Origin of the sequence: Paractinoplanes rishiriensis, assembly GCF_016862375.1 — a bacterium.
In the GTDB taxonomy this organism is placed as follows: Bacteria; Actinomycetota; Actinomycetes; order Mycobacteriales; family Micromonosporaceae; genus Actinoplanes; species Actinoplanes rishiriensis.
Window position 1 is genome coordinate 1 of the sequence record NZ_BOMV01000038.1, and the last position, 53670, is coordinate 53670.

General features: G+C 70.4%; 48 protein-coding genes and 1 pseudogene. 28 read left to right on the plus strand and 21 right to left on the minus strand.

Annotation, left to right across the window (positions count from 1 at the left end):
- Positions 1-2019 (minus strand): ICP22 family protein (locus Ari01nite_RS16650; RefSeq protein ID WP_438872175.1); only part of this gene is annotated, 2019 nt, incomplete at its 3' end.
- 285 nt (positions 2020-2304) lie between these two features.
- Between Ari01nite_RS16650 and Ari01nite_RS16655 the strand changes: the two genes are divergently transcribed.
- Entirely contained in the window at positions 2305-4260 is a 1956-nt protein-coding gene (locus Ari01nite_RS16655; RefSeq protein WP_203782169.1) for an acetoacetate--CoA ligase, read from the plus strand.
- 231 nt (positions 4261-4491) lie between these two features.
- Positions 4492-4710, plus strand: a complete 219-nt coding sequence (locus Ari01nite_RS16660; RefSeq protein WP_203782170.1) for a DUF397 domain-containing protein — start codon at positions 4492-4494, stop codon at positions 4708-4710.
- On the opposite strand, the gene Ari01nite_RS16665 is transcribed toward Ari01nite_RS16660, so the two are convergent.
- Together Ari01nite_RS16665 and Ari01nite_RS16670 are read right to left on the minus strand one after the other, a co-directional pair.
- Positions 4711-5451, minus strand: coding sequence for a DUF6082 family protein (locus Ari01nite_RS16665; protein WP_203782171.1), 741 nt, complete (start codon positions 5449-5451; stop codon positions 4711-4713). It abuts the gene before it with no gap.
- Positions 5452-5599: 148 nt separating this feature from the next.
- A complete protein-coding gene (locus tag Ari01nite_RS16670; protein ID WP_203782172.1) occupies positions 5600-6325 on the minus strand; it encodes a TIGR03089 family protein in 726 nt (241 codons plus the stop codon).
- Positions 6326-6484: 159 nt separating this feature from the next.
- On the opposite strand from Ari01nite_RS16670, the gene Ari01nite_RS16675 reads away from it, so the two are divergent.
- The 9 genes from Ari01nite_RS16675 (at position 6485) to Ari01nite_RS16715 (ending at position 14615) form a co-directional block, all read left to right on the plus strand.
- Positions 6485-7633, plus strand: a complete 1149-nt coding sequence (locus Ari01nite_RS16675; protein WP_203782173.1) for a glycosyltransferase family 4 protein — start codon at positions 6485-6487, stop codon at positions 7631-7633.
- A 19-nt stretch (positions 7634-7652) separates the two neighbouring features.
- A complete protein-coding gene (locus tag Ari01nite_RS16680; protein ID WP_203782174.1) occupies positions 7653-8768 on the plus strand; it encodes a mannose-1-phosphate guanylyltransferase in 1116 nt (371 codons plus the stop codon).
- Positions 8769-8810: 42 nt separating this feature from the next.
- The gene (gene lexA / locus Ari01nite_RS16685; RefSeq protein ID WP_203782175.1) at positions 8811-9677 is read left to right on the plus strand and encodes a transcriptional repressor LexA; all 867 of its coding nucleotides are present in this window, start codon (positions 8811-8813) and stop codon (positions 9675-9677) included.
- Between the two features lie 105 nt (positions 9678-9782).
- Positions 9783-10607, plus strand: a complete 825-nt coding sequence (locus Ari01nite_RS16690) for an SAM-dependent methyltransferase (RefSeq protein WP_203782176.1) — start codon at positions 9783-9785, stop codon at positions 10605-10607.
- 68 nt (positions 10608-10675) lie between these two features.
- Entirely contained in the window at positions 10676-12358 is a 1683-nt protein-coding gene (locus Ari01nite_RS16695; RefSeq protein ID WP_203782177.1) for a putative bifunctional diguanylate cyclase/phosphodiesterase, read from the plus strand.
- 47 nt (positions 12359-12405) lie between these two features.
- Positions 12406-12816: a YbaB/EbfC family nucleoid-associated protein gene (locus Ari01nite_RS16700; RefSeq protein ID WP_203782178.1), complete on the plus strand. Its 411-nt coding sequence runs from the start codon at positions 12406-12408 to the stop codon at positions 12814-12816.
- Positions 12809-13123, plus strand: a complete 315-nt coding sequence (locus tag Ari01nite_RS16705; protein ID WP_438872178.1) for a hypothetical protein — start codon at positions 12809-12811, stop codon at positions 13121-13123. The genes Ari01nite_RS16700 and Ari01nite_RS16705 overlap by 8 nt, the downstream gene beginning before the upstream one ends.
- Positions 13120-13818, plus strand: a complete 699-nt coding sequence (locus Ari01nite_RS16710; protein ID WP_203782180.1) for a WXG100 family type VII secretion target — start codon at positions 13120-13122, stop codon at positions 13816-13818. Before Ari01nite_RS16705 ends, Ari01nite_RS16710 begins: the two co-directional genes overlap by 4 nt.
- Positions 13819-14276: 458 nt before the next feature.
- On the plus strand, positions 14277-14615 hold the full coding sequence (locus tag Ari01nite_RS16715) for a SitI3 family protein (protein WP_203782181.1): 339 nt from the start codon (positions 14277-14279) through the stop codon (positions 14613-14615).
- Between the two features lie 22 nt (positions 14616-14637).
- On the opposite strand, the gene Ari01nite_RS16720 is transcribed toward Ari01nite_RS16715, so the two are convergent.
- Genes Ari01nite_RS16720 through Ari01nite_RS16730 form a run of 3 tightly spaced genes read right to left on the minus strand, consistent with a single transcriptional unit; the run spans position 14638 to position 17827 of the window.
- Positions 14638-15258, minus strand: a complete 621-nt coding sequence (locus tag Ari01nite_RS16720) for an RES family NAD+ phosphorylase (protein ID WP_203782182.1) — start codon at positions 15256-15258, stop codon at positions 14638-14640.
- 50 nt (positions 15259-15308) lie between these two features.
- A complete protein-coding gene (locus Ari01nite_RS16725) occupies positions 15309-16652 on the minus strand; it encodes a toll/interleukin-1 receptor domain-containing protein (RefSeq protein ID WP_203782183.1) in 1344 nt (447 codons plus the stop codon).
- Between the two features lie 20 nt (positions 16653-16672).
- Positions 16673-17827, minus strand: a complete 1155-nt coding sequence (locus tag Ari01nite_RS16730; protein ID WP_203782184.1) for an acyl-CoA dehydrogenase family protein — start codon at positions 17825-17827, stop codon at positions 16673-16675.
- Positions 17828-17922: 95 nt separating this feature from the next.
- Between Ari01nite_RS16730 and Ari01nite_RS16735 the strand changes: the two genes are divergently transcribed.
- Both Ari01nite_RS16735 and Ari01nite_RS16740 read left to right on the plus strand, forming a co-directional pair.
- Positions 17923-19290, plus strand: coding sequence for a UDP-glucose dehydrogenase family protein (locus tag Ari01nite_RS16735; RefSeq protein ID WP_239162798.1), 1368 nt, complete (start codon positions 17923-17925; stop codon positions 19288-19290).
- 119 nt (positions 19291-19409) lie between these two features.
- Complete coding sequence (locus Ari01nite_RS16740; RefSeq protein ID WP_203782185.1) at positions 19410-24506, plus strand: SCO7613 C-terminal domain-containing membrane protein; 5097 nt, start codon at positions 19410-19412, stop codon at positions 24504-24506.
- Between the two features lie 840 nt (positions 24507-25346).
- Here Ari01nite_RS16740 and Ari01nite_RS16745 read toward each other — a convergent pair.
- From Ari01nite_RS16745 to mca, 7 genes are all read right to left on the minus strand, one after another.
- Positions 25347-25781: a glutaredoxin domain-containing protein gene (locus tag Ari01nite_RS16745; protein WP_203782186.1), complete on the minus strand. Its 435-nt coding sequence runs from the start codon at positions 25779-25781 to the stop codon at positions 25347-25349.
- A 10-nt stretch (positions 25782-25791) separates the two neighbouring features.
- A complete protein-coding gene (purE, locus tag Ari01nite_RS16750) occupies positions 25792-26289 on the minus strand; it encodes a 5-(carboxyamino)imidazole ribonucleotide mutase (protein ID WP_203782187.1) in 498 nt (165 codons plus the stop codon).
- Positions 26289-27431 carry a 5-(carboxyamino)imidazole ribonucleotide synthase gene (locus Ari01nite_RS16755; protein ID WP_203782188.1) on the minus strand — a complete coding sequence of 381 codons (1143 nt, stop codon included), beginning with the start codon at positions 27429-27431 and terminating at the stop codon, positions 26289-26291. Before Ari01nite_RS16755 ends, purE begins: the two co-directional genes overlap by 1 nt.
- A 28-nt stretch (positions 27432-27459) precedes the next feature.
- Positions 27460-29451, minus strand: coding sequence for a thioredoxin domain-containing protein (locus tag Ari01nite_RS16760; RefSeq protein ID WP_203782189.1), 1992 nt, complete (start codon positions 29449-29451; stop codon positions 27460-27462).
- 259 nt (positions 29452-29710) lie between these two features.
- Positions 29711-32254 (minus strand): putative bifunctional diguanylate cyclase/phosphodiesterase, encoded by a 2544-nt coding sequence (locus Ari01nite_RS16765; RefSeq protein ID WP_203782190.1) that lies wholly within the window; start codon positions 32252-32254, stop codon positions 29711-29713.
- A gap of 249 nt (positions 32255-32503) precedes the next feature.
- Positions 32504-32797: a hypothetical protein gene (locus Ari01nite_RS16770; RefSeq protein WP_239162800.1), complete on the minus strand. Its 294-nt coding sequence runs from the start codon at positions 32795-32797 to the stop codon at positions 32504-32506.
- A 76-nt stretch (positions 32798-32873) separates the two neighbouring features.
- Positions 32874-33734: a mycothiol conjugate amidase Mca gene (gene mca / locus Ari01nite_RS16775; RefSeq protein WP_203782215.1), complete on the minus strand. Its 861-nt coding sequence runs from the start codon at positions 33732-33734 to the stop codon at positions 32874-32876.
- Between the two features lie 142 nt (positions 33735-33876).
- Between mca and Ari01nite_RS16780 the strand changes: the two genes are divergently transcribed.
- Positions 33877-34296, plus strand: coding sequence for a DUF4307 domain-containing protein (locus Ari01nite_RS16780; RefSeq protein ID WP_239162799.1), 420 nt, complete (start codon positions 33877-33879; stop codon positions 34294-34296).
- Between the two features lie 139 nt (positions 34297-34435).
- On the plus strand, positions 34436-34930 hold the full coding sequence (greA, locus tag Ari01nite_RS16785) for a transcription elongation factor GreA (protein ID WP_203782193.1): 495 nt from the start codon (positions 34436-34438) through the stop codon (positions 34928-34930).
- Positions 34931-34982: 52 nt separating this feature from the next.
- On the opposite strand, the gene ilvA is transcribed toward greA, so the two are convergent.
- Genes ilvA through Ari01nite_RS16800 form a run of 3 tightly spaced genes read right to left on the minus strand, consistent with a single transcriptional unit; the run spans position 34983 to position 38764 of the window.
- Entirely contained in the window at positions 34983-36212 is a 1230-nt protein-coding gene (gene ilvA / locus Ari01nite_RS16790; RefSeq protein ID WP_203782194.1) for a threonine ammonia-lyase, read from the minus strand.
- 21 nt (positions 36213-36233) lie between these two features.
- The gene (locus tag Ari01nite_RS16795; protein ID WP_203782195.1) at positions 36234-37592 is read right to left on the minus strand and encodes an amidase; all 1359 of its coding nucleotides are present in this window, start codon (positions 37590-37592) and stop codon (positions 36234-36236) included.
- A gap of 14 nt (positions 37593-37606) precedes the next feature.
- Positions 37607-38764 (minus strand): cystathionine gamma-synthase, encoded by a 1158-nt coding sequence (locus Ari01nite_RS16800; protein ID WP_203782196.1) that lies wholly within the window; start codon positions 38762-38764, stop codon positions 37607-37609.
- 24 nt (positions 38765-38788) lie between these two features.
- Between Ari01nite_RS16800 and Ari01nite_RS16805 the strand changes: the two genes are divergently transcribed.
- The 5 genes and pseudogenes from Ari01nite_RS16805 to Ari01nite_RS16830 all read left to right on the plus strand — a co-directional run bounded on the left by Ari01nite_RS16805 (position 38789) and on the right by Ari01nite_RS16830 (position 41732).
- Entirely contained in the window at positions 38789-39202 is a 414-nt protein-coding gene (locus Ari01nite_RS16805; protein ID WP_203782197.1) for an HIT family protein, read from the plus strand.
- 48 nt (positions 39203-39250) lie between these two features.
- On the plus strand, positions 39251-39910 hold the full coding sequence (gene msrA, locus Ari01nite_RS16810; protein WP_203782198.1) for a peptide-methionine (S)-S-oxide reductase MsrA: 660 nt from the start codon (positions 39251-39253) through the stop codon (positions 39908-39910).
- A 29-nt stretch (positions 39911-39939) separates the two neighbouring features.
- Positions 39940-40284, plus strand: a pseudogene (locus tag Ari01nite_RS51400) (AlbA family DNA-binding domain-containing protein); the annotation flags it as partial.
- 133 nt (positions 40285-40417) lie between these two features.
- On the plus strand, positions 40418-41188 hold the full coding sequence (locus Ari01nite_RS16820; protein ID WP_203782199.1) for an ATP-binding protein: 771 nt from the start codon (positions 40418-40420) through the stop codon (positions 41186-41188).
- Positions 41189-41417: 229 nt separating this feature from the next.
- Positions 41418-41732, plus strand: a complete 315-nt coding sequence (locus tag Ari01nite_RS16830) for a hypothetical protein (protein WP_203782201.1) — start codon at positions 41418-41420, stop codon at positions 41730-41732.
- On the opposite strand, the gene Ari01nite_RS16835 is transcribed toward Ari01nite_RS16830, so the two are convergent.
- A complete protein-coding gene (locus tag Ari01nite_RS16835; protein WP_203782202.1) occupies positions 41729-41890 on the minus strand; it encodes a hypothetical protein in 162 nt (53 codons plus the stop codon). The genes Ari01nite_RS16830 and Ari01nite_RS16835 overlap by 4 nt on opposite strands.
- Before the next feature lie 98 nt (positions 41891-41988).
- On the opposite strand from Ari01nite_RS16835, the gene Ari01nite_RS16840 reads away from it, so the two are divergent.
- From Ari01nite_RS16840 to Ari01nite_RS16855, 4 genes are all read left to right on the plus strand, one after another.
- Positions 41989-43413, plus strand: coding sequence for a CYTH and CHAD domain-containing protein (locus Ari01nite_RS16840; RefSeq protein WP_203782203.1), 1425 nt, complete (start codon positions 41989-41991; stop codon positions 43411-43413).
- Positions 43414-43466: 53 nt separating this feature from the next.
- On the plus strand, positions 43467-44423 hold the full coding sequence (gene ppk2, locus Ari01nite_RS16845) for a polyphosphate kinase 2 (RefSeq protein ID WP_203782204.1): 957 nt from the start codon (positions 43467-43469) through the stop codon (positions 44421-44423).
- Positions 44424-44716: 293 nt separating this feature from the next.
- On the plus strand, positions 44717-45673 hold the full coding sequence (locus tag Ari01nite_RS16850) for a ribonuclease Z (protein ID WP_203782205.1): 957 nt from the start codon (positions 44717-44719) through the stop codon (positions 45671-45673).
- Entirely contained in the window at positions 45645-46148 is a 504-nt protein-coding gene (locus Ari01nite_RS16855; protein WP_203782206.1) for a GNAT family N-acetyltransferase, read from the plus strand. The genes Ari01nite_RS16850 and Ari01nite_RS16855 overlap by 29 nt, the downstream gene beginning before the upstream one ends.
- A 300-nt stretch (positions 46149-46448) precedes the next feature.
- Here Ari01nite_RS16855 and Ari01nite_RS16860 read toward each other — a convergent pair whose 3' ends face one another.
- On the minus strand, positions 46449-46766 hold the full coding sequence (locus Ari01nite_RS16860) for a hypothetical protein (protein WP_203782207.1): 318 nt from the start codon (positions 46764-46766) through the stop codon (positions 46449-46451).
- Between the two features lie 176 nt (positions 46767-46942).
- Here Ari01nite_RS16860 and Ari01nite_RS16865 point away from each other — a divergent pair, with 176 nt between their 5' ends.
- A complete protein-coding gene (locus tag Ari01nite_RS16865) occupies positions 46943-47872 on the plus strand; it encodes a S1C family serine protease (protein WP_203782208.1) in 930 nt (309 codons plus the stop codon).
- Between the two features lie 16 nt (positions 47873-47888).
- Here Ari01nite_RS16865 and Ari01nite_RS16870 read toward each other — a convergent pair whose 3' ends face one another.
- Together Ari01nite_RS16870 and Ari01nite_RS16875 are read right to left on the minus strand one after the other, a co-directional pair.
- Positions 47889-49250: a cystathionine beta-synthase gene (locus tag Ari01nite_RS16870; RefSeq protein ID WP_203782209.1), complete on the minus strand. Its 1362-nt coding sequence runs from the start codon at positions 49248-49250 to the stop codon at positions 47889-47891.
- Positions 49251-49253: 3 nt separating this feature from the next.
- Entirely contained in the window at positions 49254-49598 is a 345-nt protein-coding gene (locus Ari01nite_RS16875) for a YkvA family protein (RefSeq protein ID WP_203782210.1), read from the minus strand.
- A gap of 116 nt (positions 49599-49714) precedes the next feature.
- On the opposite strand from Ari01nite_RS16875, the gene Ari01nite_RS16880 reads away from it, so the two are divergent.
- The 3 genes from Ari01nite_RS16880 to Ari01nite_RS16890 are packed head-to-tail and all read left to right on the plus strand — an operon-like array spanning position 49715 to position 52851.
- On the plus strand, positions 49715-50746 hold the full coding sequence (locus Ari01nite_RS16880; protein WP_438872177.1) for an SGNH/GDSL hydrolase family protein: 1032 nt from the start codon (positions 49715-49717) through the stop codon (positions 50744-50746).
- Between the two features lie 24 nt (positions 50747-50770).
- Positions 50771-51559 carry an SGNH/GDSL hydrolase family protein gene (locus Ari01nite_RS16885; protein WP_203782211.1) on the plus strand — a complete coding sequence of 263 codons (789 nt, stop codon included), beginning with the start codon at positions 50771-50773 and terminating at the stop codon, positions 51557-51559.
- Positions 51560-51606: 47 nt separating this feature from the next.
- Positions 51607-52851, plus strand: a complete 1245-nt coding sequence (locus Ari01nite_RS16890) for an acetyl-CoA C-acetyltransferase (RefSeq protein WP_203782212.1) — start codon at positions 51607-51609, stop codon at positions 52849-52851.
- 589 nt (positions 52852-53440) lie between these two features.
- Here Ari01nite_RS16890 and Ari01nite_RS16895 read toward each other — a convergent pair.
- Positions 53441-53670, minus strand: a 230-nt coding sequence (locus Ari01nite_RS16895) for a hypothetical protein (RefSeq protein WP_203782213.1), incomplete at its 5' end; no start/stop codon positions are given.

A 53670-nucleotide genomic window follows, 5' to 3' on the forward strand; every position in this document is an offset into this window, starting at 1 on the left:
GGTCGACACCGCGCCTGCGGTCGAGACGGCGCCTTCGGTCGGCTCGGCGGCGGTGGCGGCCGGGCGGGCGTCCGTCGTCCGCTCACCCGGAACGCCGGGCCTGCGGAACTGCAGCACCTCGGTCCGCTCCCCCGGCGGCAAGACCAGCCCTGGCCGGATCACCTGGGTTCGCTCGTCGTCCACCGACTTGCCGGGCAGCCGGATCACCTGCGTCTCATCCCCACCGACATCACCGGTGAGCCGGCTCAGGTCCCGGGTGCGCTCGCCGGGCAGATGCCGGTTCGGGAAGTGCAGCACCTGCGTGCTCTCCCCCGCCCCGGTGCCGGGCGCCCGGAGATCACGGGTCTGCTCACTCTCGTCCCTCACTGGAAGCCGAACCACCTGAGTCCGCTCCCCGGAATCCCCCACCGGAAGCCGGACCACCTGGGTGCTCTCCCCCGCATCCCCGATGGGCAACCGGACTACCTGGGTGCTCTCCCCCGCATCCCCCAACGGCAGCCGAATGACCTGAGTCCGCTCCCCGCCTTCCGCCTCGTCAGTCCCTTGGTCACCGTCCGCCGGCGGGACCACTTCCTCGGTGGCGGCAATGTCACTTTCCCGGGCGGCCGCAGTCTCCCCGCCACCAGCCGCGGCAACGCTCTCGGCGGTCCGGTCATCCCCGGCGGCGGTGTGCTCCGCCGCAATCGGCTCGGTGGTTTCGTCACTCTCGGCCGCGATCGGCTCGGTCGACTCGTCACCCTCCGCCGCAATCGGCTCGGTGGTTTCGTCACCCTCGGCCGCGATCAGCTCGGTCGACTCGTCACCCTCCGCCGCAATCGGCTCGGTAGTTTCGTCACCCTCGGCCGCGATCGGCTCCGTCGACTCGTCACCCTCCGCCGCAATCGGCTCCGTCGACTCGTCACCGTCGCCCGCAATAGGCTCGGTGCGCTCTTCGTCCTCAATGCCGGCGCCCCCGTCGGCCGCGATCAGCTCGGTGCGTTCGTCACCCGCGGCCTCAGTCCCGGCGTCAGTCCCGGCGCCGGCCGCACCGCGATCCCCGGCCAACGGCTCCGTCAGCTCCTCGCCGCCGGCAGCGCTCCCTGCCTCCGCAGACCCGTTGCCCGAGGCCACCCCACGACCATCGGAATCAGGCGATTTGTCGGCCTGTGCATCCGCCGGCACCAAGACCGTCGGCTCCTCCGCGCCCGCCGCGTCCCCACCGAACCCGGCAACGACCGGTGCGTCCTCGCGGACCACCCAGGCCGGCACCCCGCCCACGGACAGCACCGACACCACCGCCGACTCGTCCGCCGACAGCACCACCGTCGTGGTCCGGCCCGGGCTGAACCGCGGCCCGACCAGCGTCGCCTCCCGCTCCAGCGCCTCCACCAGCGCGTCGTCCGAAGACTTCGCCGTCACCGTCGTCTCGTCCGAGCCCGTGTCGGGAACCAAGCCGAGCCCGGTGCGGACCGTTGTCTCCTCGGAGTTCGCCAAGCCGGTCGGCAGGCGCATCACGGTCGTCGGGTCGGGGTCGGTCGGCAGGCCCATCATGGTGGTCTGCACGCCGGCGATCGGCACCCCGGGCGCCACCGCACGACCGCGGAAACGGCCCACCGTACCGATGATCGGGAGGACCGGGGGCTGGTACGTGGCCCACCGGCGCGCGCTCAACGCCGTACAGATCAACGGAACCGCAAGCACCGCCGCCAAGCCATAGCCCGGCCGTGAGATGTCGAAACCGTCCTTGGCCACCTCGGGTGGCCAGACGCTCGCATAGGCGGCGGGCGCGGTCATCGCCCACAGGGCGACGCCGAGGTAGGCGAAACCCGCAGTCAGTGGTCCGGCCGGGGAGATCGGGCCCAGCACCAGGATGCCGTACGCCGTGCCGGCCAGCACCAACAGCAGCACGCCCGTGAACGCCTCGACCGCGAAGCCGTCGCGGCCCCGGCCGGTCAGGTCGCTGGTCAGGCCGACTCCGGTCAGCACCCACGCGGCGGGAGCCAGCACGACGGCGTACAGAATCGATCTGAAATGCCGCAACTCAACTCCCGGGTGGCTCGCTGACCTTCGGCACGCTAGCGGCACCGGGCAAGATTGCCGGGCCTCGACGTGTCCTCATGACCGACAACACCAGTGCGGGCGCCGCTTCGGTTCGGCCGGAGGGCCAGTGTTCATGACCGATCAGCCAGCTCAGCGGCCGACCGCGTAGTCCCGGATGACCCTTTAGGCCGATCATGCGGGATGTCGGCGGCCGACCGAAGTTCGTCCCGCGGCTGTTGTCCGGCGACATGGGGAGCGCTCCTGAACCGACGTTAGGGTGTCTGCATGACGGACACAGTGCTGTGGCAGCCGCCCGCCGACGTGCGGGAGACGTCGCGGATCGGGCACTTCCTGAGCTGGCTGGAGCGCGAGCGCGGCCAGCGGTTCGCCGGCTACCCGGAGCTCTGGCAGTGGTCCGTCACCGATCTTCCCGGGTTCTGGCAGTCGATCTGGGATTACTTCAAGGTCATCTCGTACGGGCAACCGACCGCGGTCCTGGACGACGCGTCGATGCCGGGCGCGCGCTGGTTCCCCGGCGCCACGGTCAACTACGCCGAACACGTACTGCGCATGCCCGGCGTGGCCGACGAGGAAGCGGTCGTCCGCGCGTACTCGCAAACTCGCCAGCCGATCGAGCTGACCGCGCGGCAGTTGCGTGACCAGGTGCGGCGCGTGCGTGCCGGGCTGAAAGCCCGCGGGGTCGGCAAGGGAGACCGGGTCGCCGCCTACGCGCCCAACATTCCCGAGACGTACGTGTTGATGCTGGCCACCGCGAGCCTGGGCGCGGTGTTCTCGTCGTGCGCGCCCGAGTTCGGTGCCCGCAGCGTGATCGACCGCTGGAGCCAGATCGAGCCGAAGGTGCTGGTCGCCGTCGACGGTTACCGCTACGGCGACAAGCCGGTCTCCCGGGCGGCCGAGCTGACCCAGATCATCGCCGCGATCCCGTCCATCGAGCACGTGATCACGATCGGCTACCTGGACCCGTCGTCCGGCGACTGGGCCGCGCTGGCACAGCCTTCCTCGGACGGCCCTTCCTCGGGCGGCCCGTTGGAGTTCGAGCCGGTCCCGTTCGACCATCCGCTGTACGTGCTGTACAGCTCCGGCACCACCGGCCTGCCCAAGCCGATCGTCCACGGCCACGGCGGCATCCTGCTGGAACACCTGAAGATCCTGGCGCTGCACCACGACCTGGGCCCCGGCGACCGCTTCTTCTGGTTCACCACGACCGGCTGGATGATGTGGAACTTCCTGGTCAGCGCGCCCGCGGTGGGCGCCTCGATCGTCCTGTTCGACGGCAACCCCGGCTACCCCGACCTGGCGACGCTGTGGGACCTCATCGACGAGGCCGGCATCACGTACTTCGGCACGTCGGCCCCGTTCCTGATGGCGTGCCGCAAGGCCGGCCTGACCCCCCGCAAGCAGCTCAAGGGCCTGGGCTCCACCGGCGCGCCGCTGCCACCGGAGGGCTTCGAGTGGGTCTACCAGGCGGTCGGCGCCGACGTGCAGCTGCAGTCCCTGTCCGGCGGCACGGACGTGTGCACCGGCTTCGTGGGCTCGTCGCCGCTGCACGAGGTGACGGCCGGCGCGATCGCCTGCCGCTGCCTGGGCGCCCGGGTGGAGGCATACGACCCGACCGGCACTCCCGTCATCGACCAGCTGGGCGAACTCGTCATCACCGCCCCCATGCCGAGCATGCCGGTGGGCTTCTGGAACGACCCCGACGGCAAGCGCTACCGAGAGGCATATTTCGACGTCTTCCCCGGCGTCTGGCGCCACGGCGACTGGATCACCATCGACGCCCAGGGCCGCTGCGTGATCACCGGCCGCTCGGACGCCACCCTGAACCGAGGAGGCGTACGCCTGGGCACCGCCGAGTTCTACTCGGTGGTCGAGTCCTTGCCAGAAATCGCCGACTCGGTGGTGGTGCACCTCGAACAGGACACCAACCCGAACGGCGAGCTGCTGCTGTTCGTGGTCCTGGCCGAGGGCGTGGAACTGGACGACACCCTGCGGACCCGGATCCGCGGCGAGCTGCGGACGGCCCTGTCCCCCCGCCACATCCCCGACGAGATCTACCAGGTGCGGTCGGTGCCCCGAACCCTGTCAGCGAAGAAGCTGGAGGTCCCGGTTAAGCGCATCCTGACCGGCACGCCGGTGGAGTCGGCGGCTGCTAAGGGGGCGCTGGCCAATCCGGAGTCGTTGGTCGCCTTCGAGGAGCTGGCCCGCGAACGCCGCACCTAGCCGTCGGACCGCTGGTGCGACCTCGACGCACCGACCTGGCCCAATCTTTACCCACGCAGGCGCGCATTGACGATAAGCGATCAACATCGATAGCCTTCGGCCGATCTAGACCGAGCCTCGTCAACACCCGGACGGAGGCGGCAAATCGGGCCTAGTATTTTAGTCCGAATAGTCCGCTTGGCCAGCTATGTGCCTCGTGGAGCGACCGCCCAGCCGCCAGGAGTCCTTGCCATGCCCACCGATCACCAATCTCCGGCCGGTGCGGCCTGGCGACGCAGTAGGTTCTGCGTCGGCGAAAGCAACTGCGTAGAAGTGGCAGATCTCGACGGACTTGTGGGCTTGCGTAATTCCCGCAAACCGGCCCTGACACTGACCTTTACGAAGTCCGAGTGGAGTAACTTCCTGGCGGCCCTCAAGTCCGGCGAGATCCAGCTCTCCGGCCCACGTTGATCAGCGAGCAGGCCGGCGCGCAGCCGGCTCCGTCTTGGTACGAGCGCGCGACGCTTGCGCGTTGATCACCGGAAAGTTGTCCAGGGGCGCGGGCGCCGGCTCATAGGCCCGGCTCGGCGGCCCATTCCGCACCGCGCTCAGGTATTCGTCATTGATCAAATCTCGGAAGCGCTCCCGGCGATTGCGCCCGCGCCCGCGCCGGTGCCAGTTGCCATTTCGTTCCCAGTAGCGGCGTGGCACCTCACTGTCGAAAAGGTTCTGGAGATACTCCCTGGCCTGCGATTCGTCGATGAGCCGCAGCTCCCACGCCGTGGTGTAATGCTTGATCACTGAGCTGCAGTAATAGAAAAGATCTTCACCGATGCCTTCGGGAGCGATGCGGGCGCCCCAGCACTGCTGATACTCCGGTCTCTCCATGGCAAGCTGGACCAACTTTTCATTTGCCTCGGCGTGCGCCAGACCCTGCGCCGCCTTGAGTTGCCGATATTGCACGAAGACCGACATCATCACAACAAACAGAGCGAATACCGCGACCACCGCGGACGCCGCTCCGTATGCCTGCCCGACATCACCCACCGAGGCGTAACGGGCGTCGGCGACGAAGACCGTGCCGAGGATGGCCGGCGAGGCAACCACTCCGGCCATAGCAACGACAAAGACGATCAAGGACAGTGCGAGTGCACCGATTCCGATGCGTCGCCGGTCAGGCGGACTGAACGCCTGGACTTTCCCAGCCGCCATCTCAACTCCTCACGCCGCCTTACTAATAAGTTAGCGTCCGGGAGCCACATTCACGATACTCACTCATGGCTGGCAGCAAGCCGTTTAATCAGCCAGGCGGCAGTCTGCGCTATGGCAGACAGCAATACGGCAAAGGCCGGAATGCAATTCAGGTCAGCAGAACGGTAACCTTTTCTGCCTCAGCTCGGGAAGTGACCTTGGAGGGGTGCAGGTTGGCGCACAACACCACCGACGCGCCCGCTGCCAAGGGTGCATACAGCCAATCCATCGGGTCCGGGTGGGTACGCGTATCGATCAGGACCCGGTCACCGGCCGTAATGCCCAACTCGGCCGCCCGCTCTGTCGCGTTGCGCATGACACCCAGGTGGCTCAGCGGGATCGGGCCGGCCAGCGCCTGGTCGTCCGGCGCCACCGGGGCGCCGCGGTAGTGGTCGCCGTGGTTGCGAACCTCTGTCACATAGTCGACAAAGCCCGGGGGTACCTCGCGCAACGGCAGTGCCAGCGGCAACAACCCTGTCGCGTACCTGTCCACGGCCGGCCACGCGGCGGCCTCCGCCACCCGGTCCGGGCAGGTGAAGACCACCTCGACCGGCTGCGGCCGGTCGCCGAGGTCGGCCGTCAAGCCGGCCGCCGACACGCCGAGCGCCACGGCTGCCGTCTGCCAGTGCGGGGGCAGCAGCACCGCCACCGTGTCGCCCTGGCCCAGGCCCAAGCCGTCCACCAGCAGGTTCGCCGTTTTCGAGACCCAGTTGTCCAGGGTCGCGCCGGACAGCTCGGTGCGGTCGCCGGTGGCGTCGTCGTACCAGGTCAGCAGTGGGGTGGTGGGGTCGCGCCGGACGGCGTCGGCCAGGGCCTGCGGGATCGTGGTGTGCACCGGGACACGATAGTCCGGTCACGCTGGGTAGCTGATCCTGAGCGGGCGATGAAGTCCTGGAATCGCCGGGAACAAGACGGTGTCGCGGTCCCATGTGCAATGCATTCCGGGCGTAGGCTTGCGAGTGGTCTGAATTACAACCTCTTTGGGAGTTGCCTCGTGACCGCCGGTCGCCCCCCGCGAGTGCTCGTCGACGCCACCAGCGTCCCCGCAGACCGAGGAGGAGTCGGCAGATACGTCGACGGACTCCTCGGTGCCCTCGGCAGGCTCGACCCGGACCGGGTCGATCTAGCCGTCGTGGCTCAGCGTTCGGATGCGGAGCGTTACAGCCGCATGCTCGACGGCGCCGAGGTGATCGCCGGGCCGGCGGCCGTCGCGCACCGGCCGGCGCGGCTCGCCTGGGAGCAGACCGGGCTGCCGCTGCTCGCCCAGCAGGTCGGCGCCAAGGTGCTGCACTCGCCGTTCTACACGTGCCCGCTGCGGGCCGGCTGTCCGGTCACGGTGACGGTGCACGACGCCACCTTCTTCACCGAGCCCGAGCACTACGACAACACCAAGCGCACCTTCTTCCGCAGCGCCATCAAGACGTCGCTGCGCCGGGCCGCGCGGGTGATCGTGCCGAGCAAGGCCACCCGGGACGAGCTTATCCGGCTGCTGGACGCCGACCCGACCCGGATCGACGTGGCCTACCACGGGGTCGACCCGGTCGCCTTCCATGCGCCGACCGATGAGGAAAAGGCACGGGTACGCGCTCGGCTGGGCCTCAACGACGCCGGTTATGTGGCGTTCCTCGGTGCCAAGGAGCCCCGCAAGAACGTGCCCAACCTGATCCGCGGCTGGGCCCGCGCGGTGGCCGACTGGCCGCACCCGCCGGCGCTGGTGCTGGCCGGCGGGCAGGGACACGACGACGAGATCGACCGCGCGGTCGCCGAAGTGCCGTCCCACCTGCGCCTTCTCCGCCCGGGCTACCTTCGCTACGCCGACCTGCCGGGTTTCCTGGGCGGCGCCCTGGTGGCCTGCTACCCCTCCTTCGGCGAGGGCTTCGGCCTGCCCATCCTGGAGGCGATGGCCTGCGCCACGCCGGTGCTGACCACGCCGCGGCTCTCGCTGCCCGAGGTGGGCGGCGACGCGGTCGCGTACACCACCGAGGACCCGGACCGGATCGCCACCGACCTGGCCGACCTGCTGCACGACGAGCCGCGCCGGATCACGCTCGCGAAGGCCGGCTTCGACCGGGCCAAGGAGTTCACCTGGTCGTCCAGCGCGGAGGTACATGTCACAGCCTGGAAACGAGTGGCAACCACCTGAACCACTACACTCTGTGCGCATGAGCGAGCGACTGGGTGCCCTGTACGGCGTCGTACTGGCTGGTGGCACCGGAACCCGTCTGTGGCCCCTGTCCCGGGCCGGTCACCCTAAGTTTCTGCACCCGCTGACCGGCACGGACGCCTCGCTACTGCAGGCGACGGTCCACCGGCTCGACCAGCTCGCGCCCATCGACCGGGTCTTCGTGGTGACCGGCGTGGCGCACGCGGCAGCGGTGTCCCGGCAGCTCACCGAGGTGCCGGAGGAGAACGTCCTGATCGAGCCGTCACCGCGGGACTCCTGCGCGGCGATCGCGCTGGCCGCCGCGGTAATCGCCCGGCGCGACCCGGAGGCGATCATGGGATCCTTCGCCTCGGACCACCTGATCGCGCAGAAAGAGCAGTTCACGGCCGTCATCGAGCAGGCCATGTCGGGCGCTCGCCAGGGGCTGCTGATGACACTCGGCATCACCCCGACCCGCCCCGAGACCGGCTACGGCTACCTGGAGTGCGGCGAGGTGCTGGGCGATGGGCCGGTGCTCGCGGTCCGTGAGTTCAAGGAAAAGCCGTCGTACGACGTTGCCGAGAGTTACGTGAAGTCCGGCAACTATTTGTGGAACGCCGGCATGTTCGTGTGGCGCGTCGACGTCTTCCTGGCCGAGCTTTCCCGGCAGCAGCCGCAGCTGGCCGCCGGCATCTCCCGGATCGCGCAGGCCTGGGACTCGCCGGCCCGCGAGGAGGTCCTCGGCGAAGTCTGGCCGACCCTCCCGCGCATCTCGGTCGACTACGCCGTGATGGAGGGCGCCGCCACCGTGGGCCGGGTCGGCACCGTTCCCGGCGACTTCGGCTGGAACGACGTCGGCGACTTCCACACCCTCGGCGAGGTGCTCGCCTCCGACCCGGCCGGCAACGTCGTGGTCGGCCGCGACCCGGCGGAAACGACGGGCGTGCTGCTGCGCGAGACCGAAAACCTGGTGGTGGTGCCGTCCAGCGGCCGGCTCGTCGCCGCCATGGGCGTACGGGATCTCGTGATCGTCGACACCCCCGACGCGGTGCTGGTCTGCCCGCGCGACCGGGCCCAGGAGGTCAAGTCGCTGGTCGACCACCTCAAGGAGACCGGCGAGATGGGCTACATCTAAATCGTTCGTACAAATGATCGAAGAATGTAGTATCGTCACCGCATGGCTTCCCCGGATCTCACTCCGCGGCAGCGGCAGATCCTGACGATGATTCGCGAGTGGGTGGATCAGCACGGCTATCCGCCCACCATGCGCGAGATCGCGTCCGCGGTCGGCCTCGCCTCGCCTTCATCGGTGGCACACCAGCTCAACGTGCTCGAGGACCGCGGCTACCTGCGCCGCGACGCCCGCGGCTCCCGAGCCGTCGACATCCGCCCCGTGCCCACCCCCGTCCCCGAGCCCGCTGCGCCGGAGCCCGGCGCACTCCGGCCCAGCGCACCCAAGGCCGGCACACTCAAGGCCGGCACACTCAAGGCCGGCGCACCCAAGGCCGGCACACCCAAGGCCGGCACACCCAAAGCCGGCACACCCAAAGCCGGCACACCCAAAGCCGGCACACCCAAAGCCGGCACACCCAAAGCCGGCACACTCCAGCCCCGCAGGCCGCAGCCCAGCACACCCCAACCCGGCGCGCCCAAATCCGATTTGTCCGACTCTGACGTCCGGGTGCCGCTCCTCGGCGCGATCGCGGCCGGCGCCCCGATCCTGGCTGACGAGCAGGTGGAGGACGAACTGACCCTGCCGCTGAGCCTGACCGGCCGCGGCACCCTGTTCGCGCTGCGGGTCAAGGGCGACTCGATGGTCGACGCCGCCATCTGCGACGGCGACCTCGTGGTGGTCCGCCAGCAGCCGAGCGCCGACAACGGCGACATCGTGGCCGCGCTGATCGGCGAGGAGGCCACCGTCAAGGTCTTCCGCCGCAGCGACACCGGCGTCGAGTTGCTCCCGCGCAACGCGGCCTACCCGGTGATCCCCGGCAACGAGGCGGAGATCCTCGGCAAGGTGGTGAGCGTCCTGCGCCGCGTCTGACTCGAGAACGTCCCCGAATCCTCGACGCTGGCCTCGCGCCGACCTGGCCAACCCGGAGCGTTGCCAACCGGTTACGCCCCTTTGATTTTGATCTTCATCAATGGGATGGTCGGTTGCGTGTCTGACGCTTACTGGGTTCCGGAGGGTGTGGACATCACCGTTCCGGACGCGTCCCGGGTCTACGACTATGCGCTCGGCGGCGTGCACAACTTTGCGGTCGACCGCGAGTTCTGGCACCGGGCCGAGGCCGCGTTTCCCGGTGCCGGGCTGGTCGCCCGGGCAAACCGGGCGTTTCTCGGCCGGGCGGTGCGGTGGCTGGCCAATGCGGGCGTACGCCAGTTCCTCGACATCGGATCGGGCATCCCGACGCTCGGGAACGTGCACGAAGTGGCACAGGAGGCCAACCCGGACGCCCGGGTGATGTATGTGGATCTCGACCCGATCGCCGTGCAGCAGAGTCGCAGCCTGCTCACCGGCAACCCGTACGCGCGGGTGATCGAGGGCGACCTACGCAAGCCGGACAGCATCCTCTACCACCCCGACGTCCTCCAACTCCTCGACTTCGCCGAGCCGGTCGCCGTGCTGACCGTGGCGGTGCTCCACTTCGTACCCGACGAGGCCGAGCCGGCGACGATCGTCGAGCGCATCGGTGAGTCCCTGGTCGGCGGCAGTTTCTTGGTGATCTCCCACCTCGGGCCCGCCGTGACGCCGGATGGCCGGAAACAACAGGAAAAGGCAAGGCAGCTGTACGAGAAGACGCCCACGCCCGTGGTGATCCGCGACGCCGGCGAGATCGCGGACCTGGTGGGCGACCAGTTCGAACTGATCGAGCCGGGCATCGTGAGCGCCACCGACTGGCATCCCGACCCGGACGAGGCCGACGACCCTCCCCAACCGACGGCGCTTGTGACGATTGCCCGAAAACGCTAGCCCTTGTTCCGGAAAAGCGTCCTGAATGGACATAATGCTGGATTCGAGGTGAACCGGGAGGGGAGCGCATGAGCGATGCCGCGGTGGCCGCGCTCACCCGCGACTGGTTGCGGGACATCACCCGGGCCGGCTTCGTGCCCGGGATACGCGCCCGGGCCCGGGTCGCCCTGCACGAACTGCTTGAGGAACTGATCGCCGCGGTCCGGGCCGAGCCGTTCGACCCGTCGGTGGGGCGGCGGATCGGCGCCGAACTGGTCGACCTGCGGATGTCGGCGCCGCCGGTGATCGGCTGCACCGTACGCCTCCTGGCCGAACGCCTGCCCGCCGTGCTGGACGGCGACGACGACGTGATCCGGGACCGTGTGCTCGGCCTGCTCGACCAGGTGGCGACCGGGTTCGTGACGGCTCAGCGCAACGCCGCGCTGGGTGCCGCCGAGCAGATGAACCGGTCCGAAAAGATCCACTGGCGACGCGTGCAGCACGATCTCCAGCAGCGACTTCAGCACGCCCTGCTGCACGACCCGCGCACCGGCCTGCCCAACGAGCAGTACCTGCGCACCCACCTGGCCGACCGGGTCACTCGGGCCGGCCGCGCGCGGATGGGCCTCTGCCTGCTCGGCATCGACCGGTACGCGGAACTCGCCGACGCCCTCGGCCACGACCAGGCCGGCCAGTTGCTCGCCGAGATCGCCGGCCGCCTGCGCCAGGTCGCCGAGCGGGGCGGCCACCTGCTGACCCATCTCGGCGACGACCGGTTCGCCCTGGCCCTGGCCGGCACCTGCGGGGCCGACGACGTGGTCAAAGTCGCCGAGGAGGCCCGGCACGCGCTGTTCGCGCCGTTCCCGCTGGACGGGCACGCCCTGCACGTCAGCGTCACCTCGGGCATCGTCGAGGACCGGGCCGCCGGCACCCAGGCCGACCATTGGCTGCGCGACGCGCGGCTGGCACTCGGCTGGGCCCGGCACGACCGGCACGACCACGCGGTCTTCGAAACCGGCCGGGCCGAGGCCGACCGCAGCCGGCACCGGCTCGCCGCCGCCCTGCCGGCCGCCCTCGACCGCGGCGAGTTCCTGGTCCACTACCAGCCCATCCACCGGCTGCGGGACCTGGCCGTGATCGGCGTCGAGGCGCTGGCCCGGTGGCAGCGCCCCGGTGAACCGGCGCCGCTGAGCCCGTACCACTTCATCACCCTGGCCGAGCAGACCGGCCTGATCCGGCCGCTCGGCCGGCTCCTGCTCGAGCAGGCCTGCCGGCAGGGCGTCGCCTGGCGCGAGGCCGGCCGAGACCTGATGATCAGCGTCAACCTGTCGCCGACCCAGCTGGGCGACCCGGCCCTGGCCGCCGACGTGGCCGACATTCTGCACCGCACCGGCCTGCCTGCCGACCGCCTCCAGCTGGAGATCACCGAAAGCGCCGTCCTCGACCGGGACGGCGACATTGTGCAACGGCTCGCCGACCTGGGTGTCGGTCTTGCTCTCGACGACTTCGGCACCGGGTGGTCCAGCCTCGCGATGCTATCCCGGCTGCCGATCACGAACGTGAAGCTGGCCGCCGAGTTCATCGCCGACGCCGGCGCCGGCCACGCCACCGAGATGCTGCGGCACGTCATCGCGCTGTGCCATGCCATCGGGGTCACCACGACGGCCGAGGGCGTGGAGACCGCCAGCCAGGTGCGGCTGTTGCACGAGCTGGGCAGCGACAACGGGCAGGGCTACCACTTCGCCCCGCCGGCACCGGCCGTCCATTGCTAGAATTCGGGTCGATCAATGGGGGGATTGACCGACTTGAGGTGTGGACGATGACCGCGGGGGCGCCCAATCCGGGAGGGTTACTCGATCCGGAGGGCGCGCAGGAATACCTGGCCAACTGGAAGAAACGCATCGACCGGATGGCGGCCGACACACAGGCCATGAGCGACCGGCTGGCCCAGATGCGGGTCACCGGCGCGGACGGCAACGATCTTGCCGAGGTGACGATCGACTCCACCGGCGTGCTGCTCGACGTGCAGTTCAGCCAGCGGATCCAGCGGGTGGCACCGGACGTCGTGGCGCGCGCCGTGATGACCGCGGTCCGCAATGCCCAGCGCACTGCCGCCGAACGCTCGCGGCAGATCATCACCGAGACCGTGGGCAGCGAGTCGGTGGCCGGCCGCGCGATCGCCGAGCGCATGGAGAAACAACTGCTCACTCCGGACGGTGACGATGGCTGACGGCTTCTCGGTCGACGTGGCGCAGATCCGCGCCCACGTCGCCCGGATCGACGCGGTGCAGCAACGCTTCGGCGCGGTCAAATCGGCGAGCGCGGCCATCTCACAGGACGATGCCGCGTACGGGCTCCTCTGTGGCTGGATGGCGGGCATCCTGGAGCGCCGGCACGTCCGCCAGGACCAGCTGATCGCGTACGTGGAAGAGAATTTGCGCCTGGCAGCCGATTCCCTGGTCAAGGTCAGCGAGGAGTACACCACGACCGACGACACGGCCGCCCAGCGCATCACCCGCGCCGGCGGCCACGGATGACCGACAACTCCCTGGTCGCCGACGTCACGTCCACCCGCACGGCGTGGACCGGCATGTCGCTGGCCGACAGCTTCCAGGGCGTCTACCAGGCGGTCAACGGCGGCACCTGGGTCGAGGGCGCTCTGGCCGGCGGCACGCTGGCGCTGGAGGCGGTGTCGATCGCGCTCGACCCACTGAGCGCGCTGCTGGCAAACGGCCTGGGCTGGGCCATGGAGTATTTCGAGCCGCTGCGCGAAATGCTCGACCAGCTGGCCGGCATCCCCGACCGCGTAGCCGCCCACGCCGAAACCTGGACCAACATGTCCGGCGCCCTCCAGGCGATGGCCGCCGACCTGCAGTCCTGCCTGGCCAGCGACCTGGCCGACTGGCAGGGCCCGGCCGCCGACTCCTACCAGGTCATGATGGCCAACAACGTGCAGGCGATCGACGGCCTGAGCGTCCTGGCCGCCACCATGTCGTCAGCCACCCAGGCAGCCGGCAACCTGGTCCAGTTCACCCGCGACATCGTCCGCGACCTGATAGCCGACCTGGTGGCCCGCGTAATCGTCTGGGCCGCCGAGGCCCTGCTGGTGGTGACGATCCCGCTGGTGGCCGCCCAGATAGTGTCGGCCGTGAGCAAGTGGGCCGGCCGCATCATGAGCTACACGAGCGCCCTGATCAGCAGCCTGACCAATTTGTCGCGCCTGCTGGGCTGAGCAGTGCCACCCCGCCGGCGCACTCCCGCCGCCGGGCGAGCCCGCCAGCCGACACCGTCAGGTCCGCCGAGGACGCGGTCGAGGAGACGTCCCAGGCCGGCCGCTCCACCGCCGACGGCGGCACGGGCGGCACCCCGGCGGGTTCCTCGGCCCCGCCTCCCCAGACCGATCCACTGGTCACCTATCAGACCGGGCAACCGAATGGCACGCCCACCGGTCCGCCGACCCGGGTCAGACCGGAGGACGACGCCCCCACCCAACGTTCCATCGAGCTGGAAAATTCGGGTGCGAACGTCCTCGCCGATCGAGGGTGGCGGGTCCAGCAGAACCCGACGCCCGACGAGGTGGCACGTGCGCGTCAGGAAAGCGGCGACACCGGCAGTCCGCAGTCGAACCCGGACTACCTTCTCTAGGGCCGGGTGTTCGACGCCTATTCGCCGACAAATCCCGCCAGATCGGTGCGCAACATCTGGTCCACCCACTTCGACAAGTACGGCTTCCAGGTCACCGTCCGCGGTGGACGCAACGGCTACGTGGAGGCCGATGCCGACGACGGCACCTGGGAATGGGAGCCCGACCCATTCGTGGCCGTCGGCTTCCGTCTCGACAAAGACGCCGACCGCGAGTGGGTCCTGACCAACATGGTGACCGTCGTGCGGCGCATTCTGTTCACCGGGCCCGAGGACGCCGCCTTCGTTTTCAACGGCGAGGTCCTCCTCTGCACCCGTCTCAAGACCGATCTGGCAAACACAACCGCGCCACCTGGTGGTCCCACCACCCGGCCGCAGACCAGTTGATCCCGGGCTGATGACTGAACCCCTACCGTGGCGGCGTGATCCGTACCCGGTACGGGACCAGCATGGCGTTGAGGTACGCCGCGCCGGCGGCATCGTCGAGCTTCTGGGTTGACCCCGGTACGAGATTCACCGATCCCGTGCAGCGGTCGCCGAACAGAATCACCGCCGTGTATGGCCGGTCGCGCTTCGACTGCCACGCGAGACCACACCTGCCCGTGTTCTTGTGCAACCAGTGCGCCCAACGGCGAGTCTGCCCATAGGCTGCATCGCCGTCAACGTCGACAAGCCACTCGTCCTGCCCAACGGCCGCCAGATCGGTGGCCGAGATCAGGCTGATCAGATCGAGATCCCGCGTCACCTCAACGGCCGAGATAGCCGTCTTTAGAACCGTTTTGCGCAACAACGTGCGGTATCCACCGGCCTTGAACTCGAGACCTCGTAAGAAGCGTTCCGCCAGGGCGGTCGTCTGACGAAAGCCCGCGTAGAAGTAGGGATACCCGTAGGCCGCCGTGGCGTCGAACCGCCCTCCCTCGAAGTTCGGATCGGTGTTGTCTGCCGGGACTGGAGAGACAGGGCGGAAGGCGTCACCCGAAAACGTCTGGGAGTGCACCCGCCACAGCAGGGTGCCGGCCGAAATCGTCAAAGACGCGGGATGGTGTTTAAATTTCCCGGGTGGCGGCGCTGACGGCATCGTCAGTCCTCCCCGGGCAACGCCGCACGTGCCGCCGCAAGGAGGCGCGCCTCATCGTCTCGGCTGAGAAGCGCGACGGGCGGCGCATTCAGCCAGACGTTCGGGCCGAGCCACCAATCCAGAACTCCCTCAGGATCCTCCTCGGCACCCAGCATCTCGTTGATCCGCAGGACCAGGTCGATGGGCCGTCGGTTGTCATCGAACTGGAAGGCCGGATATCCAGCCCGCCCACCGGCACCGCGCAGACTGATCAGGGGAAGACCTCGGCTGTCCGCACCGTCAGAAATCAGTTCCAGGTCGCTGTGCGCGTCGTCGGTGGAAATCTCGTCCTTGGGTTCCAGGGCGGGCAGGCGTACTGGTGCGATCTCGCGAATTTGTGACGCGAGCCGGTAGACGTCATCCGCCAGCGACTCCAACTCGACCTCGGCCGCCTGGAAAGCGAGGAGACGCCGTAGGTCCGCTGGCAGCGATTTCGGGCTGGGCAGTCGAGCGCCGCCCCAGAGCACGGGAATCACCTGGACGGTGCGCGCGAGCACATCCCGCAGTTCGGCCTCGATCCACGGGCTGAGTCGCCACTGCGGTCCGATGACGATCAACACGGTCGACGCACGGTCGACCATGCGGACCAGCTGATCGTGCCACCGCTCACCCACCCTTATCTGCGCAGCCGTGCTGACCGATCCTGGTCCGAGATAACGCTCCAACATCTCGGACAAAGTCTGGGCTGCCAGCGTTTCGTCCGTGCCGTGCGAGACGAAGATCTCCCCGCCGCGGGTGGCGTTCTTGGTGGACCGCCGTTCGTTCTGGCTGAGGAACTGTCGCAGGTCGTCCGACCAGGCGTTGTGAAGCTTTTCGTCTTTCCGAACTCCCAGCAGCATGCCGACGACCAGACCATCGACGTTTCGGACCACCGGGGCGCCGCTCGTCAGGGAAGGGAGGGCTCGTGTGGCTGACAGTTCGGTCTGCTTTCCGCGGTAGTGCATGTCAACTTTGCGGAGCTTCCGACCCTGAAGAAAGGAGTAAAGCGTCAGCAGCGCCGGCTCCGCCGAAAGATCCGCGCTCGCCAGCTCAGGGGCCGTTGCCGGCAGCGAAACCCAGCTCTCCAAAGCCGCAAGGTCGCGCTTCTCATCGACAGCCCGGACCACTGCCGCCGTCCGCAACGGCTCGATGCCCGGAAAAGCGATCGTGACATCGTCACCGATACGGTGGGCGTGGGCCGCATGCAACACGTGCGCCGCCGTCAGAACGGTGGCGGGACCCGTCAAAAAGCACGACCCCACCATGCGCCCGTCGGACCCCAGCACCTGTCCGACATACTCTCGCGGGCTCGCCTTCGGTCGCTTCATTGAAGCCTAAGTTACCGCTTTCAGCCCTTGAGCAGCTGACGGGCCATGACGATGCGCTGGACCTGGTTGGTGCCCTCGTAGATCTGGGTGATCTTTGCATCTCGCATCATGCGCTCTACCGGGTAATCCCGGGTGTAGCCGTAGCCGCCCAGCAACTGCACCGCATCCGTGGTGATCTCCATGGCCGCGTCTGACGCGAAGCATTTCGCCGCCGCCCCGAAATACGTCAGGTCCGCGTCGCCGCGCTCGCTCTTCCCGGCCGCCGCGTACGTCAACTGCCGGGCCGCCTCGAGCTTCATGCCCATGTCGGCCAGCATGAACTGGACGCCCTGGAAATCGGCGATCGGCTTGCCGAACTGTTTGCGCTCCTGCACGTAGCCCAGCGCGAAGTCCAAGGCGCCCTGCGCGATGCCCAGCGCCTGGGCCGCGATCGTCACCCGGGTGTGGTCGAGCGTCTGCATCGCGGTCGCGAAGCCGGTGCCCTCGTCGCCGATCATGCGGTCGGCGGGAATGCGCACGTTGTCGAAGTAGACCTCGCGGGTGGGCGAACCCTTGATCCCCAGCTTCTTCTCCGGCGCCCCGAACGAAACGCCTTCATCCGCTTTCTCCACGACAAAAGCCGAGATGCCCCGGGAACGGGCCTCGGGTGAAGTCACCGCGAAGACCGTGTAGAACGACGAAACACCGGCGTTCGTGATCCACCGCTTGACCCCGTTGAGCACCCAATGATCGCCGTCCCGCACCGCCCGGGTCGTCATCGACACGGCGTCCGAACCCGCCTCGGGCTCCGACAGGCAGTACGAGAACATCGCCTCACCGGAGGCGACCTTGGGCAGGTAGCGCTCCTTCAACGAGGACGACGCGGCCAGCAGCAACGGCATGGTCCCCAGCTTGTTCACCGCGGGGATCAGCGACGACGAGGCACACGCCCGCGCCACCTCCTCGATCACGATGGCGGTGGCCAGCGCGTCCGCACCGGCTCCCCCGTACTCGACCGGGATGTGCGGCGCGTGGAAGTCCGAGGCCCGCAGCGCCTCGTACGACGCCTTCGGGAACTCACTGGTCTCGTCAGCCTCGGCCGCGTTCGGCGCCACCCGCGCGTCGCAGACCTCGCGCACCGCGGCCCGGATGGCGGCGTGATCCTCCGGCAGCTGATAGACGTCGAACTCAGTCATGGCGGTGCCCTTTCGCTTCGGCGAGGCCGTTCCCCGGCCGCTATGTTACTGGCGCGTAGCGCACGCCGACCAGGGCCTCGATCGTTAAGCCGGACGTGACACTTCCCCGTCTGTCGTTCCTGGGTACCGGTTATCTGGGCGCGACCTACTCCATCTGTTTCGCCGAACTCGGCTACGAGGTGCTCGGCGTCGACGTGGACGAGGCCAAGATAGCCACGCTGGCCGGCGGCCGGGTGCCGTTTCACGAGCCCGGCCTCGACGACCTGCTGCGCCGCGGGCTGGCGTCGGGGCGGCTGCGGTTCGGAACCTCGTACGCGGAGGCGGCCGAATTCGCCGATGTGCACTTCATCTGCGTCGGCACCCCGCAGCGCCCGGACCGGATGAGCGCTGATCTCACGTACGTGGAAAGCACCGTGACCACCCTCGCCCCGCTGTTGCGACGCCGGGCCCTGATCGTGGGGAAGTCGACCGTGCCGGTCGGCACGGCGACCTGGGTGGAGCAGCTGGTCGCCAAGCACGCCGATCCCACGCTGGGCGTCGAGGTGGCCTGGTCGCCCGAGTTCCTCCAGGAGGGCTTCGCGGTCGAGGACGTGCTGCGGCCCAACCGGATCGTGGCCGGCGTCCGCTCGGCGTGGGCGCACGACCTGCTCGCCGCCGCGCACAAGGGGGTCTTCGACCTGGCCGCCACCGAGGACCGGGAGGTTCCGCTGGTGGTCACCGACTTCGCGACCGCCGAACTGGTCAAGGTCGCCGCGAACGCGTTCCTGGCCACCAAGATCAGCTTCATCAACGCGATGGCCGAGGTGTGCGAGGTGGCCGGCGCCGACGTCACGCTGCTGGCCCGGGCGATCGGCTACGACCCGCGGATCGGCCACCGGTTCCTGCAGGCCGGTCTCGGTTTCGGCGGCGGCTGCCTGCCCAAGGACATCCGGGCGTTCCAGGCCCGGGCGCAGGAGCTGGGTGCCGGCGAGGCGCTGCGGTTCCTGCACGAGGTCGATCTGATCAACACCCGGCGCCGGGGGCGGGTGCTCAACCTTGCCGCCGAGTTGCTGGACCGACCGGTCGGTCCGGCCGGCCCGGATCTGTCCGGCACCGTGGTGGCGGTGCTGGGGGCGAGCTTCAAACCAAATTCCGATGACGTACGCGACGCGCCCAGCCTCGCCGCGGCGGCCGCCCTCGCCGCGGCGGGTGCCGACGTACGCGTACACGACCCACAGGCCATGGACAACGCTCGCCGCAGCCAGCCCGCCCTCAGTTATGCACCGACGCTGGAGGCGGCGGTGACCGGCGTGTCCCTGGTGGTGGTCGCCACCGAGTGGGCCGAGTTCCGCAACGCCGATCCGGTGCTGCTCGGCGGCCTGGTCGAGCGGCGCCTCGTGATCGACGGCCGGAACTGCCTCGACCCGGCGCAGTGGGCCCGGGCCGGATGGACCTATCGGGGGATGGGCCGCCCGGTCACGTGACATGATCTGCGGCGTTTCGCAGCCGTTTCCATAGATCTCCGCCCTCGTGAGCCTGTTCTAATGAGGTGTCGTACCGGCATGCTCTAGTTGAGGCACCCGGGCTGGTTCGAGGAGGTTCCGTGGCGCAGGCTGGACAATCCGACAGCTACGACGACGAGCTGGCCCGGATCGATGCCTCGATAGCGGAACTCAAGATCCGTGACATGAACGCGGCCAAGGAACGCACCAACATCGCCGCCAAGATCCAGGCGGCCCAGTTCCAGCGCGACATCCTGTCGCACGCCAACCAGCAGGCCAAGGCCAAGGCCGCGAAACGCCGGGTGCGCCGCCGGCCGCCCGAGGAGTTCCCGCCACCGCCGCCGGCCGGCGCCCACGAGGTCGACGACGCACCGCCGCCACCACCGCCACCGCCGCCACGTGCCGCCCGGGCGCGCCCGGGCGGCTCCCAGCCGGGCGTGATGACCGACGGCGTCACCGCCCTGGTCGACGACCCGCCGCCGGCCGAGCGGGTGGCCCCCGCGCCCCGGCGCACCAGCTTCACCGGCGGCGTCGAGCACCCGCCCGAGGCCTCCACCCAGTCGGTGCAAAACATCCTGCTGGTGCTCGGCGCGCTGCTGATCGGCGTGGCCGCGGTGGTCTTCGCCGGCGTCGCGGTCGACAACCCGCTGGCCCGGGCCGCCATCCTGGCCGCGGCCACCGCGGTCGCCCTGCTGGTGGCACCCGGCATCGCCCAGCGCGGCCTCAGCTCGACCGCTGAGACCGTGGCCGGCGTGGGCCTCGCGATGCTGCCGGTCACCCTCTACGCGTTGCACGGCAGTGCCCTGGCCGGCGGCGAGGGCGTGCCGATCCCGCTCTACCTGGGGGTCAGCTTCGCGGTCACCGCGGTGGCCAGCTTCCTGTACGCGACCGCGACCCGGCTCAGCGCTCCGCGGTACGCCACCGTGATCGCGCTCCAGCCCGTCCCGCTGCTGCTGGCGCACCCGATGATCAAGAGCCCGGCCGGCTGGGCGATGGCCCTGACCGTGGTCGCGGTGCTCGACCTGTTCCTGCTCACCTCGGTGATCCGCAGCGGCCGCCTGGTGCCGCAGTGGCCGGTCGGCCGCCCGGTGCCGGCCGACCGCGAGGGCCACGCCCCGGCCGACGAGGCGTGGACCGCGGGCACCACCGACTACGCCCGCCGCGACGAGCCCCTCGGCCCGGACGCGCCGCCCCGGCCCGAGTCGGCGCCCGAGGAACCCGACCTGATCATCCAGGGCCTGGCGCCGCGGCGCCGCTGGCTGCGCACCCGGATCTTCCCCGGCCCGCGCCCGGCCGGCGCCCCGGCGGCCGGTTCGGTGCCGCTGGCCCCGCCGGCCACCCCGCCGTCCGCCGACTGGCTGCGCGAGCTCACCTTCGCCCTGCTCTGCGTGGCCAGCGCCGGCGCCCTGCTGTACGCGTCGGTGGCCCTGCTGCAGGCCCAGGTGGTGCCGGATGCGCTGCGGTCCGGCCTGATCCTGCTGCTGGCCGCGCTCACCGCGCTGGCCGCCGCCCACCTGCTCGACAACCTGGTCGCGCGCAACATCTCCGGCGGCGTGCTGACCATCGCCGTGATCGGCGCGTCCGCCCGCGTCGCCGACGTGGTGTCGCCGCAGTGGACCCTGGTGGTGGCCGCGGCCGCGGTCGCGGTGGCCGGCGCCGTCATCGGCCTGCTCCCGGTCACCGAACGCAGCGGCCCCGAGATCGCCTCGGCCGTCGCGCTGGTCATCATCGGCCTGATCCTCACCACCGACGCCCTGCGGGCCGCGTTCGCGCCGCTGCAGGCCGCCCGCCCGGTGTGGAACGCCGACACCGACGCCTACGCGCAGCGGATCGCCGAGGCGGCCGGTCCGTCCGGCTGGCTGCTCGCGTTCAGCGCCCTGCTGATCACCATCGCCGCGGCGCTGGCCCTGCCGCGCAGCGTGCGGCACGAGGGCGCGGTGGTCGGCGTGGCGCTGACCGCGCTCACCGTGCCGGCCGCGCTCGGCCTGCGCTGGTCCGAGGCGCCCTGGCCGCTGATCCTCGCGTCGATCGGCATCGGCGCCGCCGGCCTGGCCGCCGGCACCCGGCGGATCGCCATCACGCACGTCGCGGCGGCCGGCACCGTCGGCCTGTTCGGTGCGGGCGCCGCCCTCAGCGCGCCCTGGCTGACCGCGGCCGCGCTCACCGCCCTGGCCGGGGCCGGCGTGATGATCGCGGTGGCCGCCCGGCAGATCCCGATCCGGCTGTACGCCTGGCTGGTCGGCGACTGGGCGGCCGGTGCCGCCGCGCTGGCCCTGCCCGGCGCCGTGGTGACCGGCGCGCTGGCCGTCTCCGACACCGGCGACGGCCCGCCGCCCACCGAGGCGGTGACCGTGCCGGCGCTGGCCGTCGGCTTCCTCGCGGTGGCCGCCACGCTCAGCTATGCGGCCGTGTTCCAGGTGGCCCGCCGCGAGGTGAGCATCCCGCTGACGGCCGGCACCGGGCTGGGCGCGATCGCGCTGGCGCTGGCCGCGCTGCTGGCACCGGCCGCCACGCCGCCCGACGTCTGGGTCGGCGCGCTCCTGCTGGTCGCGGCCGGCCTGCTGTTCTTCGCCAAGTCGATCGACAACGGCCGGCGCAGCGACCGGGTGCTGGACGGCCCCGACATCGCCGCGGCCGCCGCCACGGTCGCGATCTGCGGCGCCCTGGCCCGGGTGTTCGCGCTGGCCTTCCCGAGCGCGCCGCTGGCCGTGGCCGGCGTGGTGGTGCTGATGGTGGCGCTAGGCGTGGCCGTGCTGCCGGACGACTGGCGGCGCGGCCCGGTGCGCGGGCTGGCCCTGGCCGGCATCGTGGTCGGGGCGATCGCCGGCTGGCTTGCCCTGGCCGGCGCGGTCCGCATCGTGGCCCTGCACGGCTCGGTCTGGAACGCCGATCTCAGCCAATACCCGACGACCGCCGAGCCGGGCGCCTGGCAGGCACCGTTCGCGCTCGTCATGATCGCCATCGCCGCCTCGTTCGCGGCACCCCGGCCCTGGTCGTACGCGATCTCCTCGGCCTGCGGCGCGCTAGCCGCGATCGGCGCGCCGTTCGCGCTGGGCCTGCCCTGGTGGTCGCCGCTGCTGGTGGGCGGCGCCGCCGCGATCGGCTACGCGATGGCCGCGATCGCCTCCACCGACCCGCGCTGCGCGCTGTGGCGGGCCGGCGCGGCCGCCACCATCCTGCTGCACGCGGTCGGCGCCGGCCTGGCCCGCCCGTGGTCCACCTGCCTGGCCCTGCTGCTGGTGGCCGGCATCGGCGCGATCACCGCGGTGATGGCCCGCACCCCCGTGGCGTTCACCACCGACGAACCCGACCTCGACGCGATCACCGAGGCCGACCTGGCCCGCGACGACACCGGCATGCCCCGGCACCGCGCCCAGGTCGGCGGCGCCGCCACCGGTGCCGTGCTGCTGGCCGCCCCCGGCATGTTCGCCGCGCTGGCCGCCGACCAGGGCCACGACGCCCAGGTGGTGCTCACCGCCGCGCTGGCCGCGTCCGCGCTCAGCCTGGCCATCCTGGCGCTGCTGGGCCGCTACATTCCGCAGTACCTCCCGTGGGCCACGGTCGGCCTGGTGCTGGGCGCCACGATCACCGCGTTCGCGTCCGTACCCACCCCGTACTCCACCGCCCTGTACGCCGCCGCGGCCGCCCTGCTCGGCGTCATGGCCGAGTTGCTGCGCGGCGCCACCCCCGCACCCGGCATCACGGTGGCCCGCCCGCGCTCCTGGTCCGACAGCCGCACCCGCTATCGCGCGCCCCGCTGGACCAGTGCCCGCCCGAGCGGACTGAGCGGCCGCTGGCTGGTCGATCCGGCCACCAGCGCCGTGGTGCTGGCCCTGGTGCCCACCCTGCTGGCCATCCTGGCGATCGCCCCCGCGCTCAAGGCCGCCCTGATCGACCCGCTCGAGCAGCTGCGCCACATCTGGGACGGCCCGGTGGCGGCCCTGTCCCAGCCGTCCTCCGGCACCGTGGACGCCACCAGCGTGCTGGCCATCGTCCTGCTCACCGGCGCCGCCGCCCTGGCCGCGATCGGCTTCGGCGGCAAGGCGTCCGAAGCCGTACCGGTCATCCTCCCCGGCCTGGCGATCACCCTGCTGATCTTCCCGATCGCCCTGCGCATCCCGTTCCCCGCCGCCACCACCGCGGCCCTGGCCGTCTTCACCATCTCGATGCTGGGCCTGGCCCTGACCCCGCCCCCCGTCGCGACCCACGCCCCGATGCTGCGCGGCACCCGCACCGTGGTCTTCGTGATCGGCCTGCTGGCCGGCAACGCGGGCCTGGCCGGCAGCCTGGCCCACCAGCCGATGACCCTGTTCACCCTGGGCAGTGCCGTGGGCGTAGGCCTGGTCGCCGCCCTGGCCGGCCGCACCCAGTCGGCCCGGGTCCTGGGCTGGCTGTTCGCCGCCGTGATGGCCCAGTTCTTCGTGCTCACGGCCGCGATCGCCGCCGGCGTGGAGCGCTCCTGGGCCGCGTTCGGCGTCCTGGCCGTGGGCGCCGCCCTCCTGATCCTGGAGGCCACCGTCCCCCGCCTCGGCCTACCGCAGTACCGCCGCGAGGCCACCACCATCGAGTGGAGCGGCTACGCCTCCGCCGTGCTGGCCGGCGCCCTGGCCTTCGACGCCCCCGCCCACCTGGCCGCCCTGCTCGCGGCGTGGGGCGCCGTACTGGGCCTGGCCGCCTCCCGCGCCGGCCGCACCCCACGCGAACGCAGAATCCTCTTCTGGACCGCCGTAGGCTTCGAAATCGTCGGCTGGTGGCTCTTCATCGCCCTGGCCGACGTGGCCCTCCCCGAGGCCTACACCCTGCCCTTCGCCGCCCTGGCCCTGGCCGTAGGCGTGGTCGAGTCCCGTCACCGCACCGACCTGAGCAGCTGGGCCGCATACGGTCCGGCCCTACTGGCCGCCTTCGTCCCGACGATCGGCCTGGTCCTGGCCGGCGACAAGAGCGAACTACGCGAGGTGCTGCTCCTGCTGGGCGCCGTAGCCACCCTGATCGCCGGCTCGGTCTACCGCCAGCAGGCCCCAGTTGTCGTAGGAGCCGTAGCCACCGCCTTCGCCGCCATCCACTTCGCGATGACGCTGGTAGGCCCATGGCTGGTCCTGGTACCGGTAGGCATCCTGCTCCTGGTCTTCGGCGCCACCAACGAAAACCGCCGCCGCACGCGGGAAGGCTTGCGAGACGCTCTGGTCCGGATGCGTTAAAACCTTTGGAGGTACGGGTAAAGCCGTGTCCCGCCGCCACAGTATCGCCAGGCGTCGGCCCACCCTCCCTGCGCCACAACCGGGCTGTCCTGCCCACTTGCGCTAAATCAGCTGATTCTTTGGCCGACGCGAAGCCGCTGAGCTGGGATTATTCCACCGATTAAGCGACGGATAGCCGTCGGCCATGTCCCGTTGGAAGCCGACCAGGACACATGCGTGACAAGAACCGCCTGAACAGTTACCCGATCCGACAATGCCCCGCACAAATTCCGCATATCCGCCATATCGCCATCCGATCGGCAGATCTTGTCGAGTTGCCGTTGTACCCGAACACGTATTCCACGAGATTCGCGAATTGACCAGTAATTCCCGATTGAGGCCCACGGTGGTCGACATCGACCCCACCGAGTTGACTCAGTCCACAGAGCGACATATCGCACCGGGCCCGAGTCGCCCCGCATCAGCTGCCGACCGGACACTCTCACAATCCGGCATCACCACCGGAACATAACCGGCCAATGCCCCAAAAGGCATCGCTTGGCGGTCTGCACAGCCAGTTCTTGTCGATGTGGTGTCTGCCAGGTGCTATGCCAGGTGCTGCAAGTCGCCACGATCCCCACGGCGCGCGTGAAGGTCGTCGATTTCCGGATCGCCGGTTGCAGCAGCTCCACAAGATCGGCAGCCAGCGAACAGCTCAGCAAGATCTCGACCGGCGAAACAGCACCGCCAAACAGCACCCCGCGCGCGAAGGCAGCGCCGGCCGAGCGGCCCGCGGCACAGCTAGGCGAGACATGCGCGGAGCGCGATCGGATGACCCCGCCGGCTGCGAAACGGCCGGGGTCAGGCGCGCTGGAGCATTTCGCGGACCAGCTGAGGGTTGGGGTTGACGTGGGGCTGGCCCTGGAACACCACTGTGGGCACCGTCTCGTCGCCGCCGGTGGCTTCGCGCACTGAGGCTGCCCCGGCGGGGTCTGCCCAGATGTCTACCCAGTGGGCGCGGGTGGCGTGGCGGCCCAGGCTTGCCCGCAAACGCATGCAGAACGGGCAACCCGGTCGCCAGTAGACGATCGGGCGGCCGTCGGTGGCGGTGGCGTTGCGGGCCTGCGCGTCGGTCACCGAGGGCGGGAACGCGCGCGGGGACAGCACCGCGGCGCCCACCGAGCAGAGCAGGAACAGCACTACGCCGCCGGTCACGGCGCCGGAGGCCAGCATGGCGCCGCCCACCACGACGCCGCACGCGAACAGGACTATTGAGCCACGCCAGCGCCGCATCATGGGACGGACGCTACCCCAGCAGGCGGTCGCGCAGCGCGGCGTCTTTTTCGGCCACCAGTTTTTCCAAGCTTGCCTGGAAGGCGGTCATCCGGGCGCGCAGCGCGGGGTCGGCGGCGGCCAGGATGCGTACCGCCAAAAGGCCCGCATTGCGTGCGCCGCCGATCGAGACCGTGGCCACCGGGATGCCGGCGGGCATTTGGACGATCGACAGCAGCGAGTCAATGCCGTCGAGGTGCTTCAGGGGCACCGGTACGCCGATGACCGGCAACGGGGTCAGCGACGCCACCATGCCGGGCAGGTGGGCCGCACCGCCGGCGCCCGCGATGATGACCTGGATGCCGCGGTCGGCCGCCGACTCGGCGTAGTCGACCATTTTGCGCACGGTGCGGTGGGCCGACACCACGCCCACCTCGAACGGCACCTCGAACTCGGCCAGCGCCACCGCCGCCGCCTCCATCGTGGGCCAGTCCGAGTCGCTGCCCATGATGATGCCGACCACCGGTGCCATTACTCGCCTTCCTGAAGCCACTGGGCGGCGCGGGCCGCGCGTGCCCGCACCGAGGTCAGGTCGTCGCCGAGGACCGTCACGTGGCCGATCTTGCGGCCGGGGCGGACCTGCTTGCCGTACAGGTGCACGCGGGCGCCCGGATCGTCCGCGAACAGGTGGTGCAGGCGCTCGTCGATCGAGATGCCGCCGGGCGGGCCGCCCAGCACGTTCGCCATCACGACCGCGGGCGCCGCCAGCGAGGTCTCGCCCATCGGGTAGTCGAGGACGGCCCGCAGGTGCTGCTCGAACTGGGACGTGCGGGCGCCCTCGATGGTCCAGTGCCCGGAGTTGTGCGGGCGCATCGCGAGTTCGTTGACCACGATGCCCCGGTCGGTCTCGAACAGTTCGACCGCCAGCAACCCCACCACGCCGAGCGACCGCGCCAGGTCGATGGCCAACTGCTGGGCCTCCACGGCCAGGTCTTCGGAGAGGCCCGGGGCGGGCGCCAGCACCTCGACGCAGATGCCGTCCCGCTGCACCGTCTCCACCACCGGATACGCCGCGACCTGCCCGAACGGCGACCGCGCCACCAGGGCCGCGAGCTCGCGCCGCAGCACCACCCGCTCCTCGACGATCAGCGGCGTGCCGGTCGCCACGAGTTCCGCGGCCTCGGCCGGCGAGGAGAGCATCCACACGCCCTTCCCGTCGTACCCCCCTCGGGTTGCCTTGGCCACGACGGGCCAGGAGCCCGCCGCGAAGCTCTCGATCTCTCCCGCCGAGTTAACCCGCCGCCAGCGCGGCACCGGCGCCCCCAGCGCCGCGAGCCGCTCCCGCATCAGGCCTTTGTCCTGCGCGAACACCAGCGCCTGGGAGCCCGGAAAAATCTTGACGCCCTCGGCCTCGAGCGCCTCGATGTGGTCGGTGGGCACGTGCTCGTGGTCGAACGTGACCGCCTCGCACCCCTTCGCAAACTCGCGCAGCGCCGCCAGATCGGTGTGCGTGCCGATCCGCACGTCGGCGGCCACCAGCGCGGCACTGTCATCGGCCGACACGCTCAGCACGCGCAGCGACTGACCAAGGGCGATCGCGGCCTGGTGGGTCATCCGGGCCAGTTGCCCGCCTCCCACCATGCCGACTACGGGCAGACCGGTTCGGATATCCATCGCCCGCCAAGCGTAACGACGGCCCAGCTCAGGTCGAGAGGCGGGCGGTCAGCTCGGCGACGTCGGTCACCGGGCGGTCGCAGACGAACCCCCGGCAGATGTACGCCGTCGCGCGCTCGTTCTGGAGCGGGCGGTCGGCCAGCAGCGGGACGCCCGGGCGATCGGGTTCGCCGGCGACGATCACCGTGCCGGGTGGGGCGTGGCGGTGGGCGGCGGCCAGCAGGGGATCGTCCGGGTCGTGGGTGGCAATGGCGATCTCGTACGGGCCGGCCAGCGCCGCCTCGGCCGCGGCGGCGCTGTAGCCGGCGAAGCGGGCGTGACCGGCGAACAGCGGGGCCGCGTGCTTCAGCGCCTCGTCGGCCGCCTCGCGGTACGGCGTCTCGCCGGACAGGGCCGCGAAGGTGACCAGCGCCGCGCAGATCGACGACAGGCCGGACGGGGTCGCGTTGTCGGTCGGGTCGGCGGGGCGGGTGACCAGGCGTTCCGCGTCGTCGGCGGTGTCGTAGAAGCCGCCCGTGCCGGTGCCGAAGTGGGCCAGCGCCACGTCGAGCAACCGGCGGGCCAGGTCGAGCCAGCGGCCGTCGGCGGTCAGCTGGTGCACGGCCAGGAACGCCTCGGCCACGCAGCCGTAGTCCTCCAGCACACCGGCCGGTTCGCCCGCCGTGCCGTCGCGGGAGACCCGGCGCAACCGGCCGTCGATCAGGTGGCGGGTGGCCAGCACCTCGGCCAGGGCGATGGCGGCCGAGCGCGAGTCGGCGGAGCCGGTCAGCACGCCGTGTTCGGCCAGCGCCGTCACCGCCAGGCCGTTCCAGGAGGCCACCACCTTGTCGTCGCGGGCCGGCTGCGGGCGCTCGGCACGGGCCGCCAGCAGCCGCGCGCGTACGTCCTGCCATCGCTGGACCAGCGACGGCTCGGCGCCGTCGATGTCTCGCGCCAGCACCAGCACGCTGGTGCCGTGCTCGAACGTGCCGTCCGCGGTGACCCGGAACAGGTCGGCCGCCCAGGCGCCGTCGTCGGGCCCCAGCACCTCGGTGAGCTGGGCCGGGGTCCAGGCGTAGGTGAGACCCTCCACCCCGTCGGTGTCCGCGTCCAGCGCCGAGGCCAGCCCACCGGCCGGCGTGGCCAGGTCGCGCAGCAGGAACGCCGCGGTCTCGTCGGCGATCCGGCGGGCGAACGGGTCGTCGGTGATCCGCCACAGCTGGGTGTAGGCCCGCAGCAGCAGCGCGTTGTCGTAGAGCATCTTTTCGAAGTGCGGGACGGTCCAGGTCGCGTCCACCGCGTACCGGGCGAAACCGCCGGCCAGCTGGTCGTAGATGCCACCGCGGCCCATCTGCTCGGCCGCGTGCCGGACGATCTCGATCGCCTCCGGCGAACCGGTGCGCTGGTGGTGCCGCAGCAGGAACAGCAGGTTCATGTGCGGCGGGAACTTGGGCGCGCCGCCGAATCCGCCGTACGTCTGATCGTGTTCCTTGGCCAGGCCGGCCGCCGCGGTCTCGAGCAGTTCGGCCGAGACCGGCGCGGTCGGCCCGCTGGCCAGTTGGGTGCCGCCGATGGCCTGCACCACCGCGGCGCCCTGCCGCACCACCTCGTCCCGCTGCTCGCGCCAGGCCGTGCCGACCGCACCGAGCAGCCGGGCGAAGTTGGCCTTCGGGAAGTAGGTGCCGCAGAAGAACGGGTCGCCTTCGGGGGTGGCGAACACCGTCATCGGCCAGCCGCCCTGCCCGGTCATCGCCTGGGTGGCGGTCATGTAGACCGAGTCGACGTCGGGGCGCTCCTCGCGATCCACCTTGATCGAGACGAAGCCCTCGTTCATCAGGTGGGCGACCGCCTCGTCCTCGAAGGACTCGTGCGCCATCACGTGACACCAGTGGCAGGCGGCGTAGCCCACCGAGATCAGGACCGGTACGTCACGGCGGCGGGCTTCCTCGAAGGCGGCCTCTGTCCACGGCCACCAGTCGACCGGGTTGTTCTTGTGCTGCAACAGGTATGGCGACGTGGCGTCGGCTAGCCGGTTGGACATCCCTGCTGCTCCTGACCTCGATGTGTGCTCACGGCATCCCCGTCAAGTTCGGTGGCGCCCAGGCCGAGCACCGCCGCGCACGGGTCACCGAGCAACCGGCTCCAGAATGCCGCCAGTGCCGCCGGGTCGGACAGTCGAGGTTCACGTGGTGCAGCCGTCCGACCGGCATGGGTGTACTCCGTCCGGGACCAATACCTAGCCGTCACCATCCTGCCAGTTCGGCCCCGTCCGTGCGGCCATGGCCAGGAAGTCCGGCGCGCTACGAGGCGTCGTCCGCCCGGATCGGGCGCAGCCGGGTCGGCGCCGACTCGGCCAGCTGGATGAGGGCCGGCACGATCCGGTCGATCGGCATCGGCTTGCAGAAGTGGTAGCCCTGCGCGGTGGGGCAGTTGAGCGCGATCAGCGCGGCCCGCTGCTCGATGGTCTCGACGCCCTCGGCGACCACCCGGACGCCGAGCCTCGCGCCGAGTTCGACGGCACCGCGGACCACCGCCTCGGCCGCCGCGGAGTCGATCATGTTGTCGACGAACGAGCGGTCGATCTTGATCTCGTCGAACGGGGCCCGGGTCACGATGGCCAGCGAGCTGTAGCCGGTGCCGAAGTCGTCCAGGGAGAGCTGGACGCCGGAGTCGCGCAGCTCGGCCAGCACGTCGTCGACGATCGGCAGTTCGCTCACCGCGACCGACTCGGTGATCTCCAGCACCAGCCGGGACGCCGGGGTGCGCTGCCGGCGCAGAGCCTCGGCGACCTGGGCCGGGAAGGTGGGGTCGAGCAGGCTGCGGGCCGACACGTTCACCGACACCGGCAGGTCGACGCCGGCCGCGTTCCAGCTCGCGGCGGCGGACAGCGCCAAGTCGAGGACCCGGCGGGTGAACGGGGTGAGCAGTTCGGTGTGCTCGACGGTCCGGATGAAGTCGTTCGGCGACAGCTGTCCGCGCCGCGGGTGCCGCCAGCGGACCAGCGCCTCGATCCCGGTCGGCGCCGAGGTGACCAGGTCGACCGCGGGCTGCAGCTCGAGCACGATTTGATCGTCGGCGGCCAGCGCGTCCTGCAGCTCGGCGAGCAGGGCCAGGCCGTCGGTGGTCACCGCATCATGAGTGCTGTCGTACGTGGCGATCGCCACTTCCTGCTGTTTTGCCTGGTCGAGAGCGAGCGACGCGCGCCGGACCAGCTCGGACAGGTCGGCTCGGCCGGCCTTCGCGACCGCCACGCCCACCGCGATCTCGACGGCCAGGCGGACACCGGCCACCTCCATCGGCAGTCCGATGTGCTCGACCAGCTCGCGCGCCCGGCGCAGGGCCAGCGGCAACGGGCTGGGCACCTCGTGCAGCGGCGTGGTCGAGTCGGCGAGCCCGGCGATGGCCGGCACCAGCAGCGCGAACTCGTCGTCGCCGGTGCGCGCCACCAGTTCGTTCTCGCGGGACAGGTCGGCCAGCCGCTCGGCGATCAGTCGCAGCACCTCGTCGCCGCAGCCATGCCCGAGCGTGCCGTTGACCTCGCGGAAGCTGTTCACGTCGAGCAGCAGCAGGGCCACGTGCCGGTCGCGGTCGAGCCGGCGCACCGCGTGGTCGCCCTCGGTCAGCAGGGTGGCCCGGTTTTTCAGGCCGGTGAGCTGGTCGTGCACGGTGTCGTAGGCGACCCGCTGCTGCAATTCGGCGACCTGCTCGTGGGCGGCGGCGTCATGCAGTGCGGCACCGAGCGCGTCGCCGTACGCGGAGATCGCGGCCTCGTCCCGCGGCGCCGGCAGGGTCGGCTCGGACAGCCAGACGGTCAGCTCGCCGACGATCTCACCGGACACCGCCATGGACCGGGTGATGGCCGGACCGGGCAGTCCGGCGATCGCGTTGTCCTGGCCGGGGCCGTCCTCGGCGTACCGCCGCTCGCCGGCCGGCGTGCGCACCTCGATCTCCACCCGCCGGGCGCCGAAGACGTCGAGCGCACCGCGCAGGCCGGCCGCGACCACCTCGGACTCGGTGCCGCCGGGCAGTGCCGCGGTGGCGGCCGCGAACGCCTCCCACATCCGGCGTTCCTCCTCGGCGCGCAGGTGGAAGCGGTAGGTGCGCTGCAGCAGCCACAGCGCGGGCAGGAAGCCGACCAGCCAGATCGGGCCGCGGATCAGGGCGTAGACAGCGCCGAGACCGATCAGCACGTTGCCCACGAACATCGGGATCTTCGCGTACGGCACCCGGGTGAAGATCTGCCCGGCCGCCGCGTCGCGGTGCACCGTGAGGGTGAGCGCCGCGAGCCCGAACGTGATGAGGAGGTAGGTGAGCGCACCGGCCACCAGCGCGGCCTGCATCCGCGCGCTGAGCACCGGGGCGTCGCCGGCGAGCAGGGCGGCCACCGTGGTGGCGCCGGCCGCGCCGAGGGTGAGCGACGCCGACAGGTGCGCGACCTCGGCGACGTTGCGGTGTTCGTCCAGCCAGGACAGCAAAGCCCAGGCGACCACGGCGCCGATCAGGGTGGCGGCCGGTATCCAGCCGGGCGGCGCCACCACGAAGCCGATGACGAACGCCGCCTCGCCCCAGGAGATGGACACGAGACCGCGGCCGAGCCGGAACCGCAGCCGGGCGAGTTGCCCGGCGGCCACGAGCAGTGCCGCCAGGCCCATTCCGGCCATTACCGAGAGTGGACGGTCGGCGGGTCGCGGAACGGGCAGGAGCGCCCCGATGACGGCCACCAGAACGGCGGTGCCGAGCACTGCGGCGGTAAGCGCGCGAACGGCTTTGGACCGGCCCGCGAGGCCGGCCAGGTCCGTCCATGATCGACGGACGGCCGCGTCGGTCACCGGAGGGGCGGTCATGAGTTGTCCCAGTTCACGTGCGGCACTCGCGAATGCACGTGCATCTGCAGGAGCGAAAGCCGGGGGCGGGGAATGGTCATTTTCGGCGCCCCCTTCCGCGCAGGGTCAGGGCCGTTGAGGCCCCCGGGCGGAAGGCTAAATCAATCCCGATGAACAGAACAGGGGTTGACGCACGACGCGTGTCCGCTTTACGTCTGACCAATACGGAGAGTATTGATCGACGACGACGTCGAACCACCTGCGACTAGGTTAAACGCGGCCCTGGTCGCCTTTCGCGGGGGCGGCATCACCCTCAGTAGTAATGCCTTTAACCTCGTCTTTCGTAGCCGGCGGACCGGCTGACGATCGATCCTGGTCGACGTGAGACGGATTCGTCTCAGCGCCGGGACGCTCGAGGTCGGCATTCAGACGCGCAATCTCCGCCTCACGCTGTGTCTGCTCGGCGTCAGGAAAACTGTCGGGAAGCCGACGAATGCGCTTGTTCATATTGCGGATCAGCAGGACAGTCGCTATGACCAACAGCACGATGACGAACAGGCCCATGGGACCTGCCAGTCCGCCGGAGCGGGTGTCGCCGAAGTTGTTGACCGAAAAGATGTCCACCCGCTGATGGTACTGCTCAGTGAGCGTCGGCCGGCTCGTGGATACCGGCGAAGAGGTCGGACTCCGGCACCGGGCTGTCGACCAGGCAGCGGGCCAGCTCGAAGTCCTCGGTCGGCCACACCTTTTGCTGCAGTTCGAGCGGGATGCGGAACCAGAAGCCGTCCGGGTCGACCTGGGTGGCGTGCGCCCGCAGCGCGTCGTCGCGGACCGTGAAGAAGTCACCGCACTCGATCCGGGTGGTGATCCGGTCACCCCGGTCGTCGCGGTCGGACCACTTCTCCAGCCACTCGGTGTACGGCGACTCGAGGCCCGCCGACAGCATGCCCTCGTGCAGGGCCAGCATCCGGGCGCGGGTCCAGCCGGAGTTGTAGTACAGCTTCAGCGGCTGCCACGGCTCGCCCAGCTCGGGGTATTTCTCCGGGTCGCCGGCGGCCTCGAAGGCGGCCACCGAGACCTTGTGACACATGATGTGGTCGGGGTGCGGGTAACCGCCGTTCTCGTCGTACGTGGTCATGACGTGCGGCCGGAACTCGCGGATCAGCTTGACCAGCGGCTTGGCCGCCTCCTCGGGGTCCATCAGCCCGAAGCAGCCCTCGGGCAGCGGCGGCAGCGGGTCGCCCTCGGGCAGCCCGGAGTCGACGAAACCGAGCCAGGCCTGGTCGACGCCGAGGATCTCGCGCGCCCGGGCCATCTCGGCCCGGCGGATGTTGGTGATGTCGGCCAGCACCTCGGGCCGATCCATCTTGGGGTTGAGCACACTGCCCCGCTCGCCACCGGTGCAGGTCGCGACCAGCACTTTAGCCCCGTCCGCCACATACTTCGCCATGGTGGCGGCGCCCTTGCTCGACTCGTCGTCGGGGTGGGCGTGCACCGCCATGAGACGCATCTGCTCGGTCACCGGAGAACTCCCTGCGGGTCGGGTGGCTCAGGCCGGCTGTAACACTGGAGCCGGCATGGGAAGGATGGACCTTGCCATTCTGGCCGATCCCCCCGACAAGAAACGCACGAGAGGTCGTCAGGTGAGCGAGACGCGCGCCACAACTCCGGCCTTCCCGCCGGGCCGGTACGGTCGGCGGCGTTCCGGCAGGCGGCGGCCGGTGCTGCCGATCATCGCCCTGGCCGTGGTGCTGGCCGCGTCGGCGCTGCTCTCGGTGCGCCTCTACGAGCGGTACGGCCAACTCGACTACCGCGCCCAGATCGTCGGCTGGCAGGAGCCCACCGACACTCGCATGATCATCAAGTTCACGGTCCGGGTGCCGGCCGGCCGGTCCGCCTCGTGCGTGCTGCGGGCCCGCGACTTCGAGGGGAACGAGGTCGGCCAGCGAACCGCCGTGGTAAGCCCCGAACCCGGCGAAACCACCATCCGGGCCGAGGAACCGGTGGACACCACCGAACGGGCCTCGGTAGGCGACGTCATTCGTTGTCAACCGGCCGGTTGACCCACTGTCGCCCGCCGTTTGAATAGTGCAAGATCGAGCAATCCAGGCGCCGTGCGTACCGCTGGTAAGCTTGGTGATTCGCTCCGTTCAGCATGTTTGGCGATGTTGAGCGTTCCCCGTTCCAGCAAGGAGATCGACCGTGTCCAGTTCAGAGGCGCCCAAGACTTGGCTTTCTCAGGACGCTCACGACCGGCTGCAATCTGAGCTCGACGAGCTGATCGCCGCTCGTCCCGTGGTCGCCGCTGAGATCAACGCGCGCCGCGAGGAGGGTGACCTGCGGGAGAACGGCGGTTACCACGCCGCCCGCGAGGAGCAGAGCAAGCAGGAAGGCCGCATCCAGTACCTCAAGGAGTTCCTGCGCAACGCCGAGGTCGGCGAGGCACCGTCCGCCGACAGTGTGCAGCCCGGCTCGGTCGTCACGATCTACTTCGACGACGACAAGACCGACACCGAGACGTTCCTGCTCGGCTCCCGCGAGATCGCGTCGACCACCGACCTGACGGTGTACAGCCCCGAGTCGGCGCTCGGCAGGGCGATCCTCGGCAGCAGCACCGGCCAGACCGTGACCTACACGGCGCCCTCCGGCGCCGACATCAAGGTCACGGTGGTCAAGTTCGGCCCGTTCGAGGGCTGATCATCCTTTTGGCGGTACGGCGGCCGGGTTGTTCCCGGCCGCCGTTTCGTCGTTATGGGGTGGCGTCGGAGAGCAGGGCCACCCGGTAACCCGACCCGCGCAGCATGCTGATCAGCGCGGCCGAGTGGTCCGGGCCGCGGGTCTCCACCGAAAGCGCCACCTCGACCTCGCCGAAACTGAGCCGCGGGCTCTCCCGCGAATGCGCCACGTCCACCACGTTCGCCCGCTGCTCGGCGATCTCGGCCAGCAGCCGGGCCAGCTCGCCCGGCCGGTCGCCGCAGCGCACGGCCAGGCGCAGGAAGCGGCCCGCCGAGGCCAGCCCGTGCTCGATCACCCGCAGCAGCAGCATCGGGTCGATGTTGCCGCCGGACAGCACGGCCACCACCGGGCCGTCCGCGGGCGGGCGGTAGGCACCGGTCAGCAGGGCCGCGACCGCCGCGCCGCCGGCCGGCTCCACCACCATCTTGTGCCGCTCCAACAGCACCAGCAGGGCCGCCGACAGATCCTCGTCGGTGACCGTGACGACGTCGTCGACCATCTTGCTGACGTGCGCGAACGGCAGATCTCCGGGCCGCCGCACGGCGATGCCGTCGGCGATCGTGACGCCGTGCGGCAGCTTGGTCGGCCTCCCGGCGGCCAGTGAGGGCGGGTACGCGGCCACGCCGCTGGCCTGCACACCGACCACCCGGATCGCCGGTCGCAGCGCCTTGGCCGCCACCGCTATGCCCGAGATGAGCCCGCCGCCGCCGACCGCCGTCACGATCGTGGTCGCCTCCGGGCACTGCTCGATGATCTCCAGGCCGACGGTGCCCTGCCCGGCGATCACGTCCGGATGGTCGAACGGGTGGATCAGCACCGCACCGGTCTCGGCGGCGAACACCCGGGCCGCGTCCAGCGCGTCGTCGACGCTGTTGCCCGCGTACTCGATGGCCGCGCCGTACCCCTTGGTGGCGGTGACCTTGGGCAGCGGCGCACCCTCCGGCATGAAGACGGTGGCCCGGGCGCCGAGCAGCCCGGCGGCCAGCGCCACCCCCTGCGCGTGGTTGCCGGCACTCGCCGCGACCACGCCCCGGGCCCGCTCGGCCGGCGACAGCCGGGCGATCCGGGTGTACGCGCCGCGGACCTTGTACGACCCGGCCCGCTGCTGGTTCTCGCACTTCAGCCAGGCCGGCACCCCGGCGATCTCGGTGAGCAGGCGCGACGGGATCAGCGGCGTGGTCTTGACGACGTCGCCGAGCAGGGTGCGCGCCGCCTCGATGTCGGCCAGCGAGAGGAGATTCATGACCCCGATGCTGCCACCCGGTCAGCCGAAGGCGTGTCGCTGCCAGGGGTTGCGGACCTCGAACTGGCCGGCCACCGCGAGCAGCAGCAGTTCCGAGTCGGGCGGGCCGACCAGTTGCACCGCGAGCGGCAGGCCGTCCGGGCGCAGGCCGACCGGGAACACGATGGCCGGCAGGCCGGCCACGTTCCAGGGGGCGGCGTACGGTGCGTACCGCATGCTGGCCGACATGTTGCGCCGCCAGGACCCGGTGGACAGCCCTTCGGCGAGCGGCGGCGCGGCGGCCAGCGCCGGGGTGAGCAGCAGGTCGACGTGGTGGTCGGCGAAGAACTTGATCGACCGCTCTCGGAACGCGTCCCGCGGCGCCTGCCCGGTCAGTCCGCTGCGCAGCGCCCACTTGCCGAGCCGGATGTGGTTGCGGGTGCGCGGCTGAAGCCGGGTGCGGTCCAACTCGGTCGACTCCCGGTAGGCCGAGGCGAACCAGGTGGCCAGCACCCGGATGCCGAGCGAGACCGGGTACGGCGGGTCGGCCGTCACGGTGTCGTGCCCGGCTTCGACCAGCAGTTTCGACGCGGTGGCCACGGCGCCGAGGTTTGCCTCGTCCGGCCGGACGCCGACCACCGGCGAGCGGGTCGAGACGCCGATCCGCAGCCGGTCCGGCTCGACCAGCTTGGCCGGCTCGCGACCGGCCAGCACCGCGAAGCCCAGCGCCGCGTCGGCCACCGTGGTGGTCAGCACGCCGTTCTCCACCAGGCCGAACCAGTTGTCGATGCCGAGTTCGGCGGGGATCACGCCGCGGCCCGGCTTGAGCCCGACCAGCCCGCAGCAGGCCGCCGGGATCCGGATCGAACCGAGCCCGTCGTTGCCCTGGGCCATCGGCACCAGCCCGGCCGCGACCGCGGCGGCCGAACCGCCGGACGAGCCGCCCGGCGTCCGGTCGCGGTCCCACGGGTTCCGGGTCGGCCCGTCGCCGTCGTCGGTCACCGCCCAGAGCCCCATCTCGGGCATCTTGGTGACGCCCACGACGATGGCACCGGCTCCGCGCAGCCGCCGCACCACCTCGTGGTCCTGCTCCGCGACCGGCTTGCGGGCCGCCGCCGAGCCGCACCAGGTGGGCAGGCCGGCGACCGCGGTGTTCTCCTTGACCGCCACCGGCACCCCGGCCAGCGGCAGGTTGGCGAGGTCTTCCTGGTCGTCGACCTTTTCCGCCTCGGAGAGCGCCTCGCCGGCCCGGACCACCCGGAACGCGTCCAGCGATGGGTCGGAGATGGAGATCTGCTCGATGGTGTCGGCGACGACCTGAGTCGCACTCACGTCGCCGCGCCGCACCGCCCGGGAGATCTGCCTGGCCGTGGCACCAACCCAGCTAGAACCGTCCGACATCCCCTGCTCCGTATTCAGTCTCCGCCGAGCGCCTGCTCCAGATCGGCGAGCAGATCGTCAACGCTCTCGATGCCGACAGACAGTCGCACGAGATCGGCGGGGACTTCAAGCGGCGAGCCCGCAGCGGACAGGTGTGTCATCTGTCCCGGGTGCTCGATCAGCGATTCGATGCCTCCGAGCGACTCGGCGAGCACGAAGAGCTTCGTCCGGTTGCAGACCGCGATGGCCTGTTCGGGCCCGCCGGCGGCTCGGAACGACACCATGCCGCCGAAGCGCTGCATCTGCTTGGCCGCGACCTCGTGCCCCGGGTGGGTGTCCAGGCCGGGGTACAGGACGCTCGCCACGGCCGGGTGCTCGGTCAGGTACCGGACGATGCGCTCCGCGTTGTCACAGTGCCGGTCCATGCGTACGCCCAATGTTTTGATCCCCCGCAGCGTGAGCCAGGCGTCGAAGGGACCGTTCACCCCACCCATCGCATTCTGGAAGAATGCGATCTGGTCCCCCAGATCGTCGGTCGCGGTGACCAGCGCCCCACCCACCACGTCGGAGTGTCCACCCAGGTATTTCGTGGTGGAGTGGACGACCACGTCGGCGCCGAGCGCGAGCGGCTGCTGCAGATAGGGCGAGGCGAACGTGTTGTCGACCACCAGCATCGCGTCGTACTCGTGCGCCAGGCCGGCCAGCGCCGGGATGTCGGCGATGTTGAGCAGCGGGTTGGTCGGCGTCTCCACCCAGATCATCCGGGTCACACCCGGCCGGAAGGCGGCGCGCACCTGGTCGAGATCGTCCAGCGGGACCGCGGTCCAGTCCAGCCCCCAGTTCTCCAAAACCTTGGCAAAAAGGCGATAAGTGCCGCCGTACGCATCACCCGGGATGACCACATGATCGCCGGGCCGGCAGACCGCGCGCAGCAGGGTGTCCTCGGCGGCCAGCCCGCTGGCGAAGGCGAGCCCGCGCCGGCCGCCCTCGATCGCGGCCAGGCACTCCTGGAGGGCGTCGCGAGTGGGGTTGGCGGAGCGGCTGTACTCGTACCCGAGACGGGGCGCGCCGACGGCATCCTGCGCGTACGTGCTCGTCTGGTAGATCGGTGGCACCACCGCACCGGTCCGCGGATCCGGGTCGGACCCGGCGTGGATGGCGAGGGTGTCGAAGCCGTAGCTGTTAGCCGTCATGTTCCGCAAGGCTAGTCTCACCTGGTGGCGGACTGTGTGTTCTGTGGCATCGTGGCGGGCTCGATACCCGCGTTCAAGGTCTTCGACGGCCCGGCCGGGGTCGCCTTCCTCGACACCCGCCCGGTCTTCAAGGGCCACGTCCTGGTGGTGCCGCGTACGCACGTAGTGACCTTGCCCGATCTCGACCCGGCCGTCCTGCCGGAATATTTCGGACTTGTACGGAATATCGCGGCAGCGGTGCCGGCCGCGCTCGGCAGTCAGGGCACCTTCGTGGCCGTCAACAACATCGTGTCCCAGTCGGTCCCGCACCTGCACACCCATGTCGTCCCCCGCACCAAGGGCGACGGCCTGCGCGGCTTCTTCTGGCCCCGGCACAAATACGCGTCCGACGAGGAAGCCACCGAGTACGCCGAGAAGATCGCCAAGCAACTCGGGTAAGGCCGGCCGCACCCCCGGCGTTACACGAGGCGGACGAAGGGAGTGACCGTGTTCCTGCGGCACAAGAAGCTCGAGCTGCCCACCCCCGACCAGGCCCTGCCGGGCCGCCTGCTGGAGATGCCGATCGCCGACACGCACGAGGTGCTGGGCACCCCGCTGAAGGGCCCGTGGCCGGCCAACCTCGAGGTTGCGGTCTTCGGCATGGGTTGTTTCTGGGGCGCCGAGCGCATCTTCTGGAAGCTGCCCGGGGTCTTCTCCACGGCAGCCGGCTACGCGGGCGGTTTGACCGCGAACCCCACCTACGAGGAGACGTGCTCCGGCTCGACGGGCCACACCGAGGTGGTCCAGGTCGTGTACGACCCGGCGAAAATCGCGTTCGAGGATTTGCTGAAGGCTTTCTGGGAAAACCACGACCCGACCCAGGGCATGCGCCAGGGAAACGACGTGGGCACCCAGTACCGTTCGGCGATCTACACCACCACCGATACCCAACTGGCCACCGCAAAGGCGTCCGAGGCCGCATTCCAGCCGGTGGTGTCAGCAGCCGGCCATGGCGAGATAACCACGGAAATCAAGCCGCTGACCAGGTTCTTCTACGCCGAGGACTACCACCAGCAGTACTTGGCCCCGACCAAGAACCCCAACGGCTATTGCAATCACGGCCCCAACGGCCTGACCTGCCCGGTCGGCGTCGCCCGGGTTGACTGACGATCGCTGTATTCGGGCTCGTATCCGCGATGGGGTACGAGCCCAACTCGTCCTTCCCGGTGGAGACCGGCGCGCCCAACCGAAACCGGCGGCTCGCTACTCGCAACCACACTCGAAACAGCGCGACCGGCCGTGAAGCGTCCGCGCTTGCCGCCGCCCCAGAGGAAGTTGGCAGGCTGCTGCTGGCTGTGCCCGAGGACCAGTGGTTCGACCGGAAGGCTGCATCGATCCAACCCAAGAAGCTGGCCGAAGCGCTCGTGGCTTTCGCGAACGCCGAGGGCGGGACAGTCGTCGTCGGACTGGACCGTCCGGAGATCCAAGGCTTGAACCGCGTACGCGGCAAGCTGAACGACCTTCGGCAGGCACCAATCGCGCTGACCTCTCCCCCAGCGCCGAGAGCTCGAATTCGACAAGGGTCAGGCCCAGTTCGATGGATTCGCGGCCGAGGGGGTTTCTCTCTCGGATATCGACGAAGGCCTGGTCGAGGCTTATCAGAGTCGAATCGGCGTGCAGTCGCGATCGATAAAGGACGTTTTCAACGCCCGGAGTCTACTTACGCTGAAGGGCCACGTCACCAACGCGGGCTATCTGCTGTTCGGCAGGACCCCGCAAATCCTCTTCCCGCAGGCATACATCCGGATCATTCGGTTCCTCGGGGTGGAGCGCGGCACAGGAGCCAGGCTGGGCGTAGAGGAGGGCATGGACATCCGGGTCGAAGGATCGATCCCGTGGGCCGTACAAAGAGCTACCGCCGAAATCGAGAGGATGATACCGCAACGGCGATCGCTCTCTCCCGCTGGCCGATTCGAGGCGGCACCCATCGTGCCCCGCGACGCCTGGCTGGAAGGACTTGTCAATGCGGTGATTCACCGGTCATACAGCCTGTCCGGCGACCATATCCGGGTGGAAATCTACCCGAACCGCATAGAAATCGAGAGCCCTGGAAGATTTCCCGGCCTGGCCAACCCCGCCAAGCCGCTCGAAATCAGTCGCTTCGCCCGCAACCCGCGAATCGCGCGCGTCTGTGCGGACCTGCGCATCGGGCTGGAGCTGGGTGAAGGAATCAAACGAATTTTCGAGGAGATGCGACGTGTCGGCCTCAGCGATCCCGTGTATGTCCAGACGCAGGGAAGCGTCCGGCTGACCCTCGCCGATATCCCCCGCATCGATCCGCGAGTCGAGGCTCGTTTGCCACCCGGAAGCCAGTGCGTCCTCGACACCCTACGGTCGGCGTCGGCCCTCTGGGCACCGGAGACTTGGCAGAGACTCTCGGCATGAGCCGGCCGTGGACTATCACTCGCCTGCGCGCGCTGCGGGACGAGGGACTAGTGGCATGGAGCGGGAAAAGCGCCCGCGACCCTCGCGCCGTCTGGGCCGTGCACGAATAAGCGCCGCTGCGGCAGGGGTAGGCCCCGTACCGGATTTCATGCCTGGGAGTGGAAAAGATCGACATGTCCCGACATTGCTCCGCAAACTGGGAGTCGATGTGTCGATGAGGAGGTGTCCTTTGCCAGGCTTCAACAGCGAGGAGGAACGCGCCGCCTGGACCCTGGCCGAGTCGCTGGCCGAGCAGGCTCGGGCGATGATGCGTCAGGCCGAGAATGCGCTGGAAACGTGGAAGACCGGTAAGGAAATGAACCGGCTGCGCTGTGAGCGGCGCGGGATCAGCGCCTCGGACGCCGAGATTCGCTGGTCCGGGTCGGCACCGGCGAAGAACGCGCTGACCGACAACAGTTTTCACGTCGGGCTCGCCACGATGTATTTCAGTGCGGCCACCGCGAACTATTCGAGGGCCCTCTATCTCCGCGGTGAGGGAGGTTAGGGCCGGTCGTCCTTTTCCGCCATCGGGGCCGGTTTGGGCTGTGGCGTGTCGGTGGGCGCCGCGGCCGCCGGGGTGGACAGGGCCAGGCCGAGCACGGCACCGGCGCTGATCAGGCCCAGGCCGGTCAGTGAGATGGGACGGCGGTCGGGCTTCTCCATGAGTCCCGACGGTGACAGCCGAAGCTGGGATCCACCTGTGCAGAAGCTGCCAATCGTTTGGTCTGTGTCTGCGCGCGCGGCTCGGGCAACATGAACTAATGGAGATCGCCAACGAGACCGAACGCAAGTACGACGTCCCCGAAGGCTTCCAGCTGCCTCGGCTCGTGGGCACGGCCGGCATCGCGCGGGCCGACGACGCCGAGACGCACGAGCTCGACGCCACCTACTTCGACACCGACGAGTTGCACCTGATGCGCCACAAGCGCACCCTGCGGCGGCGCACCGGGGGCAGCGACGCCGGCTGGCACCTCAAGACCCCGGGCAGCGGCACCAGCCGCACCGAGCACCGCCTGCCCCTGAACGACGAGCCCGATCAGGTGCCGGCCGAACTGCGCAGCCTGGTCCGGGTCTTCGCGCGGCGCCGACCACTCAAGCCGGTGGCCCGGCTGTTCACCACGCGCGTCGAGACGCCGTTGCGCGACGCCGAGGGCACCACGCTCGCGCTGATCGCCCAGGACCGTGTCACCGCCGAGGCCGACGGCGGCGAGCAGCGCTGGCAGGAGGTCGAGGTCGAGCTGGTCGACGGCTCCCCTGAACTGCTCGAGGCGGTCGAGAGCCGCCTGCTCGCGGCCGGTGCGACCCCGGCGGCCGGCCCGTCGAAGGTCGCTCGGGCGCTCCACGGTCGGCTCGCGGCCAGCAAACCCGGCAGAAAGTCAAAATCTCCAGTCATCGCGTACGCGCGTGAGCAGCGCGACGCCCTCGCCGAGTTCGACCCGGGGGTCCGTCAGGGCGACCCCGAGGCGGTGCACAAGATGCGCGTCGCCACCCGCCGCCTGCGCAGCACTCTGCGCACCTTCAAGCGCTCTTTCCCCGACTTCGCCGAGGTGGCCCCCGAGCTGAAATGGCTGGCCGACCTGCTCGGCACGGTCCGCGACGGTCAGGTGCAGCGCGGCAAGCTGCTCGCCGAGGTGCAAAATGCCGGCCCGGACTTCGCCGATGCCGCGCGCCGGATCGCCGAGCACCTGGACGCCCAGGTCGACCGCGGCCGCGCCGAACTGGCCGAGGTCCTGGAGAGCGAGCGCTACCTGGCCCTGCTGGACCGGGTCGACGCGCTCGCCGACAGCCCGGGTACCGGCGAGAAAGATCCGCTGGGCCGGGCCCGCAAGAGCCTCGCCAAGGCGGACGGCCTGCTCGACCAGGCCATGGCCGCCGGCGAGGACCACGAGTTGCACGACGCCCGCAAGGCCTACAAGCGGGCCCGGTACGCGGTGGAGGTCTTCGCGCCGGACGGCGGCAAGCCGGCCAAGAAGCTGATCGACCGGCTGACCGACCTGCAGGACGTACTCGGCTCGCACCAGGACTCGGTGGTGGCCCGCGAACTGCTGCTCGACCTCGGCCCGGACAGTTTCTGGTTCGGCGTGCTCTATGCCCGGCAGGAGCAGGTCGGCCGGGACACCTACGCGGATCTCCCGGGGGTCATCGAGCAGTCGCGGAAGAACAAGCTTCGGAAATGGCTCAACTGAAGTTCAGCTGTCGTCCCGTTCAGGGGTGGGCGGACGTGGGTATGCATTCACGCATGCAGTCGGAGGCGGAGCAGCAGCACGAGGAACAGCCGGTCAGCGAGCCGTACGACGGCCCGGTGGAGGCTCTGGGCGGATACCGGGTGGCCGACGACGATGACGACGACCCGGTCCTGCTCAACGCGGACGGCAGCCCGGTGGACACCTGGCGCGAGGACTACCCGTACGCGGAGCGGATGCCGCGTTCCGAGTACGACCACCAGAAGCGGCTGCTCCAGATCGAGTTGCTGAAGTTGCAGAACTGGTGCAAGAGCAGCGGTGAGCGGCTGGTGATCCTGTTCGAGGGCCGGGACGCGGCCGGCAAGGGCGGCACGATCAAGCGCTTCATGGAGCACCTCAACCCGCGCGGTGCGTCCGTGGTGGCGCTGGAGAAACCGAACGAGCGCGAGAGCACCCAGTGGTACTACCAGCGCTACATCAAGCACCTGCCGGCCGCCGGCGAGATCATGCTGTTCGACCGGTCCTGGTACAACCGGGCCGGCGTGGAGCGGGTGATGGGCTTCTGCACCCGCGCCGAGTACCTCGAGTTCATGCGGCAGACCCCGGAGCTGGAGCGGATGCTGGTGCGGTCGGGCGTCCACCTGGTCAAGTTCTGGTTCTCGGTGACCCAGGGCGAGCAGCGCACCCGGTTCGCGATCCGGCAGGTCGACCCGGTCCGGCAGTGGAAGCTCTCCCCCAACGACCTGGCCTCGCTGGACAAGTGGGGCGACTACACCGAGGCGAAGGAGGCGATGTTCTTCTACACCGACACCGCCGACGCCCCGTGGACGGTGGTGAAGAGCAACGACAAGAAGCGCGCCCGGCTCGAGGCCATGCGGCACGTCCTGAACCGCTTCGACTATGACAACAAGGACGAAGAGGTGGTGGGCGTCCCGGACCAGCTGATCGTGGGCCCGGCTTCGCTGGCGGTCGAGGGCACCGAGATGTCGCCGAGGGTATTCCCGCGCCTCTAGTGAGATAAAGCGTTGGCGGCAACCCGCCTCTCTGATTAACGTGGCGGTACACGTGAAGGGAGGTGGTCCAGAGTTGAGTATCAACGGGACTCGTGAGGTGGCTGTCCGCTAGCCGCTGTCCTCGACAGCTTTCGTAAAGGCGTCGAGACCGTGTGGCAGCGGTCCGGCGAGTATCAGACAGCCACCCGACCCCTGGGGATCCGGCCTTGTCCGACCGGACCACGCCCGTTCGCGTGCGTGGAAGTCCCCAGGGGTCGCTTCATTTGCGTCGCCCTTACCTTTGCGAGGACACGATGCGTGAGTTGGTGGTGCTCGGCACCGCGAGCCAGGTGCCGACCCGGTATCGCAGCCAGAACGGCTACCTGCTGCGCTGGGACTCCGAGGTGATCCTCTTCGACCCCGGCGAGGGCACCCAGCGGCAGATGATGCTGGCCGGCCTCGCGGTCACCCCGCTGCGCCGGATCTGCATCACGCACTTCCACGGCGACCACAGCCTCGGCCTGCCCGGCATCCTGCAACGGATCTCGCTCGACCGGGTCAAACACCCGGTCACCGTGCACTACCCGGCCGAGGGCCAGGAGTTCTACGAGCGGCTCCGGCACGCCACCAGCTACTGGGACCACGCCGAGATCGTCCCTGCCCCAGTGAGCGGCCCAGTGAGCGGCCCGGTGGGTGGCGCGGCCTTCGCGGTGGAGACCCCGGCGGGGCGCCTCACCGCGCTGCCACTCTGGCATTCGGTGCCCACGTACGGGTATCGCCTGGTCGAGCCGGACGCCCGCCGGATGATTCCGGAACGGCTGGCCGCGCACGGCATCGCCGGGCCGGCCGTGGGTGAGCTGCAGCGCACCGGGCGCCTCGGCGCGGTCACGCTCGACGAGGTGAGCCGGGTCCGCACCGGGCAGAGCTTCGCCTTCGTGATGGACACCGGCCTGTGCGACAACGTCTACGCCCTGGCCGAGGGCGTGGACCTGCTGGTCATCGAGTCGACGTTCCTGACCGAGGACACCGAGTTGGCCGGCCAGGTCGGCCACCTGACCGCGGCCCAGGCGGCCGCGGTGGCGCGCGAGTCGGGCGTACGGACTCTGGTCCTCACGCATTTCTCCCAGCGTTACCCGGACGCCTCGCGGTTCCTCGACGAGGCCCGTGCCGAGTTCGCCGGCGACATCGTGCTGGCCGAGGACCTCATGCGCATCCCGATGCCGGGTCGGTTAGTTTCGTCCGATGAGCGTCGCCCTGCGTACCGGAAATGATGTTGACCTTCCGGAGGTGGGTGCGCTGCACTATCGCTCCCGCAGCGCCGCCTATGCCGAAATTTTGTCCGCCGAAACGCTGGGCCGGCTGACCGGCGACGCACTGTCCGCATGGTGGGTCGAGCGGTGGAAATGGGAACGCGAGACGCACCGGCTCACCGTCGCCGAGGCCGCGGGCCGGCTGGTCGGCTTCACCTACGTGGGACCGAGCGAGCTGCCCGGCGCCGCCGAGTTGTACGCGATCCACGTGGACCCCGGCCTGGTCGGCACCGGGGTGGGACGGCTGCTGATGGGCAACGCGCTCGACCAACTGGCCACCCTGGGCGGCGACCGGGCCGTGCTGTGGGTGCTGGAGGCGAACGGGCGGGCGCGGCGGTTCTACGACCGCGGCGGCTGGGCACCGGACGGCGGCACCCGCGTCGAGGCGGTCAGCGGCGAGCCGGTGCCGCAACTCCGCTACGCCCACCCGCTCTAGAGAGCTCACTCGTTGGTGGACGGGAGCGCGCGACCGAAATGATGCGGGGGAACCTGTGGTCACGCGCTCCCGCCAACCGCCCCGCCCAAACCGGGGGTCGCGCCTGGCCGGAGGCGCTGGACCAGCGGAGGCGTGCCGGTCCTGATTCCAGTTCAAGGGCGGGTCTTGGTTGCGGGACTGCCGCCGCGCTGGCGGGGCGCAGCAGCATCACCGCCGGGCGACGTCGGCCGGGCCGGGAAAGCCAGGGCCTGCCGGGGGAGGTCAAGCTGACGGACGACGTCGGAAGTCTCGATGGAGTTGTCAGAAAAAGCCGCGGTTCTGCGTGCCACGCGGGCTGCCGTGCCGCCCCGGGTTGTCCTCCCGGCCGGCGCGCAGGCCGGGTATGGCCCGGATGCTGTTCATGTCGTGCCGGAGGGTCCACGCCTCCCGCCACGGCCGCCGGGCCGCGACCTCGGCTCGTTCGGCCAGCCGTCGCGGTGAGCACGGCCAGCGCCATCCACACCAGACGCAGTTGCCGTCGAGGCCCGCCTCGGCGTGCCGCCCGAGCATCTGCTGGGCGTCCCGCCAGAGCAGGCGATCCACGATGTCGGCCGGAACGGACTGGTCGGCGATGACCATTCGGTACCCTCCGTCGGGACGTGTTTCAACCTCCGTTACGACTCATACAACAGCAGCGCGCCACCTCGCGGTCGGACTTTCTGTGCGATTACCGCGACTATCCGTGACCGGGCCTGTTCGCCGTGGGCGGACGGCCGCCGGGCATCGAGCCCGTTCACCGCGTTGTTGAGGCCGTTATGGATCCCGAAGCTGCTGCTCTCGACGCGTACAGCCAGGTCGTGACCGGGGTTGCCGCCAGCCTGCTGCCGTCGGTCGCGGCGCTCGCGGTGCGCACCGCCCGGGGCGCCGGCGCCGGTTCGGCGGTCACCTTCACCGACGACGGCTTCCTGCTCACCAACGCACATGTGATCGCCGGGGCGAACGACGGCACGGCCGCGTTCGCCGACGGCACCGAGACCCGATTCGACGTGGTCGGCGCCGACCCGCTGTCCGACCTAGCGGTGGTCCGGGTGCACCAGGCCGGCGCGCCGGCCGCCCCGCTGGGCGATGCCGACCGGCTGCGGATCGGCCAGTTGGTGGTGGCGGTCGGCAACCCGATGGGACTGGTCGGCTCGGTGACCGCCGGGGTGGTGTCCGGGCTGGGCCGCTCGCTGCCGGCCCGGGACGGCCGCCGGGTGCGGATCATCGACAGCGTCATCCAGACCGACGCGGCCCTCAACCCGGGCAACTCCGGCGGTGCGCTGGGCGACGCCACCGGAACCGTGGTGGGCATCAACACCGCGGTGGCCGGGTACGGGCTCGGCCTGGCGGTGCCGATCAACTCGACCACCCGCACGATCGTCGGCGAACTGGTCGCCACCGGCCGGGTGCGACGGGCCTGGCTGGGCGTGGCCGGGGTGCCGGCGCCGCTGCCGCCCCCACTCGCCACCCGGCTGGGCCAGAAGATCGGCCTGCGGGTGGTCGAGGTGGTACCGGGCAGCCCGGCCGGCACCGCCGGCATCTATCTGGGCGACGTGCTGATCTCGGCCGGCAGCCAGCCGATCCAGAGCGTGCAGGCGCTGCAGCGGCTCATGCTGGGCCCGGCGATCGGCACCAACCTGCCGATCACCCTGCTGCGCCGCAACGCCCTGGTCGACGTCGTGACGGTGCCGGCCGAACTCGGCTGACCCCCGGCCGCTTCGCCTAGCTCAGGTGCGCCAGCAGGTCCTGACGGGTCAGCACGCCGGCCGGCTTGCCGTCCACCAGCACCATCGCGGCGTCCGCCTTTTCCAGCAGCGCTACCGCCTCGCTCACCGGCTGGCCGCCGCCGATCATCGGCAGCGGGTCGGCCATGTGCCGCTCTATCGTGTCGTGCAGGTGGGCCTCGCCGGTGAACAGCGCGTCGAGCAGCGCCTTCTCCGCTATCGAGCCGGCCACCTCGCCGGTCACCACGGGCGGCTCGGCCTTGAGCACCGGCAGCTGGCTGACGCCGTACTCGCGCATGTAATCGATGGCGTCGCGGACCGTCTCGGTGGGGTGCACGTGGATCAGCGGCGGCATGGTGCCGCCCTTGCCCTCGAGCGCGTCGAGCACGGTGGGCGCATCACCCGAGACCGTGCGCAGGAAGCCGTAGCGCGCCATCCAGGAGTCGTTGAAGACCTTCGAGAGGTAACCCCGGCCGCCGTCCGGCAGCAGCACCACGACCACGTCGTCCGGGCCGGCCTTGCGGGCCACCTCGAGCGCCGCCACCACGGCCATCCCGCACGAGCCGCCGACCAGCAGGCCCTCCTCGCGGGCCAGCCGCCGGGTCATCTCGAACGAATCGGAGTCGGAGACCTCGACGATCTGGTCGCAGATGTCCCGGTCGTACGTGGTCGGCCAGAAGTCCTCGCCGACGCCCTCGACCAGGTAAGGACGACCGGTGCCGCCGGAATAGACCGAGCCCTCCGGGTCGGCCCCGACGATCGTCACCGGGCCCTGCTCCTTGAGGTAACGGCCGACGCCGGTGATGGTGCCGCCGGTGCCCACCCCCGCAACGAAGTGGGTGATCTTGCCGGCGGTCTGTTTCCACAGCTCCGGGCCGGTTTCCTCGTAGTGCGAGCGGGGGTTGGCCGGGTTGCTGTACTGATCCGGCTTCCACGCGCCGGGCACCTCGCGGGCCAGCCGGTCGGAGACGTTGTAGTAGGAGCGCGGATCCTCGGGGGCCACCGCTGTCGGACATACGACGACCTCGGCGCCGTACGCCCGCAGCACGTTCTGCTTGTCCTCGCTGACCTTGTCGGGGCAGACGAAGATGCAGCGGTAGCCGCGCTGCTGGGCCACCAGAGCCAGGCCGACACCGGTGTTTCCGCTGGTCGGCTCGACGATAGTGCCGCCCGGACGGAGCAGGCCGGCCTGTTCGGCGTCCTGCACCATCCGCAGGGCGATCCGGTCCTTGACCGAGCCACCCGGATTGAAGTACTCCACCTTGGCCAGCACGGTGGCCTCGATGCCCGCGGTGACGCGGTTGAGCTTTACCAGGGGGGTATCCCCGATGATCTCGACGACGTTGTCGTAGTAGCGCACACCTCAGACTACGACGACGCGATTGCGTTCCTTCTCCCACTCCAGGAAGCGCTCGGTCTCGGCCAGCACCGAACCGGCCAGCCAGGTGATCATCACGGCATCGTCGGCCAGGCCCACGACCAGCAGCGCTGCCTCCGGAATGAAGTCCAAGGGCGAGATCACGTACGCCGTGGCAGCGGCCATCATTGCCACCCGGAGGCCGCCGTCGTACTGTCGGGTGGCGGTTGCCTTGATCATCCGGGGCAGTGCCGCGAGCCGTCTGCCCAGTGACGGCCCGCCCCGCGCACCGACCGTCAACTGCTTGGCGAGCGCGGTGAACGCCGCCGTCCGTTTCAGCGTTTTCGCCATCAGTGTTCTCCCAGCCTTCACCGGTGTCGAACTCCAGCATGACTTGTGCGCGCCATGATTGCCTCTCGCCAGAACGAGTTAGCCTCGAAATCCAAGCCGGATCTGGAGGGGGACCCGTGGGCGGCTTCGAGTTCACGGCAACGGATTGGCGCCGGCTCAAGCTGGCCGGCCAAATCGTCGGGGGCGTGACCGGCACCGTTGCCACCGTCACCGCGCTCTCGGCGGGTGTGCTGCAGTGGCAGGCGGCCGAGGCCCGCCGGGTGATTCCGCTGGCCGAGGCACCGCCCCCGCGCGGCGACGGGGTGTACGGCGTCAAGTTCGGGGGCAAACCGATCGTCATGGTGGTGCTGGGCGACTCCTCGGCGGCCGGGTACGGCGTGCACCGTCCCCGCGAGACGCCGGGCGCGCTGCTGGCCACCGGCGTCTCCCGCCGCCTGCACCGACCGGTCCGTCTCTACCGGGTCGCCGTGGTCGGCTCGATGTCGTCCGGCCTGCCGTACCAGGTGGACGCCGCCCTGGAGTACGAGCCGGACGTCGCGGTCATCCTGATCGGCGGCAACGACGTCACGCACGGCTCGGCCCGCGCCGCCGCGGTGCGCTACCTCTCCGACGCGGTCCGCCGGCTGCGCGCGACCGGCTGCAAGGTCGTGGTCGGCACCTGCCCGGACATCGGCGCGATCCAGCCGATCAAGCCGCCGCTCCGCTGGCTCGCCCGCAAGTGGAGCCGCGACCTGGCCGCCGCGCAGACCGTGGCGGTGGTCGAGGCGGGCGGGCGCACGGTGTCGCTGGGCAACCTGCTGGGGCCGATCTTCGAGGCCGACCCGGTCCGCATGTTCAGCTCCGACCGCTTCCACCCGTCCGCCGAGGGCTACGCCCGGGCCGCCGCCGTCGTGCTGCCCACCCTGCTGGCCCTGCTCGGCGAGGACGACCGCGCCCCCGCGCCCGCGATCCGCGGGCTGGAGGAGGCCGCACATGAGGCGGTCCGGGCGGCCGGCACCGAGGTCAGCACCACCAAGGCCGGGGGCCGGGCGGTGCTGCGCCGGCACCCGTGGTTCGGCGAGGCAAGGACCTGGTTCGGGCATAAGGCATCCGTTCCGAGCGGCCCCCCGGCGGCAGGCGCCGTAGGGTGGACCCCAGCGGATCAATAACGCAGACGGCGCAGGGAGGCGGGAATGGCGGGGCTGAACGCACGGATCGGCAAAGCGGCGGCTACCGGTCTGCTCGCCGCCGGAGTGGGCGGGTTTGCGCTGCTGGCCGGCGAGGTCCTGGCCGCCAAGGCCCGGCGCTATGCGAAACCGACCATGGGCCTGGCACTGCGCACCTCGATGGGCAAGGTCTCGGCGCCGTCGCTGCGCCTCGTGCTGCTCGGCGACTCGGCCGCGATCGGTGTCGGCGTGGAATGGCTGGCCGAGACGGTCGGCGGTCAGCTGGCCCGGCTGCTGGCCGAGGGCACCACCGACACCGGCGAGCGGCACGTGCTGCTCTCCAGCGTGGGCGTGGCCGGTTCGCGCTCGTCCGACCTGGCTACCCAGGTGGCCCGGGCGCTGCTCGGCGACAAGCCGGACGTGGCCGTGGTGCTGATCGGCGCGCACGACGCGACCAGCCTGCGCAGCCCCGAGGAGTCCGCCGAGCTGCTCGGCCAGGCGGTCCGCCGGCTCCGCGGCGCCGGCGTCCGGGTGGTCGTCGGCACCTGCCCCGACCTGGGCGCGCTGCGGGCCATCGCGCCGCCGCTGCGCCAGGTGGCCGGCATGCTCGGCCGCCGGATGGCCCGGGCGCAGGCCAAGGCGGTGCTGGCGGCCGGCGGCGCGGTCGTCGACCTGGGCGAGGAGACCGGCGGCGTGTTCCGGGCCGACGCCGGGACGCTCTGCTACGACGGCTTCCACCCGTCCGCCGACGGATATCGGGTCTGGGCGCACGCTTTGTACCCCGCGGTGGCAAAGGCCGCGATGACCGGCGTGTGACCAATCTGCACTACCGGGCGATGTTACTCACCAGTTAACGTTGGGCCATGCCCGAAGCAGTCATCGTCGCCACCGCGCGCTCCCCGATCGGCCGGGCCGTGAAGGGATCGCTTCGGGACCTGCGTCCCGATGACCTCGCCACCACCATCGTCGACGCGGCGCTCGCCAAGGTGCCGCAGCTGGACCGCACCCTCATCGAGGACCTCTACCTGGGCTGCGGGCTGCCCGGCGGCGAGCAGGGCTTCAACATGGCCCGCGTGGTCGCCACCAAGCTGGGCCTGGACGGCCTGCCCGGCGCCACCGTGACGCGCTACTGCTCGTCCTCGCTGCAGACCACCCGGATGGCGTTCCACGCGATCAAAGCCGGCGAGGGCGACATCTTCGTCTCGGCCGGCGTCGAAACCGTGTCCCGCTTCGCCCGGGGCAGCTCCGACGGCCTCCCGCCGGAGGCCGCCGCGCTGGTCGGCGGCGGCTGGGACAACCCGTACTTCGCCGAGGCCCGGGCCCGCACGGCGTCGTACGCGCAGGGTGGCCAGGTGTGGCACGACCCGCGCGAGGACGGCGCGGTGCCGGATGTCTACATCGCGATGGGCCAGACCGCGGAGAACTTGGCCCAGCTCAAGGGCATCTCCCGCGAGGAGATGGACGAGTTCGGCGTACGCAGTCAAAACCTCGCGGAAAAGGCGATAGCGGACGGCTTCTGGGAACGCGAGATCACGCCGGTCACGCTGCCCGACGGCTCCGTGGTCTCGAAGGACGACGGCCCCCGAGCCGGCGTGAGCCTGGAGGCGGTGTCCACCCTCAAGCCGGTGTTCCGCCCCGACGGCCGGGTCACGGCCGGCAACTGCTGCCCGCTCAACGACGGCGCCGCCGCGGTGGTCATCATGAGCGACACCAAGGCGAGAGAGCTGGGCGTCACCCCCCTGGCCCGGATCGTCGCAACGGGCGTCACCGCGCTCTCCCCCGAGATCATGGGCCTGGGCCCGGTCGAGGCCTCCAAGCAGGCCCTGCGCCGAGCCGGCATGACCATCGACGACGTCGACCTGGTCGAGATCAACGAGGCCTTCGCGGCCCAGGTGATCCCCAGCTACCAGGACCTGAACATCCCGCTCGACAAGCTGAACGTGAACGGCGGCGCCATCGCCATAGGCCACCCGTTCGGCATGACCGGCGCCCGCATCACCGGCACCCTGCTCAACTCCCTCCACTGGCACGACAAATCCATCGGCCTGGAAACCATGTGCGTAGGCGGCGGCCAGGGCATGGCCCTGATCCTGGAACGCCTGAGCTGATCGCCCAGCCCACCCCACTTCCGCCGGGTTCGGCCTGCCAGGAGCGGCCGAGCTCGGCGGTTTTCATTCCCACCAGCACGGCCGCCGCGGCACTGGGCACCCCACCGACCCGGCGGCCGTCCACCCACGCGGCCACCCCAGCTGTCGGGCACCCCATCCCGCCAGCCGCGCCCCACAGATCTTGACGCCGACCCCGGCGCTCGTCCCCGCCGTCGTCTGGCGGTGGTAGCTCCGAGTCGCGATCTTGAAGAGTTGGTGTTCGGCCGAACTCCGGTCGAACAGAAACTCGCCGGATCTATCGATGGCGCGCCACTATGAGGTAATTCGCAGCTTTTGCTCCGGTGGGTTTCCCGGCGGGTGGAATGATCGTCCGCATTCCAGGACAGGCCCACAATGTGGCCAGCGGATCCCGGCATGCGGTAGCGGTGCCCGGCGGCGGGAGAAGAGGCGCGCCGCTCGTGGAGTGCGCCCGCAGCGATCACCACGCATAACCCACGCAAACGGACAATGGCGATAGTCGAGATGACCGACGACCGTAGATCACCAAGATCCGGCCCTGCCTGCCCGCCAGTGTCCGGTTAAGCATCATTTATCGGATATGTTCCAACGGCTGCCGCACCAGCACCGCCATCGGCGGCCCCAGCGGCCCGGCGGCCCCAGCGGCCCGGCGGCCCAGCGGCCCGGCGGCCCAGCGCCCAGCGGCGCGGCGGCAGCCCAGCGGCCCGGCGGCAGCCCAGCGGCCCAGCGGCGGCCCAGCGGCCCAGCGGCGGCCCAGCGGCCCGGCGGCAGCCCAGCGGCCCGGCGGCAGCCCAGCGGCCC

Bases quoted from the DNA above. Each gene is read 5' to 3' on its own strand.
- Ari01nite_RS16655 (WP_203782169.1), top strand. From the start codon at position 2,305: ATGACGGACACAGTGCTGTGGCAGCCGCCCGCCGACGTGCGGGAGACG.
- Ari01nite_RS16660 (WP_203782170.1), top strand. From the start codon at position 4,492: ATGCCCACCGATCACCAATCTCCGGCCGGTGCGGCCTGGCGACGCAGT.
- Ari01nite_RS16665 (WP_203782171.1), bottom strand. From the start codon at position 5,451: ATGGCGGCTGGGAAAGTCCAGGCGTTCAGTCCGCCTGACCGGCGACGC.
- Ari01nite_RS16680 (WP_203782174.1), top strand. From the start codon at position 7,653: ATGAGCGAGCGACTGGGTGCCCTGTACGGCGTCGTACTGGCTGGTGGC.
- lexA (WP_203782175.1), top strand. From the start codon at position 8,811: ATGGCTTCCCCGGATCTCACTCCGCGGCAGCGGCAGATCCTGACGATG.
- Ari01nite_RS16690 (WP_203782176.1), top strand. From the start codon at position 9,783: ATGGTCGGTTGCGTGTCTGACGCTTACTGGGTTCCGGAGGGTGTGGAC.
- Ari01nite_RS16695 (WP_203782177.1), top strand. From the start codon at position 10,676: ATGAGCGATGCCGCGGTGGCCGCGCTCACCCGCGACTGGTTGCGGGAC.
- Ari01nite_RS16700 (WP_203782178.1), top strand. From the start codon at position 12,406: ATGACCGCGGGGGCGCCCAATCCGGGAGGGTTACTCGATCCGGAGGGC.
- Ari01nite_RS16705 (WP_438872178.1), top strand. From the start codon at position 12,809: ATGGCTGACGGCTTCTCGGTCGACGTGGCGCAGATCCGCGCCCACGTC.
- Ari01nite_RS16710 (WP_203782180.1), top strand. From the start codon at position 13,120: ATGACCGACAACTCCCTGGTCGCCGACGTCACGTCCACCCGCACGGCG.
- Ari01nite_RS16725 (WP_203782183.1), bottom strand. From the start codon at position 16,652: ATGAAGCGACCGAAGGCGAGCCCGCGAGAGTATGTCGGACAGGTGCTG.
- Ari01nite_RS16730 (WP_203782184.1), bottom strand. From the start codon at position 17,827: ATGACTGAGTTCGACGTCTATCAGCTGCCGGAGGATCACGCCGCCATC.
- Ari01nite_RS16745 (WP_203782186.1), bottom strand. From the start codon at position 25,781: ATGATGCGGCGCTGGCGTGGCTCAATAGTCCTGTTCGCGTGCGGCGTC.
- purE (WP_203782187.1), bottom strand. From the start codon at position 26,289: ATGGCACCGGTGGTCGGCATCATCATGGGCAGCGACTCGGACTGGCCC.
- Ari01nite_RS16755 (WP_203782188.1), bottom strand. From the start codon at position 27,431: ATGGATATCCGAACCGGTCTGCCCGTAGTCGGCATGGTGGGAGGCGGG.
- Ari01nite_RS16760 (WP_203782189.1), bottom strand. From the start codon at position 29,451: ATGTCCAACCGGCTAGCCGACGCCACGTCGCCATACCTGTTGCAGCAC.
- Ari01nite_RS16765 (WP_203782190.1), bottom strand. From the start codon at position 32,254: ATGACCGCCCCTCCGGTGACCGACGCGGCCGTCCGTCGATCATGGACG.
- Ari01nite_RS16770 (WP_239162800.1), bottom strand. From the start codon at position 32,797: ATGGGCCTGTTCGTCATCGTGCTGTTGGTCATAGCGACTGTCCTGCTG.
- mca (WP_203782215.1), bottom strand. From the start codon at position 33,734: ATGGCGGTGCACGCCCACCCCGACGACGAGTCGAGCAAGGGCGCCGCC.
- ilvA (WP_203782194.1), bottom strand. From the start codon at position 36,212: ATGAATCTCCTCTCGCTGGCCGACATCGAGGCGGCGCGCACCCTGCTC.
- Ari01nite_RS16795 (WP_203782195.1), bottom strand. From the start codon at position 37,592: ATGTCGGACGGTTCTAGCTGGGTTGGTGCCACGGCCAGGCAGATCTCC.
- Ari01nite_RS16800 (WP_203782196.1), bottom strand. From the start codon at position 38,764: ATGACGGCTAACAGCTACGGCTTCGACACCCTCGCCATCCACGCCGGG.
- Ari01nite_RS16835 (WP_203782202.1), bottom strand. From the start codon at position 41,890: ATGGAGAAGCCCGACCGCCGTCCCATCTCACTGACCGGCCTGGGCCTG.
- Ari01nite_RS16840 (WP_203782203.1), top strand. From the start codon at position 41,989: ATGGAGATCGCCAACGAGACCGAACGCAAGTACGACGTCCCCGAAGGC.
- ppk2 (WP_203782204.1), top strand. From the start codon at position 43,467: ATGCAGTCGGAGGCGGAGCAGCAGCACGAGGAACAGCCGGTCAGCGAG.
- Ari01nite_RS16850 (WP_203782205.1), top strand. From the start codon at position 44,717: ATGCGTGAGTTGGTGGTGCTCGGCACCGCGAGCCAGGTGCCGACCCGG.
- Ari01nite_RS16855 (WP_203782206.1), top strand. From the start codon at position 45,645: ATGAGCGTCGCCCTGCGTACCGGAAATGATGTTGACCTTCCGGAGGTG.
- Ari01nite_RS16860 (WP_203782207.1), bottom strand. From the start codon at position 46,766: ATGGTCATCGCCGACCAGTCCGTTCCGGCCGACATCGTGGATCGCCTG.
- Ari01nite_RS16865 (WP_203782208.1), top strand. From the start codon at position 46,943: ATGGATCCCGAAGCTGCTGCTCTCGACGCGTACAGCCAGGTCGTGACC.
- Ari01nite_RS16875 (WP_203782210.1), bottom strand. From the start codon at position 49,598: ATGGCGAAAACGCTGAAACGGACGGCGGCGTTCACCGCGCTCGCCAAG.
- Ari01nite_RS16885 (WP_203782211.1), top strand. From the start codon at position 50,771: ATGGCGGGGCTGAACGCACGGATCGGCAAAGCGGCGGCTACCGGTCTG.
- Ari01nite_RS16890 (WP_203782212.1), top strand. From the start codon at position 51,607: ATGCCCGAAGCAGTCATCGTCGCCACCGCGCGCTCCCCGATCGGCCGG.